Consider the following 55,517-nt stretch of genomic DNA (forward strand, 5'->3'; position numbering starts at 1 on the left):
CCCGATCATGTTCCCAATCTAGAGAAGGCCACCGACACTTTTCGGCCCTTGTTCACAACGCCCCCATGGGTGGTCGAGTAGGTCCGAGGAACGAGGGCCGTATCGAGACCACGCCACGTGAGATGGTCTCGATACGCGGCTCGCAGAGCTCGCCGCTACTCGACCACCTAGAACTTGCGTAGGTGGTCGAGTAGGCCCGAGGAACGAGGGCCGTATCGAGACCACGTTGCGGTGTCGGCGGGTGGGGTTAGCGTGAGGGGATGGCGGCTCCACTCGTGGAATTCAAGGACCTGTGTATCGACGCGGTCGATCCGCATCGCGTGGGTCCGTGGTGGGCGGAGCGGCTCGGGCTGCGCTTCGAAGCGTTCGACGACGGCGACGGTGTGCTGCGCGGCGAGCGTCCCGGCGAGACCATCTGGCTCAATCGCGTGCCCGAGCCCAAGTCCGTCAAGCACCGCGTCCACCTCGACCTGTCCGCCCACGACCTCGAACTGTTCGCCACGTCGCCCCAGTTGAGCGAACACGGCCAGTTTCCGTGGACGGTGTTCGAGGACCCGGAGGGCGGCGAGTTCTGCGTCTTCGTCGTCGAGCCGCACCATTCCACCGGCCTCAAGGACGTCGTCGTCGACGCCGCCGACCCCGAGCGCATCGCACACTGGTGGGGCGACATCTGGGGCGTGCGCGCCCAGGACGGCGACGGTTACAGTCACCTCGACGGCGTCCCGGGAGCTCCCGTCGAGTCCTTCGACTTCGTGCCGGTGCCCGAGCCCAAAGCCGTCAAGAACCGCATCCACTGGGACGTGCGGCTGCTGCCGGAGGCCACGCTCGACGATCTCGTCGAGCGGGGAGCGCAGGTTCTCCGTCCTCGAGACGACGAGATCCAGTGGACGGTCATGGCCGACCCCGAGGGCAACGAGTTCTGCGTGTTCGAGCGCGATTGAGACCCCCTAGGGTGGGGGACGTGCCCGAACTCGATCTCTCGGTCGGCGTCGTCGACCTCACCGCCGATCTCGTCAACATCGCCTCGGAGAGCCTGCACGAGGACGACATCGCGGACGCGGTGGAACGCGCGCTCTCAGCGTTGCCCCATCTGACAGTGCACCGCGATGGTCACTCGATCGTCGCCGCGACGTCGCTCGGGCGTTCCGAGCGGGTCGTCATCGCCGGGCACCTTGACACCGTCCCCGAGAACGGGAATCTGCCGGCACGCCTCGACGGCGAGACCCTGTGGGGGCTGGGCACGTGTGACATGAAAGGCGGGGTTGCGGTGGCGCTCAAGCTCGCTGCCGAGCTGGGCGCTCCCGTCCGCGACGTGACGTACGTGTTCTACGAGGCCGAGGAGATCGCGGCGGAGTACAACGGCCTCGGCCGCATCGCTCGCGAGCACCCCGAGTGGCTCGAGGGCGACTTCGCGATCCTCATGGAGCCCTCGAACGCGGGGGTGGAGGCAGGCTGCCAGGGCACGATGCGAGCCGACATCCGCACCAGCGGCGAGCGGTCCCACTCAGCACGCTGGTGGATGGGCAGCAACGCGATCCACAAGCTCGGTGCCGCGCTGCGCACGCTCGACGACTACGCGCCCCGCGAAGTGCCGATCGACGGTCTGGTGTACCGCGAAGGCCTCAACGCCGTCGGAATCCGCGGGGGAGTGAGCGGCAACGTGATCCCCGACGAGGCCGTGCTCACGGTCAACTTCCGTTTCGCCCCCGATCGCAGCGAGGATGACGCGCTGGCGCACCTACGCGAGGTGTTCGCCGGCTACGACCTCACGGTCACCGACTCGGCGCCGGGTGCCCTCCCGGGACTGGCCCGGCCCGCCGCGGCCGCCTTCATCGAGGCGGTCGGCGGGCAGGTCGGCCCCAAGTTCGGCTGGACCGACGTCGCCAAGTTCACCCTGCTCGGGATCCCCGCGGTCAACTACGGACCCGGCGATCCCTCCTTCGCGCACAAGGCCGACGAGCACGTGCCCGTCGCGCATCTGCGCTCCGTCCACGAACGACTCACGAGGTGGTTGACCCCATGACTCAGCAGCGGCCCTCCGAGTGGCGGCGCGGCCCCATGCGCCTGCGCCGTGACCAGGTGCCCGACTCCACGACCGACCAGCGTCTCCTGGACCACCGCGGCCCCCACGACTGGGTCCACACCGATCCGTGGCGCGTGCTGCGCATCCAGGCGGAGTTCGTCGAGGGCTTCGGTGGCCTGGCCGAACTCGGCAAGTCCGTGGCGATCTTCGGTTCGGCCCGTACCCCTCCCGAGAACCCCATGTACGAGGCGGCGCGGCAGGTCGCTCGTCGGCTCTGCCAAGCCGGCTACGGCGTCATCACCGGAGGCGGCCCCGGCATCATGGAGGCCGCCAATCGCGGCGCGAGCGAATGCGGCGGCGTCTCGGTGGGCTTGGGCATCGAGCTTCCGCACGAACAGAGCCTCAACGACTGGGTCGACATCGGGATCAACTTCCGGTACTTCTTCGTGCGCAAGACGATGTTCGTCAAGTACTCGCAGGGCTACATCGTCATGCCGGGCGGCTTCGGCACGATGGACGAGCTGTTCGAGGCGCTGACCCTCTCGCAGACCGGCAAGATCACCACGTTCCCGATCGTGCTGTTCGGCTCCGAGTACTGGGGCGGGCTCATGGACTGGCTCCGCACCACGATGCTGCCCGCCGGAATGATGGTGCAAGAGGACCTCGACCGCATCCACGTCACCGACGACGTGGAGGACGCTGTGCGCTGGTTCGTCGAGAAGGACTGACGCGGTGGACGTGCGTTGCGCATGGGCCACGGGCGCCGACCCGCTCATGCGCGAGTATCACGACACCGAATGGGGACGCGAGCTGCACGGTGATGCGGCGTTGTTCGAGCGCATCAGTCTCGAGGCGTTCCAATCCGGGCTGAGCTGGTCGGTGATCCTCCGCAAACGCGAGGCCTTCCGGACCGCGTTCGCCGGCTTCGACCCAGCGACCGTCGCCGACTTCGGGGCCGAGGACGTCGAGCGCCTCGTGCAGGACGTCTCGATCGTTCGCAATCGGCGCAAGATCGAAGCGACGATCGCCAATGCGCGCGCCGTCGTGGCGCTCGACGGCGGTCTCGATGAACTGCTGTGGTCGTTTCGCCCCGACGCCGACTCGGCGCCGCGATCCATGGCCGACGTCCCGGCCGTGACGCCGGAGTCCATGGCGCTCGCCAAGGAACTCAAGCGTCGCGGGTTCGCCTTCGTCGGACCCACGACGGCCTACGCGCTCATGCAGGCCACCGGCATGGTCAACGACCACCTCGTCGACTGCGTCGCGCGTCCGATCGGACGGCACGACTGACGGTTCCAGGCGCAAACGTGGACGGCCCTGTCGCCTGGCGTCGGTGCGATGGGCGATAATAGTCAGGCACGTCGGGCCCATCGCCCGGCGTCCACGACGAGAGGGGAACACATGGCGGCCATGAAGCCTCGGACCGGCGACGGACCGATGGAGGTCACCAAGGAGGGGCGTTGCATCGTCATGCGCGTCCCGCTCGAGGGTGGGGGACGACTTGTCGTCGAGCTCACCAACGAGGAAGCTGCAACACTCGGCGACGCCCTCAAGGCTGTCTGAGCACGTGTTCGGGCTCTCGGTGCGCTGGTCGTTGACCAGCGCACCTGCGGGTGCTCTCGAGAAACTCCGCGCCTACGTGGAGGACGAGTCCTTCACGCGTTTCGCCAGCCTCTCGGGGCTGCGGTTCAAGACGTGGCGCGCCCGCGAGGGGGAGTGGTTCGAGGGCACCTACGTCTTCGTGTCGGCGCAGGCGCGCCAGGAGTTTCAGGACGAGTTCGTGGCGGGCGCTGAGCAGGCCCCCGCCACCCGGGTGCTCGGCGTGCCGCCGGTCGTCGAACCCTTCGAGGTCGTCGCGGTCGTCCGCGGCCCCGCGGGCTTCCGGTCGGCGCCGCGGTTCGAACAGTAGTCAGCCCGCGACCTGCACCGCGAGCAGGCCGTCGCCCAGCGGGATCAGCAGGCTGCGTAACGTCTCTTCGTTGCGAACCCGGGTGATGAGGTCGCGAATGGCGGCGGTCTGCGGATCGCGCTGTGCGGGATCGGCGACGCGGTCGTGCCAGAGCGCGTTGTCGAAGACGATGACGCCGCCCGGCCGCACCAGCCGCAGCGCCTCGTCCAGGTACTCGCCGTACTCGACCTTGTCGCCGTCGACGAAGACGAGATCGTAGCCGTGGTCGATGAGACGCGGGAGTACCTCGAGGGCGGACCCGGTGATGAGCCGGAAGCGTTGCGGAGCGATACCGGCCGCCGAGAACGCCTCGCGGGCGAGTCGCTGGTGTTCGGCCTCGAAATCGACCGACGTCAGCACGCCGTCAGGTGCCATGCCGCGGAGCAGGTAGAGCCCGGAGACCCCGGCGCCGGTGCCGATCTCGGCCACCGCCTTGGCCGATACGGAGGCGGCGAGGAACGACAGCGCTGCCCCGGCGCCTGGACTGACCGGAACGGCGCCCAGTCGCTCGCCGTGGGCGCGCGCGTTCGCCGCGTGGTCGTCTTCGGGGTGCAGGTCTTCGGCGAAGGCCAGGCTCGCTGCGGTGGTGATGATGCTCTCCTCGTCCGAACCGTTGTCGTGCCTCAGCCTAGCGCTTCGCGACTGCGATGCCGGGCCGGACTCGCGGGAGGCGCGACACCGTGAGACACTGTTAGTGAAGAACGTCACAAGGCGACTGGGCGAACCGTCAGCCGTTTCTGGGGCTCTTCTCAGTATCAGGCCTGAGGATCGAAACATGGAGTCGAACACACTGCGGTGGGACGAGATCGTCGACGCACACTCGCCCCAGGTGTATCGCCTGGCGTACCGGCTGACCGGAAACCGTCAGGACGCCGAGGACCTCATGCAAGACGTCTTCGTGCGGGTATTCAACTCCCTCGAGAGCTACGAGCCGGGCAACTTCGCCGGGTGGATTCACCGGATCACCACGAACCTCTTTCTCGACAAGGCCCGCAAGGCGCAGCGGCAGAAGACGCTGGCGCTCTTCGATGACGCGGAGGAGCGGATGCCGAGCGCCGACGTGCTCCCCGAGTACGTCGTCCACGACGCCGGCTTCGACCCGGACGTCGAGACCGCGCTTGGCTCGCTGCCCCGCGAGTTCCGGGTGGCCGTCGTGCTCTGCGATGTCGAGGGCCTCAGCTACGAGGAGATCTCCGATGTGCTGGGCGTCAAGCTCGGTACCGTACGTTCGCGCATCCACCGCGGCCGGGCGCAGTTGCGCGCCGCCTTGTCCCATCGCGAGCCGTCCCGCGGACGCACCCGCTTCCTCGGGCCCGTCGGCGTGTGAGCATAGAGGGCATGGACAGCGATCCGGTTGGCGATGCCCTGACCTCGGTTCTCGACGACCTCCGCGGTCAGGACGAAGGAGAACTCTCCGCTGAGAACGCCGGCCAGTCGGCTGCGTCCGATCTGTTCGCGCTCGTGCTCGTCGGGCCGTTCGGCGACGTCCACGCTGCGGGCGACGCTGAGCATCGCTTCACGGTTCAGTCGATCGCCAAGGCGTTCGCTTTCGCCCTCGCGCTGCAATCGCACGGACCGGAAGCGGTGTTCGAGCGGGTCGGGCTCGAACCGACCGGCGAACCCTTCCACGCGATCAGCGTCGCGCCCGACACCGGCCGACCGGCCAACCCGATGATCAACGCCGGCGCGCTCGTGACGACGTCGATGGCCCCCGGCGACAGCGCCGACGACAAGGTCGATGCGCTGGTGTCCCTGATGTCACGGTGCGCCGGTCGCGAACTCGAGGTCGACGAGGAGTTCGCCGCTGCCGAGGCTGAGTCCAGCGACCACAACCGAGGAATCGCCTACGTGCTCGCGTCGCTCGAGGCGCTGGCCTGCCCTGTCGAGACCGCCCTCGAGACCTACTTCCGGCAGTGTGCTGTGCGCGTCGACGCGCGCGACGTCGCGACGATGGCCGCCACGCTCGCCTTCGGTGGACGCAATCCGGTGACCGGCGACCGCGTCATGGATGCGGCGATCGCCCGCGACGTGGTCTCGGTGATGGCATCGTGTGGCATGTACGACGCGTCGGGGGAGTGGGTCGCGCGCGTCGGTCTTCCGGCCAAGAGCGGCGTTTCCGGAGGGATCATCGCCGTCGACCCGTCGGAGTTCGGCGTCGCGGTGTTCAGTCCGAGACTCGACAGCGTCGGCAACAGCACCCGCGGTGTGCGTGCCCTGGAGGAGCTCTCACGCCGCTTCGGCCTGCACATGTTCGCTGATCGTCCGGAGACCTCGGCGCCACTGGTCAATCTCGTGCACGAGGACGACCGGACCATCGTGCGTCTGCAGGGACACATCGGCTTCGGCACCGCGGTGCAGGTCGCGCACCGGCTGCGAGAGGAAGCCCGCGAGGGGCGCGCCGTTGCGCTCGACATGTCCGACGCCGACCGGCTCGACGACGCATGCGGGACCGTTCTGCGTCGTGTTGCCGAGGACCTGGACGCCGAGATCGCGGACTGAGCTCAGGTGGCTTCGTCGTCGAACGGGGGTACCTCGCCGGGACGGAGAATGCGCGTCTCCTTGACCGGCGACGGGGTCGTTCCGGCGTCCTCTTCCAGGAGTTCGCGAACGCTGGCTCGCGGGTCGAGATCGCGCCAGTCGTCGCCGATCTCGCGTTGGAGGTCCGACTTGGCGTTGTCGGCCATCTGCTTGACGGTCCGCACCATGCGTGCGGCCTGACGGGCGAGCTCGGGAAGCCGGTCCGGGCCGAACACGATCATCGCGACGATGAGGATGACCGCGATCTCCGGCCAACCCATTCCGAACACGGCTCAGGGCCTTGGGGTCACAGGCGCCCGGCGGGCGAGAGGCCGAGCTGCATGCCGGCAAGCCCGCGCTGGCGACCGCTCAACGTATCGGCGATCTCCTGGAGGACAGTGGCGGAGGGGGCCGCGGGGTCGGCCGTCACGATGGGCTCACCGGTGTCGCCGCCCTCGCGGAACTTCTCCTCCAGCGGCACGCGGCCGAGCATCGGGACGTCGTAACCGAGGCGGGCGCTCAGACCTTTGGCGACCTCGTCGGCGCCGCCGGAACCGAAGATCTCCATGCGCTCGCCGTCGGGAAGCTGCAGGTAGGACATGTTCTCGATGACGCCGACGACGCGCTGGTGCATCATCGAGGCCATCGTGCCAGCACGCTCGGCGACTTGGGCGGCGGCCTGCTGCGGGGTGGTCACGACGACCACCTCAGCACCGGGAAGGTGCTGGCCGAGGCTGATCGCCATGTCGCCGGTGCCGGGCGGAAGGTCGAGGAAGAGCGCGTCCAGGTCGCCCCAGTAGACATCGGCGAGCATCTGCACGAGTGCGCGGTCGAGCATCGGGCCGCGCCACGCGACGACCTGGTCCTTGCGGGGCTTGAGCATGCCGATGCTCATGACCTTCATGCCCTCGGCGGCCGGGACCGGCATGATCATCTCTTCGACCTGGGTGGGGCGCTGATCGCCCAGGCCCAGCATGTCGGGGATCGAGTGTCCGTAGATGTCGGCGTCGACGATGCCGACCTTGAGGCCGCGGCGGGCCATCGCGAGAGCGAGGTTGACGGTCACCGAGGACTTGCCGACGCCGCCCTTGCCGGACGCGATCGCGTAGACCTTGGTGAGCGATCCGGCTTGCGCGAACGGGATCTCCCGCTCGGCGCGTCCGCCGCGCAGGTGTTCTTGCATGGCCTTGCGCTGCTCGTCGGTCATGACGCCCATCTCGACCGTCACCAGGTGCGCCGGCGCGACCTTGGTGACCGCTGCCGTGATGTCGCGGTTGAGCGTGTCCTTCAGCGGGCACCCCGCGACGGTGAGCAGGAGGCGCACCGTGACAGCCTCGTCGGTGATGGTGACGGCGTCGACCATCCCGAGTTCGGTGATGGGGCGCTTGATCTCAGGGTCGTTGACGGCGGAGAGCGCCTCGCGGACCTGGGCTTCGGTGACGGCAGCCATGGCTCCCATCGTACGGCCCGGGTCCAGCGTGGGCTGCGGCCGCCCGCGGGCCGGGACGCCGCCGCGTCAGCGGCCGGGTTCGGACGACGGCTCGCTGTCGTCGTGCCGCTCGAGTTCGGTGACGAGCGAACGCAGTTCGCCGCGCAGGAAATCGCGGGTGGCGACCTCGCCGAGGCTGAGCCGCAGGCTGGCGACCTCGCGGGTGAGGAACTCCATGTCCGCGTGTGCGCGGGCGGCCGCGTCACGATCCTGCTCGGCGGCGATGCGGTCGCGCGCCTCCTGGCGATTCTGCGCGAGCAGGATCAGCGGCGCGGCGTACGAGGCCTGCAACGAGAGCATGAGCGTCAGGAAGATGAACGGGTACTCGTCGAAGCGTGGCCGGTCCGGACCGAACGGAACGTTCCAGACGATCCACACCGCGATGAAGATCGTCATCCACATGATGAACGTCGCGGTGCCCAAGAAGCGGGCCGCACCTTCGGCGAACCGACCGAACCGTTCGGGGTCGGGATCGCGGCGGGGGCGCAGCGATCGTCGCGGGTCCCTCGGTTGGTCGAGTCGGGCGCGCTCTCGATCGGTCATCGGACCAGACCCCCTTCCGTGGACGTGTCGTCTTGCTCGCGCCACCCTTCGGGCAGCAGATGGTCGAGGACGTCGTCGATGGTCACGGCGCCGAGCAGGTGCTGGTTCTCGTCCACGACCGGCAGCGCCACCATGTCGTAGGCGGCCAGCAGGTTCGCGACGTGCGACAGCGAGGCCTCCGGACGCGGCCAGTCGATGTCGCCCTCGACCATGGCGCCGACCAGCGTCGACGGCGGCTCGCGCAGGAGCGCCTGGAAGTGCACGACGCCGAGGAAGCGCCCGGTGGGCGTCTCGACCGGGGGTCGGCACACGTAGACCATGGCGGCGAGCGCCGGTGGCCGTTCGGGCTCCCGAACGAGCGCGAGCGCCTCCGCGACCGTGGCGCCGGGGGGCAGGATGACCGGCTCGGTCGTCATCATGCCGCCGGCCGTGCGGTCCTCGTAGATCATGAGGCGCCGGACGTCTTCGGCGTCATCGGGCTCCATGAGCCGGAGCAGTTGCTCGGCCGCTTGCGCGGGAAGTCCGCCGAGGAGGTCTGCGGCGTCATCGGGGCTCATCTCGCCGAGGACGTCGGCTCCGCGCTCGGGATCGAGGACGCCGAGGATCTCGGCCTGGAACTTCTCGGGCATCTCCTCGAGGACGTCCGCGAGCCGCTCGTCGCCGAGTTCCGCCACGATCTCGAGGCGCCGCTTGGGGGTGAGGTCGCGAAGGGCGTTGGCGAGGTCGGCCGGCCGCATCTCGTCCATCGTGGCCAGCAGATGGGTCGCGCCCTGCCCCCGCTCGTCCTGAGCGAGGCCGGTGAGCTGATCCCACGCCAGCACGTGGCTGGGGCCGCGGCGACCGAACCGCTTGCCCTTCTCCTGGACGGCGACGTCGGAGACGTACCAGTCGCGGCGCGGATCCTGATCGATCGCGATGTCGTACACGCTGCCGGTCTGCCCTTCGCCGAAGGTCACCGTGCGGTCGAACAGCTCGTGGACGGCCAGCGTCTCGGCGCGCCGTTTCTCGAACCGTCGCACGTTGAGTACTCCGGTCGTGATGATCTGGCCCGAGTCCATCGAGGTGACGCGGGTGATCGGAAGGAACACCCGTCGCCGTCCGAGCACCTCGACGACGAGACCGAGAACGCGGGGACGTTGTCGTGCCGACCGCACGGCGAGCACCACGTCGCGAAGCTTGCCGACCTGGTCGCCCACGGGATCGAAAACGGCCTGCCCGACGATGCGGGACAGGAAGATGCGTCCGGTGGTCGTGCTCACGCTCAAACCCTACCGGCGTGAGTTCTTCCGAGCCTCATCCGCGAGACTGTGATCGTGACCGTACTGCTGCTCGCCGTGGCGATCCTGGGAGTCTCGGCCTCAGGGCCGCTGATGGCAGCCACGACGGCGCCGGCGCTCGCCATCGCCTTCTGGCGCAACGCCACGGCGACGGTGCTGCTCGCGCCCGCCGCGTTGACGAGAGGACGGCCCGAGCTCGTGGGGCTGACGCGGCGGCACTGGACCGTGGTGGTCTTCGCCGGGGTGATGCTCGCGGCGCATTTCGCCACCTGGATCTCCTCGTTGAAGCTGACCTCCGTCGCGGCGGCGATCGCGCTCATCTCGATGCAAGTGCTGTGGGTCGTGCTCATCGACATCCTGCGCGGTGTCTGGCCAGGCCCCGGCGTGCTGGTGGGCTGCGTGCTCGCGATCGCCGGCGTGTTCGTCATCACCGGCGTCGACCTGTCGCTGTCGCGCGAGGCGCTCCTCGGCGACGGCCTGGCCCTCGCGGGCGGCCTGTTCGCCGCGTTGTACGTCGTCGCCGGTGCGCGAGCTCGCGAGACGCTCGGCACGACGACGTATACGTTCCTCGTCTACGGCGTCTGCGCGGCGACCCTGCTGGTCGCCTGTGTCCTCAGCGGCGTGCAACTCGGCGGCTTCTCGGCTCGCGACTGGGCGCTCATCGCCGCGGTCACGGTGTGCGCACAGTTCCTCGGCCACTCGATCATCAATCACCTGCTCGCGGTGATGACGCCCGTGGTGATCTCGCTGGCGCTTCTTCTCGAAGTCCCGGTGGGGGCGATGCTCGCCGCGGTGTTCCTCGGTGAGGCGCTGCCGTGGGCGACCTACGGCGGCCTGGTGTTGATCCTCGCCGGCTTGGCGGTCGTGACGCTCGCTCGCGGGCGACGCCAGCCGACCGAGACCCTCGTCGGCGACTGACTCAGACCGGCCAGCGGAAGCCGCGGCGGCGGAGCGCCAGTCCGACGACGACCAGCACGGGAGCGGCGACCAGGGCGCCGATCGTCATCGTCCGCGACGTGCTCTCGGCCAGGCGCGAGGAGACGGCGATCGTGCTGAGACCGCCGCCGGTGCAGACGAGCTTCTCGAGCGAGAGGAACTCGTCGTCGAGCAGCAGGACGGCGGACTCGCCGTCGATCTGCGTCGTGCGCGTCTCGGCGAGCTCCCGCGGCTCGTCGTTGCTCGTGCATCGGACGGCCGATCGGTCCGTGTCGGCCGGCAGGGCCCACACGGCGACGGAACGGCCCGGCTCGCTCACCCGGAACTCCTCACCGGCGCGGTAGCGTTCGGCCGCGAAGCTGCCGGGCATGGATCCTCGCTCGTGCGCCATCCACGCGGCGAACGGCCCGACCACGAGCGCGCTCAGGCAGGCGATCGCGAAGAGTGAGACCGTGCGGTGGAAGGACGAGGACGTTCCGGCGCTCACGGGTTCTCCGTGTTCGTCAGGTTCTCGGACACCCGGAACGGGACGGGTGCGTCCACCGATGCTCGGCGCGAGCGTGATCGTCGAGAGCGCATGGACGCCATCATGCCGGAGGCCGGGCGCCGACCCTTCCCAGAACGCCGCCGCGGCTACTCGCTAGTCACTTCTCCTGCGATGCGCGGTACAGTCGCGTCGATCACACCTGTCACCCGAGGAGGATCCGCATGGGTCGTCTAGTCCGCACCGAAGGCCTGACCGAAGAGCAGGAAGAGATTCTCAAGGTCGTACGCCAGTTCGTCGAGAAGGAGATCCTCCCTGTCGCGACCGAGCTGGAGCACGCCGACGAGTACCCGACGGACATCGTCGAGGGCCTCAAGGAACTGGGCATCTTCGGCCTCATGATCCCCGAGGAGTACGGCGGACTGGGGGAGTCGCTGCTGACCTACGCGCTCGTGGTCGAGGAGATCGCCCGCGGCTGGATGAGCGTCTCGGGCGTCATCAACACCCACTTCATCGTCGCCTACATGCTCAAGCAGCACGGCACCGAGGAGCAGAAGCAGAAGTACCTTCCGCGGATGGCCACCGGTGAGGTGCGCGGGGCGTTCAGCATGTCCGAGCCCTCGCTGGGCTCCGACGTCTCTGCGGTGTCCACCAAGGCGACCAAGCTCGACGACGGCTCCTACGAGATCACCGGTCAGAAGATGTGGCTGACCAACGGCGGCTCGGCCAATCTCGTCGCGGTGCTGTGCAAGACCGACGAGGGCCAGGACTCGGTCTACAAGAACATGACGACGTTCCTCGTCGAGAAGGAGCCCGGCTTCGGCGAGACCGCTCAGGGCGTCACGATCCCGGGCAAGATCGACAAGATGGGCTACAAGGGCATCGACACCACCGAGATGATCCTGGAGAAGCACAAGGTCGGTGCCGACCAGATCCTCGGTGGCGAGTCGGGCAAGGGCTTCTACCAGATGATGGACGGCGTCGAGGTCGGACGCGTCAACGTGGGCGCTCGCGCCGTCGGCATCGCCAACCGCGCCTTCGAGCTCGGTATCTCCTACGCGCAGCAGCGCGAGACCTTCGGTAAGCCGATCGCGCAGCACCAGGCGATCCTGTTCCGCCTGGCCGAGATGGCGACCAAGGTGGAGGCGGCGCATGCGATGGTCGTGCGAGCGGCGCGGCAGAAGGACGCCGGCAAGCGCAACGACGTCGAGGCCGGTATGGCGAAGATGCTGGCGAGCGAGTACTGCAACGAGGTCGTCGAGGCGTCGTTCCGCATCCACGGCGGGTACGGCTACTCCAAGGAGTACGAGATCGAGCGCCTGTACCGGGAGTCCGCGTTCATGCTCATCGGCGAGGGCACGTCCGACATCCAGAAGATGATCATCGGTCGCGCCCTCCTCAAGGATTACGCGATCTGATCCGCACCGCGTCGACGTCATACGTCCCGAGGGCCGGAGCCCTCGGGACGTATGACGTGATGGAGTGGCTCAGCTGCGGAGGCGACGGGCGAGGATCGTTCCGCCGGCGCCCGCGGCGAGGAGCACACCGCCCATAGCGAACCACCACGGTGAGAGGTCCGCTCCGGCATCGGGCAGCTCACCGGACACCCGGCGAACGGTCGTCGCCGGTTCCGTCGGTGTCGGCGGCGTCGGGGCGCTGACGCTCGGAGTCGGTTCGGCCCCCGGACCCGGTTCCGGGTCCGGTCCCGGTGTCTCGCTTCCGGCCACGTTCACGGCGAAGAAGGTCGTCGACCCGGACACCTCGTTGCCGGTGACGAGCAGCGGTTCGCCCGTCGGAGAGTCCTCGGCGGCGACGAACGCGAGCCCCTCGGGCCCGAGGTCGCCCGCGCGCCGCAGGACGTCCGCCGGATCGCCGCCGGTGTCGATCTCGTCCTCGGCCGAGACCGCGAAGTCGCGGTTGTTGGCATAGCTGACGAAGCTCGGATGCTGCGGATCGGTGATGTCGTAGACGACCACGCCACCGACTCTCTCGAGGCCGATGAACGCGTACGTGCGGTCGCCGATCTGTCCGATGGCGAGGTTCTCCGGTTCCGGTCCCTTGTCGTCGCTGCGGCCCTCGAAGTTCGACTCGCTGTGGTTGGAGTTGAAGAACTCGGGAACCGCCTGGGCGACGATCCGCTCGAGCTCGTCTCCGGAGTCGAAGACCAGCGTGCCCTCGGTCGTCCAGATGGAGAAGGACCGCCCGCCGAAGGAGTAGAGCTGCTCGTAGCACGAGCCGTCGGCCCGGAGGCCGTCCGCCAAGCTCACATTGAGCCGTCCGAGGTCGGCATCGCCCGTCAGCGCGGCGGCGGGGCTGTCTGCGCAGATCGGCGGGATTCCGTCGTCACCGAGGTCCTTGACCCGCGCGTCTTCGGTGTAATCGCCCCACTCGCGTGCATCGCCCTCGTTCGCCGTGACGAGGTAGGTCTGGCCGCCGGCGTCGTACGCGCCGATCCCGTCGGGCTGGTAGACGCCGAGCACCGGCTGCGGGGCGATCGTGATGGCACCGTCTCGGTCGGACGGGTCGAGACCCTGCCCGGGCTGGCCGTGGTCTTTGAACCCGAGCGGCCAGATGTCGGTGACCGTGGCGCTGGCGAGATCGACCACCGCGACGGCGTTGTTCTCCTGCAGGGTCACGTACGCCGTCGTGCTGCTGGCGTCCACCGTGACGTACTCCGGTTCCAGGTTCGCCGAGATCGGGAACGCGGTGTTCACCTCCGGGCCGAAGATCCGCACGTCCTCGGGGAGAGTGCGCGTCCCACCGGCCTCCCACTCGTGGAAGGTCGCGGTGCGGACCGCTGCTTGGGCCGGTGCCGCCAGATCGCTGGGCAACGTGACCACCGAGATCGACCCCTCCGGGTCGATGCTGTAGTCGTCGGCCGGCTCGGCCTCGTTCGCGGAGACCGCGAGGCGTCCGTCGGGGGACACGCTCACCATGTCCGGTTGGATGCCGACCTGGACGGCGCCGAGCACGGTCAGCGTCGCGGCGTCGGCGAACAGCAGCCAGCCCGGGTCGGTCTTCGTGGGCGCCTCGATCGCCGCGACGACCAGGCCGTCGGCGCGCACCGACAGCGAGTTGACGACGGCGCCGTCGGGGAGGGTGCCGCCGGCCGCGATCGTGCCGATCGCGGTGGGTGCAGTGGGATCGGAGGCGTCCAGGACGTCGATCAGACCGGACTGCGCGTTGACCACGAACGTGCGCTGCGTCGCCGCGTGGAAGGCGACGATCTCGGCGGCGCTCTCGTCGAACTGGCCGGTGTGATGCGTGCCGACCGGCGTCAGGGTGAGGGCCGACTCGGCTGGATCGGGAAACTGGACCGCGGCGGCCGAGACGCTGGCGAGGCCGAGCGCCGCGATACAGCCGAGGGCGGTGAGGGCGGGGAGACGAAGGTTCACGCGAGGACGCTAGAACGGCTCGGCGACCGTGGGGTGTCGGCGGGATGAACGGTTTTCGTCCCACGTGGAGGACGTCCGCGCGGTCTACGCTGGACACATGGCACAGATTTTCTCCCTGGAGTACCCGCAGTCGCTCGGCCTGTACGACGACTACGAGGAGGCGCAGCGCGTGGTCGACTACCTCTCCGATCAGGAGTTCCCCGTCGAGAACGTGCTGATCGTCGGCACCGACCTCAAGCAGGTGGAGCGCGTGACCGGCCGCCTCACCTGGGGCCGGGTGATCCTCAGCGGGATCGCCAGCGGCGCGTGGCTCGGTCTGCTCGTCGGTCTGCTGCTGGGGATCTTCGCGGCCGAGGGCCAGTGGCTGAGTGCCGTGCTGACCGGTCTGGTGCTCGGCGTCGTGTGGGGCGGCATCCTGTCCGCGGTCTTCTACGGTCTCCAGCGCGGCCAGCGCGACTTCTCGAGCGTGAAGACGATCCTCCCGGGCAAGTTCGAGCTCCTCGTCGAGCACAAGCACCTCGCTCGCGGTCAGGAGCTCCTCGCTCAGCGGCCGGGGGCCGGCGCGACGTTGTGATCTGGCCGGCTCGGACCCTGCGCCCCGCGCGACGGACGATGCGACATGATGAGTGTCGTATGTCACCGAGCGTGAGGATGTCATGAGCAAGACGAACCCGGGCAACTTCTTCGAGGACTTCACCGTCGGTCAGGTGATCGAGCACGCCACCCCGCGGACGGTGACGGAGGGCGACCGGGCGCTGTACGGCGCCCTGTATCCGACCCGCTTCGCGGTACCGTCGTCCGCGCAGTTCGCCGCCTCCGTCGGCTTGTCACCGGCGCCCGTCGAAGAGCTCGTCGCCTTTCACATCGCCTTCGGCAAGACGGTCCCGGACATCTCGCTCAATGCCGTGGCCAATCTGGGCTACGCCGAGTGCCGTTTCCACCGGCCCGTGGTGCCGGGCGACACGCTCGCGACCCGATCCGAGGTCATCGGCCTCAAGCAGAACTCCAACGGCAAGAGCGGCGTCGTGTACGTCCGCTCCACCGCCACGAACCAGCGCGGCGAGGTGGCGCTGGACTGGGCCCGTTGGGTGATGGTCCGCAAGCGCGATCTCGACGCGCCCGCTCCCGAGATCGTCGTGCCCGACCTCGCGCCGGCCGTCGCCGCCGAGCATCTCGTCGTTCCGAACGGTCTGGACTTCTCCGACTACGACACTGCGGCCGCCGGCGAACCGCACCGCTGGGACGACTACGCGGTGGGGGAGCGGATCGATCACGTCGACGGCGTGACGCTCACCGATGCCGAGCACATGATGGCCACGCGGTTGTGGCAGAACACGGCGAAGGTGCACTTCAACGTGGAGGCGCGGCCCGACGGTGCTCGTCTCATCTACGGCGGCCACATCATCTCGATGGCGCGCGCGCTGTCGTTCAACGGACTCGCCAACGCTCAGCTCATCGCCGCGATCAATGCGGGCGCTCACACTGCCCCCGCGTTCGCCGGTGACACCGTGTACGCGTGGTCGGAGGTGCTGGAGAAGGCCGAGACCGCGGCTCCGGGCGTCGGTGCGCTGCGGCTGCGACTCGTCGCCACCAAGGGCCACGACCCGTCGATGACGCTGCGCGGCGAGGACGGCAAGTACGCTCCGCACGTCCTGCTCGACCTCGACTACTGGGCGTTGATCCCGCAGTGACCGAGGCGCCCGCGGCTCCCGAACTCTGGCTCGCCCGCCACGGGGAGACCGCCTGGAGCAAGTCGGGCCAGCACACATCGTTCACCGATCTGGCTCTCACCGACGTCGGCGAACAGCAGTCCGAGAAGCTGCGGCCGCTGCTCGCTGAGGTGTCGTTCGATCTGGTGCTGACCAGTCCTCGGCTGCGCGCCCGTCGGACAGCGGAGCTCGCCGGGTTCGCCCATGCCGAGGAGGACGGCGACCTGGTCGAGTGGGGCTACGGCGATTACGAAGGACTCACGACGGAGACGATCCGCGAGACGGTGCCGGGCTGGTCGGTATGGACTCACCCCTCACCGGGCGGCGAGTCCGCCGAGCAGGTCGGTACACGGCTCGACCGCGTCGTCGCCCGCGCTCGCCGGGAAGGACGCACGCTCGTGTTCGGTCACGGGCACAGCCTTCGTGCGCTCACCGCACGCTGGCTCGGTCTCGGGGTCGAGCACGGCCGCCTGTTCCTGCTCGACACCGGCACGTACTCGGTTCTCGGTGAGGATCGCGGCACGCCGGTCGTGACGAGGTGGAACGTCGAGAGCCGATGAGCGTTCGACGCTAGCCTGAGCAGGTGCGCATCGACCTCCACACGCACTCGACCCGTTCGGACGGCACCGACGACCCGGCCGTACTGGTGCGCAAGGCGCGCCAGGAGGCCGAGCTCGACGTCGTCGCCCTGACCGATCACGACTCCACCGCCGGCTGGGCGGAGGCGAGCGAGGCGGCTGACGCCGTGGGCATCCGGCTCGTTCGCGGGATCGAGATCTCCACGCGCTACCGAGGCGCCAGCGTGCACCTTCTGGGCTACGAGTTCGACCCCGACTACGCGCCGCTCGTCGACGAGCTGCACCGCGTCATCGCCGGACGTGATCACCGCCTGCCGCTCACCGTCGCCAAGCTCAACGAACTCGGATACGAGCTCACGGTCGAGGACGTGCACGCGGCGGCGGAGGGGACGGTGTCCTCGGGTCGTCCCCACATCGCCGATGCCCTGGTGGCGAAGGGGTACGTGCGCAACCGCGACGAGGCGTTCGCGACGTTGCTGACGCCGGGCAAGCCGGCGTACATCGACCGCTACGCCGCCGACCTCTTCCGAGCCGTCCGGCTCGTGCAGGAGGCGGGCGGCCGGGCGGTCATCGCTCATCCGTGGGCCCGGGAGAGCCGCCGCCTCCTCGGCGAGGCGACGTTCGCCGAGCTGGCCGCATTGGGCTTGGCCGGGATCGAGGTCGACCATCAGGATCACGACGCCCGGGCCCGTGCCGAACTGGCCGCCATCGCCGACCGCCTCGACCTCGTCACGACCGGGTCGAGCGATTATCACGGCAGCGGCAAGACCGGCTTCGACCTCGGGTGCAACACGACCGCTCCTGATCAATTCGAACGACTCCTGGGCTGATTCCCTCTTTCTTGAGCACCTGCTCAATTTCCTGTATCGTCCGAATTGAGCGAGTGCTCAAGAAGGGTGGGTGTGGAGGTGGACAGAGCCACCGTCGTGAAAGGTGCCGGGTCAGGAGCCGTGCTCGGCACCGCTGTCGCTGCGGTGTTCGGCGGATTCGTCGTTCTGCCGGGAATGATGTTCGCAGCGTCTTTGCCGTCGCTGGTCCTCGACGGCGTGGTGTTCACCGGGATCGTGGCGGTCGGACTGCTCGTCGGACTGCTCCACGGTCTGGTGCTCGGCGTTCTCGCTGCGGTGGTCTGGTCGGCGGCACGATCGCGAATGACGACGGAGCCGGCGCTGGATGCCGTCGCGGTCGCCACCACGGTCGCGGTACTGGCGTCGTACGTCGGGGTCGGCGGCGTGGGCGCCTGGTCTGGCGGATTGCTCCTGGGCGTGACGGCGGGCATCGCCGCGCGACTCGGCGTTCGTCAGGTGGCGGTCGATCGCGGGCTCGCGCCGCTGCGGCCTGCGGGTGACCGGCTTCGCGGCCGCATCTACGTCGAGACGCGTATCCGTGCGCCGCTGGATCGGGTATGGGCGCTGACGCAGGAGCCCGAGCAGCACGCCCGATGGGATCTGCGGTTCGGCCGGATCGAGCCCGTGGGGAGCGACGCGGGTGCACTCCGGTTCAGCTACTCGACCTTGGGGGTGGCGGGCCAGGGCGTGCACGTGGGTGATCGGTGGCGCCAGAGTGGCGGTGCGACGTCCTCGTTGCGCTTCGCCTCGTCCCATCGGTTGTCGCCCATCGCCGAGGGAGCCGGCTACTGGCGCTATGAGCCGTCGGGGGAGGGGCTTCGCTTCCTCACCGGCTACGACTATCGCCCCCGCTACCCGCACATCGATCTGGTCTTCCGTCCGCTCATGGCCTGGGCGACGGCATGGTCCTTCGACCGGTTGCGGCTGTGGGCCGAGCGCCACCAACGACCCGGACGATCCCTCGTGGTCGCGTTCGCTGATTTCGGTGTGCGGTGCGCGACGGTCGCCGTCGCAGGTGTCGCGGGCGACGGGCTGACGGCCGCGGCGGCAGCGATCCTCATGCGGTGGGTGCCGGTTCTCCCGTGCGTTCCGTCGGCGAGTCGCTGTCTGCGACACCCGCCGGATGCGCGGTCCGGCACCGCGCCGCAGGCGCTCGCCACGTTGGAGGACGCATGACGAGCATCTTCGGCCAGGCGCTCGGCAGTGAGTTCGCTCGTCTGCACCCGGCCCTGCGGCGTCGGTTCGGTCTCGAGCCTGACCAGACCTGTCTCGGGCGAGGAGTGATGCGGCGCGTCTGGCGCGGCCCCGCGTACCTCGAGCCGTTCCTGCGTCTCGGCACCCTGCGCAACATCCTGTTCCCCGAGAGCGGCTGGAACGTCCCGTTCACGATCGAGAACCACGCGTACGTCGATGGCCTCGGGCGCGAGACGGTCTCCTTCGTGCGCACCTTCGACGTCGCGAACGGTCGACGCCGCCGCTTCGATGCGACGATGATCCAGGTACCTGGCGTCGGCGTCGTGGACTTCCTCGGTACGCATCAGCATCTCGCCGTGGCGCTCGACCTCCAGGTGGTCGACGGCGCGCTCGACATCCGCAGCCGAGCCCAGGCTTTCGTGCTTCCCGGTGGCCGCTCGGTTGCTCTGCCGCTCTGGGCCACCGTCGTCGCGCGCGTGCGCGAGCGTTACGACGATGAAGCCCAGGAGTACGTCATCGACGTGCGCGTCGAGCATCCGCGGTGGGGCCCGGTCTTCGGTTACGACGGCCGGTTCGTCTGCGAGTTCGCCGAGCGTCCCGCGTCCGCCCTGGTGATGCCGTATCGCGAGCGAGCAGCCCCCGTAGGCTGGGCCGCGTGACGACTGCCAAGTCCGAGGATACGAAGCGACGGCTCGTTCAAGCCGCGATCGACACGATCAGCTCCGAGGGCATCGCCAAGGTGTCGGCTCGCACCATCGCCGAGCGGGCCGGACTGGCCCAGGGACTGGTGTTCTATCACTTCGGGACGGTGAGCGATCTGATCGGGGAGGCGTGCCTGGAGGCCACCCGCGCCCGGGTGGATCGTTACGCCGCGCGCTTCGACGCGGTCGACGATCTGACCGGTCTGGTCGATCTTGCCGACGACCTGCACCGCGAGGAGCGAGCGGCAGGGACGGTGGCGGTGCTGGGGCAGATCCTCGCGGCAGCCCAGGCCGATCCGGCGCTCGCCGTCGCGGCCGGCGACGCTCTGGCGCTGTGGACCGCACGCGTGAGTGACGTCCTGCGCCGGGTGTTGGCAGGGTCGCCGTTCGGCGACATCCTCGCTCCGGACGCACTCGCCGAACTGGTCGCCGCTGCGTTCGTCGGCATCGAGCTCACGGAGCCGACGCGCGGTGACGACGGCCTCGACCGGGCGCTCGGGTCGATCCGCCGGCTCACGAGTGCGATGGACGATCTCGGACCCGTCGCGCGCCGAGCGGTTCGCTCGGCGCTCAAGTGACTTTCCTTGACGGCTTGCCACGTCGGAAAGTGGCGCATACTCTTTCCACTATGGAAAGTCGAGAAGAGTTCGACCGCGACGCAGCGCGTGAGGCCCTGGCGTCGATCGACAAGGCACGTGACGATGTCGCCGAGCGGGCTCGCGCTCCCCGGGGTTTCTACACCTACCTCGCGGTGGGAGCTGCACTGCTGACGGTCTCCTTCGCCGTCGGTACCTGGTGGCGGCTGCTGCTCGTGCTGGTCGGCGCCGGCATCGTCTTCAGCTCCATCCGGTGGTACCGCAACAGCACCGGCGTGTGGGATTTCGGGAACCCCTTCGTTCGCGAAGCGTGGCGCTACTGGCTCATGATCGTGCCGTTCGCCCTCGCGCTGGTGGCCACCGCGATCATCCGGGACGTCGTCGTCAGCGTGGTGCTGGGAGGGCTGATCGTGGTGCTGTGGAGCGTCGTGGGGCCGCAGTGGGACCGGGACTACCGGCGGGCGCTGCAGGAACCGCGATGACCGTAGGAGTGGAAGGCTTCGACACGGTCATCCATGCGCCGCACCGACTGCAGATCTGCGCGGTGCTGGACACCGTCGACCAGGTCGAGTTCGCCGTGCTGCGCGAGACGCTCGGGGTGAGTGAATCGGTGCTGAGCAAGCAGGTGAAGGCCCTCGAAGAGGCCGGCTACGTGACCGTCTCGAAGGGCGTGAGGGACCGACGAGTGCGCACGTGGGCCGCGTTCACCACAGCGGGCGTCAAGGCCTACCGTGCCCACGTCGCCGCGCTTCGCAACATCGTCGGAACGCCGTGAGGGGTCAGTGCTTCGTCAGGAAGGGGAGCCAGGCGTCGACGAGTTCCTCGGGCGCTTCGACGGCGGGGGAGTGCGCGGACGACGGCAGCACCACCACCTCCGTGCCGAGGCGCCGGGCCATGTCGTCTTGCGTCTCGAACGGCCACGCGTCGTCGTTCGCCCCGCGAGCGACCCAGCACGGCAGCTGCGTCTCGGCCACGTCGTCGATCAGGTCCGGAGCGTCGATGAGGTGCTGCGTGATGGCCTTGAGGGCGGCCGGCACTCCCGACGTGAAGCGCTTGGCCAGGAACGCGGTGATCTGCGCCGGGCGTTTGACCCCCTTCTCGCGCAGTTGGTGAATCTGTAGCAGCGGGACTTGGCCGATCGCCGCGACCACGTGCTTGAGGGGGCGCGTCGGGGAGTCGCCGAGGGCGCCCGGCCCGCTACACAGCAGACTCAGTGATGCCAGGCGGTCAGGAGCAGCGAGAGCGACGCGCTGGGCGACGAGCCCGCCGAACGAGTGTCCGAGAAGGTGGAAGCGCTCGTCCTCGAACGCGGCTTCCGCCAAGGCCAGTGCATCGCCGGCGAACGCCTCGAGCGAGTAGTCGTCGTCGAGGGAGCCGGGAGTCTCGTACTGGCCGCGCTGGTCGTAGGCGACGACGTCGAAACCCCGGGCGGCCAGCAGCGGCAGGATCGGCGTGAAGTCCTCCTTGCTCCCCGTCCACCCGTGGACCAGGAGCACCGAGCCTCGCCGGCTGCCTTCGGCCCGCGCCACGTGCACCGCGTGATCGCACCGCGGCGTGACGACCCGCGTGACCTCGACGCCCGCAGGGATCTCGAGAGTCTGCGGAACGCTCATCAGCGGCCTCGCTTCGCGACCTTGGCGACGAGCCCGATCGGCAGGTGCCGGGCCAGCGTGGCGAGCACCTTGTATCGCAGCGAGGGGATCGACAGCGGCTTGCCCTTGCCGAGATCCTTGAGCGAGGCCTTGGCGACCTTGTCGGACTTGAGCCACATCCAGCGGGGAATGTCGGAGATGTCGGCGTCCATGCGCTGATGGAACTCGGTACGGGTGAAGCCGGGGCAGAGCGCCTGCACGACGATGCCCGCCTCGGAATACTGCAGATGCGCCCACAGCGAGAGGTTGACCAGCCAGGACTTGTGCGCGGAGTACGCACCGCGCGGCGTGAAGGCCGCGACGCTGGCGACGTTGATGATCGCTCCGTGGCCTCGTCCCGACATCGCCTTCAGCGCGGCGTCCATGAGGTGCATGGGAGCGCGGACGAGGAGGTCGAGTTGCCGGTCCTCGTCGGCGATGGCCGTCGTCCCGAACCATCCGGCGATCGACGCGCCTGCGTTGTTGACCAGCAGATCGACCGGCCGGGCGTTGTCGGTGATGCGGTTCGCGACACGCGCGAGGTCGGCGTCGTCGGTGAGATCGGCACGCAGCACCTCGGCATCCACCCCATGCTGCTCGCGCAACTGCTGTGCGAGCTGCTCGAGACGCTGCTCGTCGCGCGCCACGAGCACGAGATCGGTGCCCTGGGACGCGAGCAGCCGTGCGAACGAGTTCCCGATGCCGGCGGTAGGGCCGGTGACCAGTGCGCGAGCCGTCATGACGACAGCATGCCAGCCGACGCGCACGATGACGCGCACGCATCGGTCTCCTCGGCGACCGGGCGGTGGCACAATGGGCGGCGTGACGACGACGATCGCGTTGGCCAACCAGAAGGGCGGCGTGGCCAAAACCACGAGCGTCGCTTCGTTGGGCGCCGCCCTCGTCGAGCTCGGACACCGGGTGCTGGTCGTCGATCTCGACCCGCAGGGGAGTCTGACGTTCTCCCTCGGCATCGATCCCGAAGAACTCGAGGTCACGGTCGGCGAGGTGCTGCTCGGGAAGATCCCGGCTCTCGACGCGATCCTCGAAACCGACGACGGACCGGACCTGCTGCCGGCCAACATCGCCTTGACCCAGGCCGAGGAACAGCTGGTCACGCGGACCGGTCGCGAGCAGCGGCTCCGCGTCGCGCTGGACAAGGTCAAGGAGCACTACGACTGGATCCTGCTGGACTGCCCGCCCGCGCTCGGGGTCCTCACGGTGGGGGCGCTGACGGCCGCCGACGAGGTGATCATCCCGCTGCAGGCCGAGACGCTCTCGCACCGCGGTGTCGGCCAGCTGCTGGACACGATCTACGACGTCCGCCAGTTCGTCAACGGCAACCTCGAAGTCCGCGGCGTGCTCGCCACGATGTACGACGGCCGCACCAAGCACGCGCGAAACGTCCTCACCGCGATCGGCGACACCTACGATCTCGACGTTCTCGAGCCACCGATCCCCAAGTCGATCCGGTTCGCCGAAGCGCCCGCCCTCGGCCGCTCGATCCTCGGGACCGCCGTCAACCACAAGGGCGCCGAGGCCTATCGCGAGCTCGCCAAGGTGGTGGCGTCGCGTGGGTAAGCACCGCCGGCCTCGACGCACGCAGCAGCTGCGTGGAACGCTGCTGTTCGGCTCGGTCGCCACCTCGCTCGCGGTGGGACTGACCGCGGTGTTCTCGCCGTCGCTGTCGGTGGCGTCGGACGACCCCGGCGCGACGCCGACGATCGTCACCGCGACGCTCCCGACGGTCGAAGCGCCGATCGTCGAGCAGCCCCGCGAGGCTCCCGACCCTGACGCTCCGCCGGCCGATCCTCCGCCGCCGCCGGAGTCGGGCGAGGGGCGCCGCATCGTGTTCGACCAGAGCGATCAACGGGTATGGCTCCTCGAGGACGACGGCACCGTGACCTCCACGTATCTCGTGTCGGGAAGCCGCTTCGACAACCTCGATCCCGGCTCGTACGCGGTCCGCGCCCGGTACCGCAACGCCACGAGCTTCGACAACTCCGGCACGATGGAGTATTTCGTCGAGTTCACGACCGGGTGGAGCGAGCCGATCGGCTTCCACTCCATTCCCGTGGATCGGGAAGGCAACCTCGAACAGTCGGTCGACGAGTTGGGGCGGCCGTTGTCGGCCGGATGCATCCGCCAGAAACCGGAGGACGCCGCGTTCCTGTGGGACTGGGCCCCGATCGGCACGCCCGTCGTGGTCACCGCCTGAACCGTCAGGCCACTCCGGTCGTTCCCAGGAGAGCGCCGACGAGGTAGGTCGCCGCGAGGGCGAGGAAGCCGCCGACGAGCAGTCGAAGCGCCGCGCGGGGGCGAGAACTGCCACCGAGGGTGGCGCTCGTGACGCCGGTGACGGCCAACGCCACGAGGACGGCGGCGAACGTCGCCGGGATGCGCCACGGTGCCGGCGGGAGATAGACGGCCAGCAGCGGCAGGATCGCGCCGAGCGTGAACGCGCCTGCCGACGACACCGCGGCGTGCCACGGGTTGATGAGGTCGTCGCGATTGATTCCCAGTTCGACGGCCAGATGAGCTTCGAGCGGGTCGTGCTCGGTCAGCTCCGCAGCGACCTGGCGAGCCGTGGGAGGCGACAGGCCGCGCAGGATGAGTAACTGGGTCAGCTCCTCGAGCTCCTCGTCCGGGAACGCTTCGAGTTCGCCGCGTTCCTTGGCGATGAGCGCGCGTTCGGTGTCGCGCTGGCTGCTCACCGAGACGTATTCGCCCAGCGCCATGGAGATGGCGCCGCCGACCAGGGCGGCGACGCCGGCGGTGAGGATGGCCGAGGTCGTATCGGTCGCACTCGCGACTCCGACCACGACGGCAGCCACGGAGACGATGCCGTCGTTGGCCCCCAGCACCCCCGCGCGCAGCCAGTTCAACCGCTGGGCGAGCCCGCGGCCGTGTTCCTCACCTTCGTGCGCAGGAGGCGTCACGTCTGCCATGCGAGCACTGTACGGCGCTCACACGGCAGGCGAGCTGTCAGTCGCTCGTGGCGGAGGCGGGTGACGACGTCTCACCCTGCGCGCCGGCACCGCTGGTGCGGCGGCGACGGCGGCGGCGACGACGCGGTTGGCCGTTCTCGCCCTCGGACGTGTTCTCCCCGGTCGAGCCGGACGTCTGCTCCCGACGCTCGGCCGGCTTGGCCTCACCCGAGCCGCTGCGACGACGATTGCGGTTCCGGTCGCGGTTCGCGCCGCCGGAGGAGCCGGACGTGGCATCGTCCTTCTTCTTCTCCTTGGGCGCCGCAGGCTTGAGCCGACCGCTCACGTTCGGGTTGATGCCGAGGTCGCGGAACAAGTGCTCGGAGGTCGAGTACGTCTCCTGCGGCTCGTCGAAGGGCAGGTCGAGCGCCTTGTTGATGAGCTTCCAGCGCTGCACGTCGGCCCAGTCGACGAAGGTCACGGCCGTGCCGCTGGCACCGGCGCGGCCGGTGCGGCCGATGCGGTGCACGTAGGTCTTGTCGTCCTCGGGGCACGTGTAGTTGATGACGTGCGTGATGCCGGCGACGTCGATGCCGCGGGCGGCGACATCGGTGGCGACGAGGATGTCGACCTTCCCCTCGCGGAACCCCTGCAGTGCCTTCTCGCGGGCCTTCTGCGCCATGTCTCCGTGCAGCGGCGAAGCCGGGAAGCCGCGGTCGGCGAGGTCGTCGGCGAGTCGCTGGGCCGCGCGCTTGGTGCGGCTGAAGATGATCACGCGTCCGACGTCGTCGGCCTGCAGGATGCGGGCGACGATCTCGGGCTTGTCCATGTCGTGCGCCTGCCAGACGAACTGGTTGGTCGCCGGCACCATCTGGTTGGCCTCGCTCGACTCCGCCCGGATGTTCATCGGGTGGTGCATGTGCTTGCGGGCGAGGCTGACGATCGCCCCGGGCATCGTGGCGCTGAACAGCATCGTCTGGCGCGTCTCGGGCGTGCGCGCGAGGATCGCCTCGACGTCGGGCAGGAAGCCGAGGTCGAGCATCTCGTCGGCCTCGTCGAGGACGAGGGACTTGACGTGGCTGATGTCGAGCGCGCGGCGGTTGACCAGGTCGAGGATGCGGCCGGGCGTGCCGACGACGATGTCGACGCCGCGCTCGAGGGCCTCGAGCTGCGGCTCGTACGGAACGCCGCCGTAGATGGTGAGGTTGCGCGTTCCGCGGTTCTTGGAGGCGGTCTTGACGTCGTTGGCGACCTGGAGCGCGAGCTCGCGGGTCGGCGCGACGATGAGCGCCTGCGGCTTGCCCGGAGCGGCGAGCTGATCGTAGTCGGCGTCGCCGGGGGCCAGTGTCCGCTGGATCACCGGGATGGAGAACGCGAGCGTCTTCCCGGTTCCCGTGCGGGCCTGGCCGATCAGGTCGGTGCCCATGAGGGCGACCTGAAGGGTCATCTCCTGGATGGGGAACGGTGTCGTGATGCCGACCTCGGCCAGCGCATCGGCGATGGCGGGTTCGACACCCAGCTCGGTGAAAGTAGTCAGTGTTCTTCTCGGATTTCTTCTCTGACGTCCTCGAGGGACGTCGCAAGTCTTTCGTTCGGGCGGCGTCGTGAGCGGTGCCGCATCGCGTTACGCTGCGGATCATGACCGCCGTGCCGAACGCCTTCGAGGATCCAGCCTACCGTCTCGGCGTGATCGATTTGCTAGGACTGCTGGCTTATGGCGAGATCAGTGCCTGCGAGCGGCTCGCCGAGGACGCCAAACTGGCCCCGGATCTGGCCACGAAGGTGGAGGTCGCAGCGATGGCCACGACGGAGTTCCACCACTTCGAGCAGCTGCGCGACCGGCTCGTCGGACTGCAGGTCGATCCGTTCGAGGCCATGCGCCCGTTCGTCTCCACGTTCGAGCGTTTTCACCGCCTGACGCAGCCGTCGAACTTCCTCGAGGGGCTCGTCAAGGCGTATGTCGGCGACGGTCTGGCGGCGGACTTCTACCGCGAGATCGCCGCGTTCCTGGACGCCGACACCCGCGAACTCGTGCTGTCGACGCTGAGCGGCACCGGACACTCGGAGTTCGTCGTCGACGTCATCCGCCGGGCGATCGCCGACGACCCGAAGGTCGGTGGCCGACTCGCGCTGTGGGCCCGGCGGCTCATGGGTGAGGCGTTGAGTCACGCGCAGGCGGTCGTCGCCGAACGCGACGCGTTGACCGCTGTGCTCGTCGGCAGTGTCGACCGCCCCGGCAGCGGCATGGACCTCGCGATGATCGGCCGCATGCTCACCCGCCTCACCGAGGCTCACACCACGCGCATGGAGACCCTCGGCCTCGCCGCCTGAGGGCGTAGCCGACGCGTATCGAGACCACGTGACGTGATCTCGATACGCGTCTCGCAGAACTCGCCGCTACTCGATCGCCCTCAGCCGCCGACTCAGGTGAGGCCGAAGCCGACCTTGCGGCCGGAGTCGGAGGTGAAGTACAGGTACGCCACCTTGTCGGCCGGGACGGCCACGGTGCGGCCCTTGGCGTCGGTGATGGTGAACACGGAGTTGTCGGCCATCGCCGTGCGCAGCTCGCTGAGCACGGAGTCGGGCGCGGCGTCGGTCTCGACGGACAGCTCTCGGGAGGCGTTCTGGACGCCGATCTTGACCTCCACGGTCATTCCTCTCCTTCGGTGGACGGGGTGCGGTGCGGGTTGGGGAAGCCGCCGATGCCTCGCCAGGCGAGCGACGACACGAGGCCCACGGCCTCGTCCCGCGTGAGGGTGGACTGCGCCGACAGCCAGTTGCGGGCGCCGACGTGGCCCATGCCGACGAGGCTCACCGCGAGCAACTGCGCGGCGGCCTCGGACAATCCGGTGTCCTCGCGGATGACCTCGGCGATCGCGCTGGCCGATTCGCTGATCACGCGGTCGACGAGTTCGCGGACCTCGGGGTCGTTGGTGAGGTCGGATTCGAACACGAGGCGAAAGGACTGGCCCTGGTCGGCGACGTAGTCGTACCAGAGCTCGATCGTGGCTTGGACGCGGCGCGGGTTGTCCGTCGTCGAGGCGAGCGCGGTCCGGACTCCTTCGATGATCTCGTCGCAGGAGGTCGACAGCAGAGCGAGGTACAGGTCGAGCTTTCCCGGGAAGTGCTGGTAGAGCACGGGTTTGGACACGCCGGCCCGCTCGGCGATCTCGTCCATCGATGCCGCGTGGTAGCCCTGCTCGACGAACACACCCCGTGCCACCTCCAGCAGTTGCGCCCGGCGGGCGGTGCGCGGAAGGCGACTGGTTCGGGGGCGGGCGTCGGCAGCAGAACTCACGCACGCCAGCGTAGTCGGTGCGCGTTCACGATCCGGACGGCCATCGGGCGGCTGTCCGGGCCGGGGAACAATGGAGGCGTCCGCGTGGTTATGACGGACATCCGGACCCCCAGGCCGAAGGAGAGACGTGTGGTTGCCCCACTCGTGGAACCCGCCGACGAACTGACCATCGACGAGGTTCGCCGCTACAGTCGCCACCTGATCATCCCCGACGTGGGCATGACGGGCCAGAAGCGACTCAAGAACGCCAAGGTGCTCGTGATCGGTGCGGGCGGTCTCGGCAGCCCCGCGCTGCTCTACCTGGCTGCCGCCGGCGTCGGCACGCTCGGCATCATCGACGACGACGTCGTCGACGAGTCGAACCTGCAGCGCCAGGTCATCCACGGCCAGTCCGACATCGGCAAGCCCAAGGCCGTGTCCGCCGCCGAGCAGGTCGCGGAGACCAACCCGTACGTGAACGTCATCGTCCACCAGGAGCGGCTGGACAACGACAACGTGCTGGAGATCTTCAGCCAGTACGACCTCATCCTCGACGGCACCGACAACTTCGCGACGCGGTACCTCGTCAACGACGCCGCGGTGATCCTCGGCAAGCCCTACGTGTGGGGCTCGATCTACCGCTTCGAGGGCCAGGTCTCGGTCTTCTGGGCGCAGGAAGGCCCCCAGTACCGCGATCTCTACCCCGAGCCGCCGCCGCCGGGCATGGTCCCGTCGTGCGCCGAGGGCGGCGTCCTCGGCGTCCTGTGCGCCTCGATCGGTTCGATCATGGTCACCGAGGCGATCAAGCTCATCACCGGCATCGGCGATCCGCTCATCGGCCGGTTGATGGTCTACGACGCGCTGGAGATGCGCTACACTACCCTGAAGATCCGCCGTGATCCCGAGGGTGAGCTGCCGACCAAGCTCATGGACGACTACGTCGCGTTCTGCGGCGCGGTGAGCGACGAGGCGGCCGAGGCTGCCGCGGACTCCACCATCAGCGTCCACACGCTCAACGACTGGCTCAAGGAGCGCGCGGACGGTGGGCGCGACTTCGTGCTCGTCGACGTGCGCGAGCCCAACGAGTACGAGATCAACAAGATCCCCGGCTCGGTGCTCATCCCCAAGGGCGAGATCCTCGGCGGCAAGGCGTTCGATCAGCTGCCCCAGGACAAGCAGGTCGTCCTGCACTGCAAGTCGGGCGTGCGCTCGGCGGAGGCGCTGGCGGTGCTCAAGGGCGCCGGCTACGCCGACGCCGTCCACGTCGGCGGCGGTGTGGTGGCCTGGGTCGACCAGATCGATCCCTCCCAACCCGCCTACTGAGCTGACGGGCGAGCTCGCGGTCGCGAGGATGCGTCAGCAGGCCGAGTGCGGCAGTGAGATCGACCCAGCGCAGCGCGTCGATCTCACTGCCCGCCACGAAGGTGTCCTCGTGCAGGACGTCCATCAGCCAGTAGTGCGTGGGCTTGGGTGATCCGTCGGTCAGTCCGCCGCTGACGAGGCCGAGATAGTCGCCGAGCCGGCAATGCAGACCGGTCTCCTCCCACACCTCACGTACTGCCGTCCGCCGGAGGCTCTCGCCCGGATCGACCTTCCCCTTGGGGAACGACCAGTCGTCGTGGCGTGGCCGGTGGACGACGGCGGTCAGGAGGCGTCCAGCCCGCTCGGCGAGGACGATGCCCCCGGCCCTCAGCGCCGTCGCGTTCGCGTCATTGGAGGATTCCCCGCTTCTCACGGTGCTTCTCCGCACTGAATCGCGTGACGGTGTCCGCGGCTGACACGAGCGGCCCAGATGCCGTGCGGCCGGTGACGATCACGCTCGTGGAGGCGGCGCGCCGCTCGAGCGTCTCGACGACCTCGCGTTCGTCGACCCATCCCGCATGGACGGCGTGGGTGAGCTCGTCCAGGATGACCAGTCCGTACTCCCCGCTCTCGATGGCCACCCGGCTGCGCTCCCAGGCCATCGCCCCGAGCGCCTGCGGCTGCGCGGCACCCCACGAGGTGGCGGGCGTGAACACAGCCCACTCCACGCCGAGGCGCCGCGCACTCGCGGCCTCGGCCGCGTTCCAGGGCTCGCCCTTGAGGAACTGGACGACGAGCGTCGCCCAGCCGCGTCCGGCGCTGCGCATCGCGTAGCCGAACGAGGCGGCGCTCTTGCCCCATCCGTCGCCGACGAACAGCATGACGATCCCGTCGGTGGGCTGGCGGCGACGTCGACCCGTGGTCACGGTGCCACTGTACGCAAGCGCTCATGCGGCCGAGGTGAAGATCAGCACCCCGTCGGAGGCGATCTCCAGGCCGATCTTCCGCCCTGGGGACACCGGCGTCCGGTTGAGGACGGTGAGCATGCCCGCCCCTGGGATCTCCGCCAGGATCCGGTAACCGCGGCCTTCGAAGACGCACGCACTGACGAGCGCGGGCAGCCGGCCGTCGAGCGGGAGGTGGTCCTCGTGCACCCGCACCGCATCGGGGTGGACGAGCACGAGGTCGGCTGTGCCCGGCTCGGCCATCCGGTGCGGCCCCACCAGCGCCCCCGAGGCCACGATGGCACGCGCGTGACCCCCTGACATGGGCTGCACGTCGGTGGGGGCGAGGGACGACGAGAAGCCCGCCATCTCGGCCACCCACGGCGAGACCGGGGCCGCGAAGACCTCGGCAGGTGCTCCGTGTTGGACCACGCGGCCGCTGTGCAGCACGAGGAGTTGGTCGGCGAGCGCCAGCGCCTCGTGCACGTCGTGGGTCACGTAGACGGCCGTGGTGTCGAGCCCGGCGAGCAGGTGGGCGAGTTCGGCACGCATGAGCGTGCGCAGCTGGACGTCCAGGTTCGACAACGGCTCATCGAAGAGGAGCAGGCTCGGCCGCGTGGCCAGCGCCCGGGCGATCGCCACGCGCTGCTGCTGACCGCCGGACAGTTCGGCGGGGCGTCGGTCCTCCAGTCCCTCGAGGTGCAGCAGCGCCACGAGCTCCTCGACTCGTGAGTCCCGGGCGGCCGCGGAGGTGCGGTGGCGTCCGTGGCGCAGGCCGTAGGCGATGATGTCGCGCACGCGCAGGTGTGGCCACAGCGCGTAGCTTTGGAACACCATGTTGACGTCGCGACGGTCCGGGTCGAGTGCCCAACCGGTTCGAGACAGGTCCCGGTCGCCGAGCGTGATCCGCCCTTCATCGGGAGCTTCGATTCCGGCGAGCAGCCGCAGCAGCGTCGACTTCCCGCAGCCCGACGGTCCGAGGACGGCCAGTGTCGTGCCGCCCGCGACGGTGACGCTGATGTTGTCGAGGGCCGGGTCCTGCCGGTGGTGGTCGTAGTAGCGGGTCAGTGCGGTGACGTCGAGATCGGGCGAGGGGTTCACCGTGCGGGCTCCTTGCGGTGAGGCGATGTGGCGGTGGGCGCGACGCGGCGCGTCAGTCGGCGGCCGATGACGGTGGAGACGGCCGCGAGTCCGATGATCACGACGGCGCTGAAGATGGCCCCGGCGGTGGCGTAGCCGTACTTGCCGCGGTCGTACTCGCGGAGGATCTCGACCGGCAGCGTTGCGAAGCTCGGCGGGGCCAGCATGGTCGTGGCGGCGAGGTCGAAGACCCCCGAGGCGAAGACCGCGACGAGCGCGGAGAGCACGGCCGGTGCGATGAGCGGCGCCACGATGGTCCGCAGCCGCCTGATGAGGGGGACTCCCGACAACGCCGCCGCGTGGAGCTGGGACTCGGGGACCTGGGCGAGTGCGCCGAGCTGGAGTCGCAGCGCCACGGGGACGGCGGCCGCGGTCCCGGCCAGCACGAGCAGGACGGGGCGGCCGTACAGATCCAGGCCGACGTGCGACAGCACGGGCTGGTTCCAGACGAAGATGTACCCCACGGCGAGCACGATGCCGGGAATCGCCAGGGTGATCGTGCTGGTCAGATCGATGAACCCGCGACCGGGGAATCGGGTGAACGTCAACACGACGCCGATGAGGAAGCCGAGGATGGTTGCCAGGACCGCGACCGCGGCGGCGATGAGGAGGCTGTTGACCGCGCCCTCCAGTATCGTCGAGCCGCCCGTGGTGATGGCGCGATAGTGCTCAAGGGTCAGGTTCTCCCAGCTGGGCCCCCGAGACACCGAGTGCGAGAGAGACACGTACAGCGACGAACCTAGCGGAACGCCGAGGGAGAGGGCCGCGAACGCGACGACGAGAGCGCTCCAGCGCCACGGTCGTCGTGCGGGCGGGGCGACGAACGCCACCGACTGCGCGGTGAGCGATGCGAATCGGTGTCGCCGCAACAGACGCAGGTAGATGAGTACCGACAGCGACAGGATCGCGACGAGGTACAGCGAGAGGACCCCGGCCAGTTCGAATCTGACCGGGCTCTGACGCACCGAGGCGTAGATCGAGTAGGGCAGTGTCGGGAACTGGTAGGACGCGGACAGAGCCGCCGGCAGCCCGAAATCGCCGATCGTGTCGATGAAGATCAGCACCGCCCCCGAGAGCGCCGCGGGAGCCAGCAGCGGCAGGCGTACGGTCCGCAGGATCGTCCAGCCCCGGGCGCCGCTGAGGGCCGCCGCGTGGCGGAGCGCCGGATCCTCCCAGTGGAGTGCCGCGGTGGTGGCGAGGTAGGAGAGCGGGAACCGGGTCAGGCTCATGATGACGATGAGGCCCCCGGGGGTGAAGACGAGATCGGCGAGCACGGTCGATCCGAAGATCGCCGTGAACGTGCCGGACGGGGAAGCGAACAAGACCCAGCCCTGGGCGAGGATGAACGACGGCGTGACCAGCAGGACCCAGGCGCACACGTCGAGCAGCCGCGCCCCCGGGAAGCGCACCGTGTGGCGCAGGACGGCCAGGGCGAAGCCGAGGAGTCCACCACCGATCATGGCGCCCCCGGCGAGCACGAGCGAGTTGCGCAGCGACTGCTGCCACAGGGGCCGCTCGGCGATCTCGGCGAGCGTCTGCGGGCTGAACCCCCAGTCCCGGGTCAGGCCGATGCCGGGGAACACCGCCTGCACCAGCACGAAGATCACCGGTACCCCGACGAGCACCATGAGCGCCCCGATGACCGCCCAGCCGAGGATGTCGCTCGCCGGGAGCCGTGGGATCGCGAGCGAACGTCGCGTCGTGGGCGTGCTCACCGCGCCTGCTGGTCGGCGAACCAGTCCTTGATGGCGGCCTCGTGCTCGGCGGCGAACGAGGCGTCCGTCAGCAGCAGCGGGGCGTCGGCCGGACGATCGTCGGGGAGCGAGGAGGTGTCCACACCCTCGACGAGGGGCGTGAAGATGCCGTCGTCCTCACCGTGCTCCATGAGGTACTCGACGGTGTCGGCCTCGAGCAGCCAGTCGACGAGGGTGAGGGCAGCGCAGGGGCGCGGAGTGTCGGCACTGATGGCGACCGCGCGCACGACGCCGGGAGCGCCCTCGTCCGGCCAGACGAAATCGACGGGTTCGCCCGCCTCGATCATCGAGTAGACGTTTTGCTCCTGCAGGGCCGCCACGGTGGTCTCGCCCGAGATCAATGCCTCGCCGACCGGGCCGTTCTTCTCGTAGGTGTGGAGGCCGTTGGCGAACAGGGTGTCGAAGTAGTCTTCGGCGCTGTCGGTCCCCAGATCCTGGAAGAACCAGGACACGACCGGATACGCCGGCGCGGCCACAGCCGGGTCGGCGATGCCGATGGGCGCGTACTTGGGCCGGGTCAGATCGGCCCACGTGCGCGGGGCGTCGGTCTCGCCGACGCGATCGGTGTTGTAGGCGATCACGGCCGCGGCGTGCTGGCTGAAGGGGACCCACGCGTGGTCATCGCGCAGCAGGGCCTGGCCTTCGGCTGTGAGCTGCTCGAGGTTGGTGAGCTGATGTCCGGTGAGTAGCTGATCGTCATCGGCCAGCGCCTCGAGGCTGCCGTGGCCGTCGAGGAGCACGACGTCCCACTGGGGGTTGTTGGCCTCGGCGGCGATGCGGGCGAGGATCTCGCCACCGCCGAGATCGGCGATCTCGGTGCCGATGCCGGTGTCGTCGGTGAACTTGTCGCTGAGAGTCGACCCGAAGGGGTTGAGGTAGACCCGCAGATCGCCGTCCTCGACGCTGCACGAGGCGGCATCGAGGTCGTCGGGCGAGGCTTCGGGCGACGCCGTCGAGGCGCAGGCGGTCAGCGTGGTGGCGGCGACAGCGGCCACCGCGATCAAGGCCGGAATACGCATGGGGATCTCCGTTTCGGTTCGGTGTCGAGGTGTCGACGACCTCAGCGTGGCGAGCTGAGGTGAACACCGTCCTCGTGCCGCTGCCACGATCCTCGTGCGCCGCAGTGAACGTCCGAAGACTCCGTGCCCCACCGACACCCGCTGTTCACGAGTCGTTCGATCGCTGTTGGATCGTCGGGCATCCACAGGTCACCTGGTGGGGTGGCGCATGATGTCGGTGCCCCTGTCCTCGTCGGCTCGAGCGGCGAGTGAGTACACACGCTCGCCCACGCGGTGGGGGACCGCTCACCGCCCACCGCGAGCGGCGAGCGTTAGCGTGACTCCACCATGAACGAGCGGTTCACCGAACGCGTCCTGGCCCGGGTGGAGCAGATTCCCCCGGGCCAGGTGCTCACGTTCGGCCTCATCGCCGAGGACCTCGGCGAGGGCGGGCCCCGGCAGGTCGGGCAGGTCATGTCCCGGGTCGGTCACGTCGTCTGCTGGTGGCGAGTCGTGCGTGCCGACGGCACCTTGCCGGCTCATCTGATGCTGGAGGCGCAGGAGCACTGGGCGCGTGAGGGCACGCCGGTGCGCCGCGGGCGGGTGGATGTGCCCCGCGCTGTCGGTGGCGTCTGATTGCATGGCGTCATGCCCTCGTCGCCCGTGGAGTACCGCCTCGTCCGCCCGGACACCGCGGCCGCCCCTGCGCCGCAGCTCGACGAGAGCCAGCAGGCGGTGGTCGACCACCGTGGCGGACCTCTGCTCGTGCTGGCCGGGCCGGGCACCGGCAAGACCACCACGATCGTCGAGGTCGTCGTCGACCGCATCGCCCGTGAGGAACTGCGCCCCGAGCAGATCCTCGTCCTGACCTTCAGTCGCAAGGCAGCCGAGGAGTTGCGCGAGCGCATCGCCGCCCGACTCGCCGGCTCGGCCGGCGTCGTGCCGGCCATGACCTTCCACGCCTTCTGTTACGCGCTGGTGCGCGAGTTCTCCGACCCCGAGGCGTTCGCCGCTCCGCCCACGTTGCTCACGGCTCCAGAACGCGACGCCGTCATCGCCGAGCTCCTCGCCGGTCACGACGTCGAGTCCTGGCCGGCATCGCTGCGCCAGGCACTGCGCACGCGCGGGTTCGCGGGGGAGGTGCAGTCCTTCATGGCGCAGCTCGCGGCGCGGGGCCTCGACGCCGCCGACCTCCGCGAGCTCGCCGCGGCCCGCCAGCGCCCGGACTGGGCACGCCTGGCCGACGCCATCGAGGAGTACGACCAGGTCACCGGCCTGCAGAACCTCGCCGACTACACGAACCTCGTCACGTCGGCCCGTCAATTGATCGACGACCCCCGCATCGGCGCACAGCTGCGCGAGCGGTTCGGGCTCGTCGTGGTCGACGAGTACCAGGACACCGATCCGCTCCAGGTCGACCTGCTCCATGAACTGGCGGGGGACGGTCGCGACCTCGTCGTGGTGGGCGATCACGATCAGGCGATCTACGGCTTCCGCGGCGCCGATCCCGCGGGCATCGCGCAGTTCCCCGAGCAGTTCGGCACCCCTGCCGCGCCCGCGCGCGTGCTGGCACTGCGGGTCACCCGGCGGTTCGGGCCGGAGATCCTGCGGGCCGCCCACACCGTGCTCGGCCCGGTCGGACACCAGGGGAGCCTCGACCCGGAGATCCTGCGACGCCACCGCGAGGTCAGCTCGCGGGCGCCCTATCCGGGCGAGGTGCGGGTCGAGACGTACGCCTCGGCCACGGCGGAGGCGGAGCACATCGCCGATCTCCTGCGCCGCGCCCACCTCGACCAGCAGCTGCCGTGGTCGGACATGGCGGTGCTCGTGCGCACCGGCAGCGATCTGGCCCGGCTGCAGCGCGCGCTGGTTCCCGCCGGGGTGCCGGTCGAGGTGGCCGGTGACGAGATCCCGCTGACCGCCGAGCCGGCGGTCCGCGCCCTGCTGTCGGCGCTCGAGGCCGCCGACCTCCTTGCGCGGGGGTTCCCGCTCGATCCCGAGCACGCGCAGGTCGTGCTCAGCGGGCCGCTCGGCGAGCTCGACGCGCCCGCCCTGCGGCGACTCGGCCGGGCCCTGCGACAGCGTGCGCCCGAGCGCCGTTCCACCGAGCTGACCGCCGACGCCCTCAGCGATCCGGCGATGCTCGGCTTCGGGCGGCTCGAGCCGGCCACCGCCGAGGCCGTGGAGCGCGCCCGACGGCTCGCCGCCCTGCTGCGGCGCGCCGCGAAGCAGATCAGTGACGGTGAGCCGCCCGAGCAGGCGTTGTGGACCCTCTGGGACGGGACGGACTGGCCGCAGCGACTTCTCACCCAGTGGGAGTCCGGGGGAGAGGGCCGGCTCACGGCCGATCGCGACCTCGACGCGGTGGTGGCCTTGTTCCACCACGCCGCCCGCACCGAGGAACGCAAGCAGCGGGTGAGCGTCGCCAACTTCATCGCCGAACTGCGGGCTCAGCAGATCCCGGCCGATCAGCTCGTCGGCTCGCAGAGCCGGCCCGATGCCGTTCGGTTGATGACCGCGCACCGTTCCAAGGGCCTCGAGTGGCCGCTCGTCGTCGTGGCCGGCGTGCAGGAGGAGCGATGGCCCGATCTGCGGCACCGCGGCTCGTTGCTCCAGGCGGAGGCGCTCGACGGTGCCCACGCCGCCTCCCGAAGCGACCGGCTCCGCGAGGAACGGCGGCTCTTCTACGTCGCGTGCACGCGGGCCAGCCGCACGCTCGTCGTCACCGCGGTCGAGACGCCCACCGACGACGGCGATCAGCCCTCCCGCTTCGTCCGCGCCCTGCTGGACGCGGGGTTCGGGCCCGCCGACCCCGGCGTACTGCCGCGGGCGAGGCCCCGTCGGCCGCTGTCGCTGCGCGGTGTGGTCGCCCAGCTGCGCAGCTACGCCGGGCACCCTGATGTCGCTCTGCGCGACGAGGCCGCCGCGATGCTCGCCGAGATCGCGCGCCACGACGTCTGGGCCGGCCGCGCCGCGCATCCGGATCGGTGGTGGGGCACGCGCGAGCTCACGATCAACGAGCACCCGCTCAAGGACCCGGACGCCCCCATCGTGTTGTCCGGCTCGTCGGTCGCGGAGATCGCCAGCTGTTCACTCAAGTGGTTCCTCTCGCGCGAGGCCCGCGGCACACGCGGCAGCTCCACCGCGCAGGGCTTCGGCCTCGTCGTCCACGCGATCGCTGCCGACATCGTGCGGCGCGACGTCCGCGAGCCCGACCTGGCCGAGATGGAAGGGCACCTCGACGAGGTCTGGGACCGGCTCGACCACCAGGCGCCGTGGATCAGCGCGCGCGAGAAGGCCGATGCGCGCACCGCCCTGCTGCGCTTCGCGCGGTGGCACGCGGCCAATCCGCGTACGCCGCTGGCCGCCGAGCACGCGTTCGAGGTCGAGCTGGAGCTCGACGGGGAGCGGGCGGTCCTGAAGGGATCGATGGACCGCGTCGAGCTCGACGCCGAGGGGCGCGTGCACGTCGTCGACTTCAAGACCTCGAAGAACGCCCCCAAAGCCGCCGAGGTCGCCGCGCACCCGCAGTTGGGCGTCTACCAGCTCGCCGTCGCGCACGGTGCCACCGAGGAGCTCGCCCCGGGTGCGCCGTCCGGCGGCGCCGAGCTGGTGCAGCTGCGCCAGCCTGCGGGCGCCAAGCATCCCGACGTGCCCAAGGTGCAGCCGCAGGACGCACCGGCAGCGGCGGAGCCGTTCTTCGCCCTCGACCTGGTCCGCGACTCCATCCGGGTCATGCGCGAGGAGCGCTTCGTCGCGATGCCCGACACGTGCTCGTTCTGCGAGTTCCAGATGGTGTGCCCGTCCACCACCGCGTTCACCATCGGCGGAGGGGAGCAGGCATGAAGCTGGTGCGCGATCCCGATCACCTGCGCGAGATCCTGGGCATCCCGTTCAGCGCGGAGCAGATGGCGGCGATCACCGCCGACCCGCACCGACCCCAGGCCATCATCGCCGGGGCCGGCTCAGGCAAGACGGCCGTCATGGCCGCGCGCGTCGTGTGGCTCGTCGGGCACGAGGAGATCGACCCCGCGCGCATCCTCGGGCTGACGTTCACCGCCAAGGCGGCCGGCGAGCTCGCCACCCGGGTGCGACGGTCGCTCGATCTCATCGGCGACTTCTCGCTCGAGTACGGCGAGCCGACCATCTCGACCTATCACGCCTTCGCCGGCATGCTCATCTCCGAGCACGGCCTGCGGCTCGGCGTGGAACCGGATCTGCGGGTGCTCGCCGACGCCACCCGCTTCCAGATCGCCGCCCGGGTGGTGCGCGGCTACGACGGGCCGCTCTCGCACGTCTCGGCGTGGATGCCCACCACCATCACCGACCTGCTCGCGCTCGACGCGCAGCTGTCGGAGCACCTCGTCGCACCGCAGCGGCTTCGCGAGTACGACGCCCGCATCATCGCCGAGGTCGAATCGGTCGACAAGCAGCTCGCCTTGCATCGGGACATCGCCGATCGAGCCCGCAAGCGCACCGAGCTGAGCCGTCTGGTCGACGCCTATCGCACCGCCAAGCTCGACGCCGGCGTCATGGACTTCTCCGACCAGATGTCCTGGGGCGCCCAACTCGCGCAGCTGCCGGAGGTGGGCACGGCGCTGCGCGAGCGATTCGAGGTGGTCCTGCTCGACGAGTACCAGGACACCTCGGTCGCCCAGCGCGACCTGTTGCGGGCGCTCTTCGCCGGCCAGGGGATCAGCGCCGTGGGCGATCCGGCTCAGGGGATCTACGGGTGGCGTGGTGCCGCCTCGGGCAACCTCGCCGCGTTCCTCGACGATTTTCCCGCGCACGACGGCGGGCGCGGGGAGTTGCACTCGCTCGCGGTGAGCCGGCGCTGCGCTCCGGAGATCATCGACCTCGCGGGCGTCATCGCCGCCGAGTACTACGCCGATCCGGCGGTCGCCAAGGTCGTCACGCCGCTGCAAGCGGCACCGGAGAACCCGCCCGGCGAGGTGTCGGTGGCGCTACACCAGGGCGTCGTCGAGGAGATCGAGGCGCTCGTCGAGCTGATCGCCGAGGCCGGCGAACGAGCGCGTGAGGCCGGACGCGAGCAGACCTGGCGCGAGATCGCCGTGCTGGTACGAGCCACGAGCGAGAACACCGAGATCGTCCAGGCGCTCCGTCGCCGTGGCATTCCGGTCGAGATCGTCGGGCTCACCGGCCTGTTGAGCCAGCCCGAGGTGCTCGACGTCCTCGCCGTCCTCGAACTGCTCGAGGACGTCACGGCCAATCCCGCCATGCTGCGGCTGCTCACCGGCCCCAGATGGCGCATCGGCGACCGCGATCTCGCCCTCCTCGGCAAACGTGCCGCCCACCTCGGCCGCATCTGGCGCGACGACAACGACGCGGACGATCCCGCCGGTCGGCTGCAGGCCGACCTCGAGCAGGCCACGGCAGGCACCGACCCGACCGAGATCGTCGCGCTCGCCGAGGCCGTGGAGGATCCGGGCGACCTCCCGTACTCCGACGCCGCGCGCGAGCGCTTCGCCGAGCTCGCGACGATGCTGTCGCGGCTGCGGCGCCACGTCCACGAGCCGCTGCTCGACCTCGCCCGCCGGGTCGTCACCGAGCTCGACCTCGACGTCGAGCTCGCCACCGAGCAGATCTCCTCGGACAACCTGACCCTCCTGCTCGACGCGATCGGCGACTACGCGCAGTTCGACCGCTACGCCTCGCTGTCCGGGCTGCTGGCGTATCTGCAGGCCGAGACCGAGTTCAACAAGGGCATGGAGCTCAGCGCGCCCTCCGAGGCCGACTCCGTCAAGCTGCTCACGGTGCACAAGTCCAAGGGTCTGGAATTCGACGAGGTGTTCGTGCCGTTCGTGTCCGACGGCGTCTTTCCCGACGCCAAGGGCCGCGCGCGGTGGACCACGAACGCCAGCGTCCTGCCCGTCGCTCTGCGCGGCGACGCCGACTTCGTCCCGGACATCGAGGAGTTCACCTCCGCCGGCGACGCGGACTTCAGGGCGCGCTGCAAGGCCGACGCGCTCATGGAGGAGATCCGCCTCGGCTATGTCGCGTTCACGCGCGCGCGCCACCGGTTGCACGTGAGCGGGCACCGCTGGGGCCGCACGCAGCTCAAGCCGCGCAAGGTCTCCCGGTTCCTGGACGATGTCCGTCGCTGGCTGGGTGAGCGCGGCGTCGAGCCGCTCGTGTGGTCGCCGGAACCGGCCGAGGACGAGCAGAATCCGCACGTCGACGCCACCACCTACGCCTGGCCCATGCCGCTGCACGGCATGGAGCCGCGGCGCGCCTTCGCCGACGACGTCCGCCGTCACCTCGGCGCCACCGAAGCACTGCCGATCACCGTCCACCCCGAGCTCATGCAGATCCGCGCCGAGCTGGACCTGCTGATCGAGGAGGCGAGCGACGCCGAGTCGTCCGTCGTCGAGGTGATGCTGCCGCCGGCCCTGTCGGCCACCTCGGCACTCGCGCTGGCCGAGGACGAGACGTCGTTCGCTCGCGCGCTGGCCCGTCCGATGCCGCGTCGGCCGTCCTCGGCCGCGCGTTTCGGTACGCGCCTGCACGCCTGGATCGAGGCGCGCTACGGTCAGCAGACGTTGCTGGACCCGGGCGATCTCCCAGGCCGGGCCGACACCGAGGTGCTCGACGACGCCGACCTCGCGGCGCTGCAGAAGGCCTTCGAGGCCGGGCCCTTCGCCGAGCGCGAGCCGGTCGCGATCGAGGCGCCGTTCTCGCTGCGCCTCGGCGGTCAGCAGCTCATCGGGCGGATCGACGCGGTGTTCGCCACCGACGACGGCTTCGAGGTCGTCGACTGGAAGACCAATCGCCGAGCGGACGCCGATCCGCTGCAGCTGGCGATCTACCGGCTCGCGTGGGCCGAGATGCACGGCATCGAGCCGGAGCGAGTGACCGGCGCCTTCTACTACGTCCGCCTCGACGAGGTGCGCCGCTTCGACGACCTGCCCGGGCGATCCGGCCTCGAGGAGCGACTCGGGCTACGGTGAGCAGGTGGACTTCGCCTTCGACCGCGCTCGGCACGACCGGCAGGGCAATCGCCGTCGCGACGACACCTGGAAGGACGATCCGAAGCTCAAGGTCCTCGTGGTGGGCGGCGAGCACGTCCCCACCGTCGCCGGACCGGCCTTGCGCTGGATCACCCGTGACCAGGCGCCCGAGGGCACGTGGCTGCTGCTGGGAGAGTCCGGTGGGGTGACCCACGCGGCGGTCGTGGTCGACCGCGTCGCGGAGGACCTCGCCCCGACGAGCGTGCGCATCCTGGCGCCGCTGCTGAATCCCGATGAGTTGTCCCTGGCCATCCACGCGATCGCGATGGCCCGCTGGTTGCGTTCGCATCGGTTCTGCGCGCGCTGCGGCACCGGCCTCGACGTGGCGGAATCGGGGCACCTGCTGACCTGTCCCGAGTGCAGTGCTCACCACTTCCCGCGCACCGACCCGGCGGTCATCATGCTCATCACCGACGAGCGGGACCGAGCGTTGCTGGCGCGCAACGCGGCGTGGCCGGAGGACCGGTACTCGACGCTGGCCGGTTTCGTGGAGCCGGGCGAGGCGCTCGAGGACGCGGTCCGACGCGAGGTGCGCGAGGAAGTCGGTCTGCCGGTCGGTGAGGTCAGCTACGCGGGGAGCCAGCCGTGGCCGTTCCCGTCAAGCCTGATGCTCGGCTTCTTCGGCCGGGCCAGCAGCAGCGACATCGTCGTCGACGCGAACGAGATCGCCCACGCCCGGTGGTTCACCCGCGACGAGCTGGCCACCGCGATCGAGGCCGAGGACATCATCCTGCCGCCGCCTCACGTCTCGATCTCGCGCTGGCTCATCGACCGCTGGGCGGAGCGTTCGTGAACTGAGGAGCACGCCGGCGATGATCACGGCAGCACCCACCAGTTCGGCCAACGCCACGGACTCGCCCAGCACCAGCCAGGCGCCTGTCATCCCGACGACCGGCACCAGCATGGAGAACGGAGCCACGCGGCCAGCGGGGTGGCGCATCATCAGCCACGTCCAGATGCCCGAACCGACGATGGTGCCGAGCACGATGGTGTAAGCGAGCCCGCCGGTCGCGACGAGCCCCTCGGGCGACGTGACCGTTCGCAGCGAGTGCCCGATGGCATCCGGACCTTCGACGACGAGCGAGAGCGCCAGCATCGGCACCGGCGGCACCACCGACATCCACAACGCCAGGTGCAGCGGCTGCTGCGGCCGGGCCAGGCGGTTGCACAGGTTGCCGATCGCCCACCCGAGTGCACCCAGGAGGGTGAGCGCGAAGGGGGCGATGGCTGCGGTCTCAGCGCGATGCCACCCCACGATCGCCAGCCCACCGGACGCGACGACGACGCCGACGACGGCGTTCCGGCCGATCCGCTCGGCGAGGAAGAGGGCCCCGAGGACGACCGTGAAGGGCGCTGACGCTTGCAGGACGAGTGAGGCCAGGCCGGCAGGCATCCCGATCGACATCCCCCAGTACAGGAAGAGGAACTGCAGCGTCCCGAACCCGAGGCCGTAACCCACGAGCCAACGCCACGGCACGCGCGGCCGGGGCACGAGCAGCATCGTGGGCACGGCGATCAGCGCGAACCGCAGCGCGACGAGGAAGAACGGCGGGAAATGGGCCAGTGAGGCATCGATCGCCAGGAAGTTCATGCCCCACAGCACGGCGACCAGTGCGGCGAGGAGTCGATGGGAGACGGGCACGACGACCATGGTTTCGCCCGCGGCTGTGAAGGACAAGCGCGATTCACTGCAGGGGTCGATGTAGGTTCCCTACATGGAATTACGTCATCTGGAACTGCTGCGGGAGCTGGCCGACCGAGGCTCGGTGGCGGCCGTCGCGGCGGCGACGCATCGCACCCCGTCGGCCGTCTCCCAGCAGTTGCGTACGGCTCAGCGGCAGCTCGGGGTGCCGCTCACCGAGCCCTCGGGGCGCGGCCTGCGGTTGACGGAGGCGGGCGCGGTGCTGGCGCAGGGCGGGGTCGAGGTGCTCGCCGCGCTGGAACGCGTTCAGGCGCAGTGGGACGCGTTCCGGGAGGCGCCGATGGGCCGGGTCCGACTGGCGACGCTGCCGAGCGCGGGTACCTTCCTGCTCGCCGTGACGCAGCGCCGCCTCGCGGCGACCGGAATCGAACTGGTGCTGAGCGATTACGACGTCGCCGAAGCCGATTTCGCCGATCTGACGGCGGACAACGACATCGTCATCGGACACAGCGTCCGAGGTCCCCGGCCGGCCGGGACCGAGGGCCTGAACGTCCTGCCGTTGGCCCGGGAACCGCTCGACGTGGCGATGGCGGCCGCCCATCCGCTGGCCTCACGGTCGACGCTGACGGCGCACGACCTGGTCGAGCATGAGTGGATCGGGGTGCCCTACGGCTATCCGTTCGACACCGTGCTTGCGGCGATCGAACGGGTCACCGGACGTGATCTGTCGGTCCGCCAGCGCCTGCGTGACAACCGGCTCATCGAGTCCTTGGTCGCGTCCAGTGATCTGCTGGCGATCTTGCCCCGGTTCACCACCCCGGCCGACGCGGGACTGGTGCTCCGGGAGGTTGGCGATATCGACACCGGTCGTCACGTCACCGCGATCATGCGTCCGGACCGGGCCGAGCGGCGCGCGGTGCGGGTGGTCCTGGAGCACCTCCGGGCGGTCGGGCAGGCGGCGCTCAGCGGCCCAGCTTCTCCTTGACCTGGGCGACGGACGGGTTGGTCAGGGTGGACCCGTCCTCGAACAGCAGCGTGGGGACGGTCTGGTTGCCACCGTTGGCCTGCTCGACGACGAGCGCGGAGTCCGGGTCCTTCTCGATGTCGACCTCGGTGAACGCGATCCCCTCGCGCTCGAGCTGGCCCTTGAGCCGATGGCAATAGCCACACCACGGGGTCGAGAAGAGCGTGAATGCTGCCGCCACCGTTGTCACCTCCGACGTCTAACCTGGACGTCGTCCATCCTTCCACGACTGCTCAAGGAGTCGCCGCGTGCCCGACGCCGAGGACCTGCTGGCCGGACTCGATCCCGAGCAGCGTCAGGTGGCGCAGGCCCTGCGCGGACCGGTCTGCGTCATCGCGGGTGCCGGAACCGGCAAGACCCGTGCCATCACGCACCGCATCGCCTACGGCGTCGCCACCGGTGTGTACAAGCCCACTGAGGTTCTCGCGGTCACCTTCACGACCCGTGCGGCGGGGGAGATGCGCACCCGGCTCGCCCAGTTGGGCGCCGGGGGCGTGCAGGCGCGCACCTTCCACTCGGCGGCGCTGCGGCAGGCGCGATACTTCTGGCCCCGCGTCTACGGCACCGAGTTCCCCGAGATCATCGCATCCAAGTTCGGTCTCGTCGCCGAGGCCGCCAAGCGGGTGGGCGTTCCCACCGACACCGCCCTGATCCGCGACCTGTCCGCCGAGGTCGAGTGGTCCAAGGTCTCCACCATCCGCCCCGAGGACTATGCGCGGGAGGCGCCCCAGCGGCGCCGTCAGGTCGCCGACCTCGACCACGGCACCACCGGCGCCATCCTGCGCGCCTACGAGGACGTCAAGCACGAGCGCGGCCGGATCGACATGGAGGACATCCTGCTCGTCACGGCGGCGATCCTGGCCGACGACGAGCGCGTCGCCGCGGAGGTGCGCCGTCAGTACCGCTGGTTCGTCGTGGACGAGTACCAGGACGTCAACCCCCTGCAGGCCACCCTCCTCGACCTGTGGCTGGGCGGGCGCGACGACCTGTGCGTCGTCGGCGATCCGCGTCAGACGATCTACTCGTTCGCCGGCGCGTCACCGCGGATCCTCGCCGGCTTCGGTCGCAAGTTCACGGACGCCGAGCGGTACGAGCTCGTGCGCAACTACCGGTCGACCCCGCAGATCGTCGCGGCCGCCAACGCGGTCTTCGGTCCGCGCGGCGGCGACGGCGTCCAGCTCCGGTCGCAGCAGGAGCCGGGCAACCCGGTGTCCTACCAGGGGTATCCCGATGAGACGGCCGAGGCCAACGCGGTCGCCAACGAGATCGCTCTGCTCCACCGTCGCGGCACGCCGTACAAGCAGATCGCCGTGCTGTTCCGGATCAACGCCCAGTCCGAGGCGTTCGAGGAGGCGCTGGGCCAGCACGGCATCCCCTTCGTGTTGCGCGGCGTCGAGGGCTTCTTCCAGCGCGCCGAGGTGCGTCAGGCCGTCACGCTGCTCCGCGGCGCGGCGCGAGCCGGCGAGGGCGCCGGCGATCTCGTCGCCGACGTGCGCGCCGTCTTGTCGACGATGAATCACACCGAGGAGCCGCCGAGTGGTTCCGGCGCGGTGCGGGATCGCTGGGAGTCGTTGCATGCGATCGTCACAATGGCCGGCGACCTCGCCGCCGAGCAGCCGGACGCCGATCTCACGGCGCTCGTCGCCGACCTTGACCGCCGTGCCCAGCAGGCGCACGCGCCCACCGCGGACGGCGTCACGCTGGCCACGCTCCACGCCGCCAAGGGTCTGGAGTGGGACGCCGTGTTCTGCGTCGGCATGCACGAGGGCATGATGCCGAGCGTCCACGCCGACACCCCGGCCGCGGTGGAGGAAGAGCGGCGGCTGTTCTACGTCGGCGTCACCCGGGCCCGGCACGATCTGGTCATCAGCTGGTCGGCCACTCGACATCCCGGTGGCCGCGGCAATCGACCGCCGACGCGCTTTCTCGATGCCCTCCTGCCGGCTCAGCACGAGGCCCGCCACCCCGTGCGTTCCCCCCGCCAGCGCAAGGTCGCCCTGTGCCGGGTGTGCCGTAAGCCGCTGGCCGCGGCCGACCGCGCGCGGGGACGCTGTGCGGACTGCCCCTCCACCTACGACGAGGCGTTGTTCGAGGCGTTGCGGACGTGGCGCAAGGAGATCTCCAGCGAGCAGTCGGTGCCGGCCTATGTCGTGTTCACCGACGCGACGCTGCAGGCGATCGCCGAGGTCAAGCCCACGAGCGTGCAGCAGTTGGCGGGCATCCGCGGAGTCGGACAGGCCAAGCTGGAGCGTTACGGCGACGCGGTGTTGGCGGTCGTCACCGAGCACGCCTAGTCGGCGAAACCGGGCAGCGACTCGGAGAGGATCTCGCGGAACGGCGCCGTCGCGCCGAGCTGGCACAGGATGCCGACGCCGCCCATCCAGACACGGTGGATGAGCAGGTACTCGCGGGGGATGTTGAGCTGGCGGGCCGTGCCGAACCCCTCGGCGTCGAGGCGGCTGAGCCGCTGTCCCTGCGAGCGCAGCCAGGCGCGGCTGAAGGTGAAGGTCTCCGCCCGAGCCGGCTCGATGAGCGGGGCGAGATAGCGCTCCATGACCTCGGGATCGAGCGACTCGCCGCGCAGGAAGCCCTCCTCGCGGAGCCCGGCCACGACGGCCTCGTAGTCGCCGTCGACGGCGGCGCGCACCAGCCGGCCGATGACGTCGGGGAGTCCGTTCGGGAGCCGGGCGACGGCGCCGTAATCGACGACGCCGAGACGGCCGTCGTCGAGAATCCGGAAGTTGCCGGGGTGGGGATCGGCGTGCAGGAGTCCGACCCGGGAGGGACCGGCGAAGAGGAACCGCACGAAGGCCTCACCCAGACGGTCGCGATCCTCCTGGGACCCGTGATCGATGATGTCGGCGAGCGATCCCGAACTGTCCATCCAGGTGGAGACGAGGGCGTGCTCGGTATGGACCACGGGCATCGGCACGACGACGTACGGGTCGTCGGCGAACTCCTCGGCGAAGGCACGCTGCGCCTCCTCCTCGAGCCCGTAGTCGAGTTCCTCGGCGACCCGTTCGCGCAGTTCGGCGACCAGCGACTTCACGTCCATGCCCGGGGCGAGGACGGCGAACAGCTTGGCGATCCGGGAGATCTGCTTGAGGTCCGACAGCAGGGCGTCGCCCGCGCCTGGATATTGGAGTTTGACCGCGACCTCGGTCTCGTCGCCGCTGTCCGGGTGGCGGTACGTCGCCCGGTGGACCTGGCCGATCGACGCGGCCGCGGCGGGATGGTCGTCGAACTGCGGGAAGCGGCGGTGCCAGTCGGTGCCGAACTCGGCCGTCATGACCCGGTGGACGGTCGAGGTCGGCATCGGGGGCGCGGCGTCCTGCAACTTGGTGAGGGCATCGCGGTACGGGCCGGCGAGCTCGTCGGGCAGCGCCGCCTCGAAGACGCTGAGTGCCTGCCCGAACTTCATGGCTCCGCCCTTGAGCTGGCCGAGCACGCTGAAGATCTGGTCGGCGGTGCGGCGCTGGACGTCGGTGAGCACGACTTGGGCGGGCGCGCCCACCATGCGCTTGCCGATTCCCCACGTGGTGCGGGCGGCGAAGGAGGCGGGAAGGCTCGCGAGTCGGGCGCCTCGCGCGAAGGCGCTGCCCGTCAGCGGGCGTTCGTCGTCCTTCTCGCGTCCGGCCACGTCATCAGGATAGGGGCGGCGGTCCAATGTGCGGCGGTTTCAGGCGGCGAGGAGATGACACCCGCAGCGATGCTGAAAGCCGACCGTCGACTCGAGCCGAGGGGCTTGCCCGAACAACACCGATCGGCCGACGAGCCGCGGCGGAGTGTCGATGCGGAGTTCTTCCACGGCGCGTGCGGCTTCGGCAGCGGCGAGGCCGACGGCCGACGCGCCGGCACCCACGCGAGCCGGGCGTGACCTGCCGAACTGGGGGACGAGCGCGAGCCAGTGCGGGTCGCCGGCGGACTGTTGCAGGTCGAAACAATCCAGGCACGGGGTGTGGCCGGGGAAGACCAACGGCCCGACCCGGACCCGGTCGTCGATCAGGACGACGGGCAGATGTGCGATCCGGTGGTCGCGCATGGCTTGGAAGGCCGCGCGAGCCGGCTCGCCGACGGTCACGGTGACGACCAGGGCCTGAGGACACTCCTCGAAGACGGCATCCTCGGCCGCGAGGGCGCGGAACACGTCGGCGAACCGCGCTCCGCCGGCGTCGTGGCGCAGATCGACCCGCGGCCGGCGACCGCCGACCGGCGCGACGACGAGCGCACCGCGCGCCAGGAGTTCGGCGACGAGTGCGGCCCCGCGGGACGATCCGGCGCGGACGGCGATCTGGGCGAGCTCGTCGGCCGTGCGCACGCCGTCGGCGTGGCGAAGGACCGCCGCACTTCCGGGTTCGTCGCGCACGACCACGGCGGGAGTCGTGCCGACCTGGAGATGGCGGGCATCGCGCCGCAACACCACGGCGCCGGGACGAAGCACAGGACGGACGGCCATGGCCTCATCGTGCCGCGGCCGGCCGTGCCGCCGCGGTCGTCGTCCACAGCCGCGGGAGGTGTCAGGCCTTGCCGAGGATCCGGTTGAGCTTGGTGTCGCACACCGGGCACGTGGCCTTGGCCATCTTGGTGCCCTTGTCGTTGACCTGGATCGTGCCGGTCGCCTCTCGCTTCTCCTTGCACTTCACGCAGTAGAACTCGCCGCTCCAGCCGTCGTCTGCCATGACCGTCTCCTTGGGTGTGGGGTGGATCACGTTCAGCGTAGAGGCTGCGCGGCGGTTCCGTGGGGATTGAGGCAGCGAAGAACCCCCGGCGGCGCGCCTTCCCCTGCGGCCACCGGGGGTTCGTCTGGACCGAACGTAGGGCTCCGTGGGCCGGGCGTCAAGCCGGAGCCGAGAACGGGTTGTCCACGCCTGTGGACAACCTTGGGGAGAACCTGTGGGGATCGCCGAGGAAGCGTGTGGACGAGCGGTGGATACCCGCTCATGTCGGTGCCGCGCACTACAGTCCGAGGCATGAAGGACGCGCCCCGTATCGAGGTCCGCCGCAGTTCGCGCCGGCGGCGAACCGTTCAGGCGCGGCGCGAGGGCGACCGCACGATCGTCATGATCCCGGCGAGCATGAGCAAGGCCGAGGAGGAGCGCGTCGTGGGCGATCTCGTCGCCAAACTCGATGCCCGGGTCCAGCGGCGCCGTGCCCCGCAGGCCGACGACGACCTGATGTCCCGGGCGAGCGACCTCTCCGCGCGCTACCTCGCTGGCGCCGCCCGCCCGTCCTCGGTGCGGTGGGTCGGCAACCAGCACAAGCGATGGGGGTCGTGCAGCACCCACGACGGGTCGATCCGCTTGTCCGACCGGCTGCGCCCGATGCCGGGCTACGTGGTCGACTACGTGCTGTTGCACGAGCTGGCTCACCTGCTGGAGGCGGATCACGGGCCGCGCTTCCAGCAACTGCTCAGCGGGTACGAGCGCCGGGAGCGGGCCGAGGGCTTTCTCGAAGCCGTGTCCTGGCAGTCGCGGTGAGCGCTCGCACGGTGTCGTCGGTCTCGGCCGGCAGGTCCTCGACACTGAACCAGCGCACGTCGGTCGACTCCTCGGAGACGATCAGCTCGGTTCCCGACGGCACGACCGCGAGGTACTGCACGTCGAGGTGGTGAGCGGGGCGCACCGGGCCGCAGGGCACCTCGTGCCGCGACAGCAGCAGCGGCTGCGGGTCGAGGTCGAACTCGGCGATGCCCGATTCCTCCCGGGTCTCGCGCCTCGCGGCACCGGCCAGGGTCGCGTCGTCACGCTCGCAGTGGCCCCCGAACTGCAGCCATCGGCCGAGCTTGCGGTGCAGCGTCAACCCGACGTGGCGCGCGTCGTCGGACAGCACGATGGCGCTGGCGGTCAGATGGTCGGGGTGGCACGAGCGCCACATCGCGTCCGGGTGGCTTGCCAGGTGAGCGAGGTACTGCTCCCGGAGCGACTCCTGCGCGGCGTCGGGTGCTCGCCAGTCGGCCAGCACCCGACGGGCGTCGTCGTGCAGCGTCACTGCTGCTGGTCGTCGTCGCCGCGGGACGCCTCGTCCTCGAGCAGCTTGCCGAGCGCCGCGTCGAACTCGTCGTCGGTGATCTGTCCGGTCTCGCCGTGGCGCTCGCTGTAGCCCAGGGGGTCGTCCAGATCCTCGCTCGTCGGTAGCAGGTCCGGATGGCTCCACACGCGGTCGCGGGCCTCGCTGCCCTCGCGGTCGCGCAGTGCCGAGAAGAGGTTGGCGGCATCGCGCAGCCGGCGGGGTCGCAACTCGAGTCCGACGAGCGCGGCGAACGTCTGCTCGGCCGGTCCGGCGGTCGCTCGGCGACGGCGCATCGCCTCGGCGAGAGCCACGGCGGCGGGCATCGTCTCCGCGGTCGCCTGGGCGACGACCTCGTCGACCCAGCCCTCGGCCAGCGCGAGCAACAGCTCGAGCCGGTTCTTGGCGTGCTGCTGCTCCGGGGTGACCTCAGGCTCGAAGAGACCGCCCTCCAGTGCCTCCTGGATCGCCTCGGGGCGGCTGGGATCGATCGAGCGCATCTTCTCCTCGATCGCGCTGGCGTCGATGCGCGAGCCGCGGCCGAACTCCTCGATCGCGGCGACGATCGCGCTGCGGAGCCACGGGGCGTAGGCGTAGAGGCGCTGGTACGCGCACTCGCGCAGCGCCACGTACAGGAGGACGTCGGCCTCGGTGTGCTCGAAGCCCTCGGCGAAGGTGGTGACGTTGTGCGGCAGGACCGCCGCGACGCCCTGGGGGCCGAGCGGGAGGCCGATGTCGGTCGAGGACAGCACCTCGGTGGCGAGACTGGCGATGCCCTGGCCGATCTGCTGGCCGAACATCGCGCCACCGGCCTGCGAGATCATCGCGACGAACGGCCCGGCGAGCGCCTTGGCCTCGGCGGGCAGCGCCTCACCCATCGACGAGACGACGTTGGCGGCGATGGGCTCGACGAGCACCTGCCACTGCGGCATGGTCTGCTCGATCCACTCCGCCCGGCTCCATGCGGTGCTCGAACTGACGCCGCTCGGCAACTCGGTAGCGCGGTCCAGCCACATCTCGGCCAGGCGCACCGCGTCGTCGATGGCGCCGCGCTTTCCGGTCTGCGGCGACGGGTCGGGGCCGCTGGCCGCGAGCGTCTGGCGTGCGATGTCGGTCGCAAGGCGGTAGTTCACCGCCCCTTCGTGCGGCTCGAACATGGACTGCATCTGCGAGAGGAGCGCGGACAGATCGAACTGCCCACCGCCCATCTGGCCGAACAGATGCTCCAGGGGCGTGCCCTTGAACGGGTTCTCCGGTTCTTCGCGGGGTTCGTCGCCAGCCATGGGTCAAGACTAGGCCGTGTCGCCAATCGATTCTGCTTCGCGCGGGTGTCTAGGCTGCGGGGGTGACGACGACGCGGAAGAGCACGCGATGAGCCGCCGGACGGGCACGTTGACCGTGACCGGCGTCGCGCTCGTGGTGGTGTCCTGCTTGGTGTTCATCCTCCCGGTGCCGTACTCGACGATGCGCCCGGGACCGTCCTTCGACACCCTCAGCACGCTCGACGGGCAGCCGCTGCTCACCTTCGGCGAAGGCGTGGAGACCTACGAGACCGACGGCGAACTGGCCTTCACGACCGTCTCGGTGTCGCGTGCCGAGACCGAGATCGCGCTTCCCGCCGCGCTTGAGGCCTGGTGGGACAAGGACGTCGATCTCGTGCCGCACGACTTCCTCTATCCCAACAACGAGACCAACGAGGACGCGAGCCAGCAGGGGGCCGCGCAGCTGAGCTCCTCCCAGGACGCCTCGCGCGTCGCCGCGCTTCGCGCCCTCGGGATGGACGTTCCCGAGACCGTGACCGTCCGCTCCGTCGTCGAGGACTCACCCGCCGACGGCGTCCTGGAGGAGGGCGACCGCATCCTCGCCGTCGACGGCGAGCAGGTCGCCGACCAGCAGCAGGTCGCCGACACGATCGGTGCCCTCGAACCCGGCGACGAGGTGCGACTGGAGATCGAGCGCGAGGGAGCCGCCCAGCAGGTGACGGTCGGCACTGTCCCGGCCGAGGACGACCCTGAGCGGGCCCGCGTCGGCATCGTCGTCGGCATCGGATTCGCCTTCCCGATCGAGATCGAGAACCACATCGGCGACCGCGTCGGGGGACCGAGCGCCGGATTGATGTTCGCCCTCGCCATCTATGACAAGCTGACCCCCGGCGCGCTGACCGGCGGCCTGTCCGTCGCCGGCACCGGCACCATCACCCCCGACGGGGAGGTGGGGCCGATCGGCGGCATCACGCAGAAGATCGCCGGCGCCGAAGACGGGGGAGCGAGTGTCTTCCTCGTGCCGAGCGCCAACTGCGACGAGGCGGCCACCGCCGACACCTCCATGACCCTCGTCGAGATCGAGACCATGCAGCAGGCGGTCGACGCCATCGAGCTGCTCGCCGAGAATCCGGAAGCCGAGGTCCCCACATGCTCGAAGTAGCCCCCGACTCCCCGCTGCGTCAGGCGACGCTCGAGGTGGAGCGGCACGTCGCCGACAGCGGCTGGGACCAGCCCCCGCGCCTGTTCGCGCTGGTGCACACGGCCGAACTCCTCGCCGCCCAGCCGGACCTCGCGGACCAGTTGGGCGACCCCGACGGCTACACCCCCGTCGAGCAGGACGGCGTGCCGGCCGATCGCACCGTGGAGGATGTGCTCCCGACGCTGATGTGGCCCGACACCGTGCACGGCTGCGCGGTCGCGGTCGAGCGGGTCATGCTGCCTCCGTCCGCGCAGGCCGGCCTCCCCGAGGACCCCGACGAGCTCCTGCGCGCCGTCGCCGAGCACCCCGAACGTCAGGAGGTGCGGATCGTCGCCGCAGTCCTGCGCGACGGCAGCGCCCACACGACCGTCCGCGGCCGCGAGCCGGAGGACGCGCCGCTGCTCGAGGGTCCCGATCTCGTGCCCGGGCTGGTCGAGTTGCTGAACGCGAGCATGTCGTGATTGGGGTCACTCGATAGGCTTAGGCCTGCCATCGGCCATGCCGGCGACATGACCCAGGAGAACTGTTGAGCGACATCTTCGGAGCCCCCCGTCCGCAACCGGCCGCTCCGCCGCCCGACCGACGTCGTCGCGTGCTCGTGCCGACCCTCATCACCCTCGCCGCGCTGGTCGTGCTGGGTTCGGTGTTCACCAACGTCTGGACCAACCGGCTCTGGTTCCGGTCGGTCGACTTCTCCGACGTCTACAGCACGGTGATCTGGACCCGGGTCGGACTGTTCGCGGCCTTCGCCGTCGTGTTCGCGCTGTTCGTCGCGCTCAACCTGTTCCTGGCGTACCGCACGCGAGCCGAACCGCATCTGCTGCGTCGCGACGATCCCGCCGCGCGGTACCGCTTCGCGCTGACGCCGGTCCGCAAGGCCGCGTTCATCGTCGTCGCGGTCATCCTCGGCATTTTCGCCGGCGTCGTGGGCCAGTCCCGCTGGGAGACCTTCCAGCAGTGGTGGCACGGCACTGACTACGGCACCGAGGACCCGCACTTCGGCATCGACCACGGCTTCTACGTCTTCGATCTGCCGTGGCTGTCGTTCATCGCCTCGTTCGCCTTCACCATGGTGGTCATCACGATCGTCGTGACGGCGTTCGTGCAGTACGTCTACGGCGGCATCCGGTTCGCCGGGCGCGGGCTCAGCTTCACCCGCGGCGCCCAGATCCAGATCGCGGTGCTCGCGGGCGTCGCCGTCCTCATCAAGGCATTCCAGTACTGGCTCGATCGCTTCAACCTGCTGGTCGGTGCCGGCGGAGTTGTCGACGGTGCCACCTACACCGACGCCAACGCGCGCATCCCGAGCAAGAACATCATGATCGCGGTCGCCATCATCTGCGCGCTGCTGTTCTTCTCCACGATCATCGCCCGCAGCTGGACCCTCCCGGCGATCGGTCTGGGCGGACTCATCCTCTCCTCGGTGCTCATCGGCGGGCTGTGGCCGGCGTTCATGCAGCAGTTCCAGGTCAGCCCGTCCGAGGCGGACCGCGAGGAGTCGTACATCGCGCGCAACATCGAAGCCACCCGCGACGCCTACGGGGTCAGTGACGTCGAGACGCGGCCGTACTCGGCGGCCACCGAGCTCTCGCCCGAGGAGCTCAACGCGAGCGCCGAGTCGCGCGTCAGCTCGCGACTCATCGACCCGACTCTCGTGTCGCCGGCCTTCCAGCAGCTGCAGCAGGTGCGCGGTTACTACACCGTCAACGAGACACTCGACGTCGACCGCTACCGCTTCGACGGCGAGGACCAGCCGCGCGACGTCATCATCGCCGCTCGCGAGGTCGATCTCGACGGTCTGCAGAGTTCACAGCGCACCTGGTCGAACGACCACACGGTCTACACGCACGGGTACGGCGTCATCGCGGCCTACGGCAACGAACGCGGGCCGCAGGGCGAGCCGGTGTGGGCCGCCCGCGACATCCCGCCGACCGGCGAATTCGAGTTCGACGTGCCGCCGCGCATCTACTTCGGAGAGAAGTCGCCCGAGTACTCCATCGTCGGCCGTCCCGAGGGTGCCGAGCCGATCGAGGTCGACATCCCGCGCGGTGCCGGCGGCGACTCGGACGATCCGGAGAACGCCACCGCCAACACCTACGACGGCGAGGGCGGCGTTCCGGTGGGCAACATGTTCAACAAGGTGCTTTACGCGCTGAAGTTCGCCGAGCCCAACATCGTGCTGTCGGACCGCGTCAACGAGGAGTCCAAGATCCTCTACGACCGTCACCCGCGCGATCGCGTCCAGAAGGTCGCTCCGTGGCTGACCGTCGACGGCGACATCTACCCGGCCGTCGTGGACGGACGCGTCGTGTGGATCGTCGACGGCTACACGACGAGCAACAGCTACCCGTACAGCCAGCACCGCTCGCTGCGTGAGGCCACCTCGGACACCCTGACGCAGACCGCGGCGCAGATGGCGCTGCCGACCGACCAGGTCAACTACATGCGCAACTCGGTCAAGGCGGTCGTCGACGCGTACGACGGCACGGTCGACCTCTACCAGTGGGACGAGGAGGACCCGGTCCTCAAGACGTGGATGAAGGTCTTCCCCGACTCGGTCCAGCCCAAGAGCGAGATCTCCGAGGGCCTTCTGGAGCACCTGCGTTACCCGGTGGACCTGTTCAAGGTCCAGCGCGACATCCTCACCCGGTACCACGTCACCGACGCCCAGACGTTCTACGAGGACGGCGAGCGCTGGCGTGTGCCGGAGGACCCGTCCAACAACCAGGGTGCGTTGCAGCCGCCGTACTACCTGACCATGAGCCGGCCGGATCAGGAGACGCCGCAGTTCTCGCTGACCAGCGTCTACCTGCCCAACAACCGGCAGAACCTCGCCGGGTTCATGTCGGTGAACTCCGAGGCCTCGGATCAGGAGAACTACGGCAAGCTGCAGATCCTGGAGTTGCCCAGTGAGACGCGCGTGGGCGGTCCCAACCAGATCGCGGCGCAGATCCAGGCCGACAACCAGGTCACGCAGACGCTGCTGCCGTTCGAGCAGGCCACGAACGCCCGCATTCTGCGGGGCAACCTGCTGACGCTGCCGGTCGGCGGAGCCCTGCTGTACGTGCAGCCGGTGTACATCCAGCGCTCGGTCGAAGAGGGCTCGTACCCGGTGCTGCAGTACATCATCGCGTCGTTCGGCG

57 protein-coding genes and 1 pseudogene (1 of these 58 running past the window's edge) are annotated in these 55,517 nt (G+C 69.8%); 33 read left to right on the top strand and 25 right to left on the bottom strand.

Translation table 11 applies throughout. From position 1 onward, the window contains the following. The first annotated feature begins 260 nt into the window (after positions 1–260). From D9V41_RS15085 to D9V41_RS15110, 6 genes are all read left to right on the top strand, one after another. Positions 261–941, top strand: a complete 681-nt coding sequence (locus D9V41_RS15085) for a VOC family protein (protein ID WP_121795417.1) — start codon at positions 261–263, stop codon at positions 939–941. A gap of 20 nt (positions 942–961) precedes the next feature. Then, the gene (gene dapE / locus D9V41_RS15090) at positions 962–2,023 is read left to right on the top strand and encodes a succinyl-diaminopimelate desuccinylase (RefSeq protein ID WP_208006890.1); all 1,062 of its coding nucleotides are present in this window, start codon (positions 962–964) and stop codon (positions 2,021–2,023) included. Next, positions 2,020–2,751, top strand: coding sequence for an LOG family protein (locus D9V41_RS15095; protein ID WP_121795419.1), 732 nt, complete (start codon positions 2,020–2,022; stop codon positions 2,749–2,751). Before dapE ends, D9V41_RS15095 begins: the two co-directional genes overlap by 4 nt. 4 nt (positions 2,752–2,755) lie before the next feature. Next, the gene (locus D9V41_RS15100; RefSeq protein WP_279432357.1) at positions 2,756–3,313 is read left to right on the top strand and encodes a DNA-3-methyladenine glycosylase I; all 558 of its coding nucleotides are present in this window, start codon (positions 2,756–2,758) and stop codon (positions 3,311–3,313) included. Between the two features lie 111 nt (positions 3,314–3,424). Then, positions 3,425–3,586 carry a DUF3117 domain-containing protein gene (locus tag D9V41_RS15105; protein WP_121795420.1) on the top strand — a complete coding sequence of 54 codons (162 nt, stop codon included), beginning with the start codon at positions 3,425–3,427 and terminating at the stop codon, positions 3,584–3,586. A gap of 4 nt (positions 3,587–3,590) precedes the next feature. Then, on the top strand, positions 3,591–3,932 hold the full coding sequence (locus D9V41_RS15110; RefSeq protein WP_121795421.1) for a hypothetical protein: 342 nt from the start codon (positions 3,591–3,593) through the stop codon (positions 3,930–3,932). On the opposite strand, the gene D9V41_RS15115 is transcribed toward D9V41_RS15110, so the two are convergent. Further along, entirely contained in the window at positions 3,933–4,679 is a 747-nt protein-coding gene (locus D9V41_RS15115) for an O-methyltransferase (protein ID WP_341770330.1), read from the bottom strand. 67 nt (positions 4,680–4,746) lie between these two features. Between D9V41_RS15115 and sigE the strand changes: the two genes are divergently transcribed. Next, positions 4,747–5,298, top strand: coding sequence for an RNA polymerase sigma factor SigE (gene sigE, locus D9V41_RS15120; RefSeq protein ID WP_121795422.1), 552 nt, complete (start codon positions 4,747–4,749; stop codon positions 5,296–5,298). 11 nt (positions 5,299–5,309) lie between these two features. Beyond that, positions 5,310–6,470 (top strand): glutaminase A, encoded by a 1,161-nt coding sequence (gene glsA, locus D9V41_RS15125; RefSeq protein ID WP_121795423.1) that lies wholly within the window; start codon positions 5,310–5,312, stop codon positions 6,468–6,470. A 2-nt stretch (positions 6,471–6,472) separates the two neighbouring features. Here glsA and tatB read toward each other — a convergent pair whose 3' ends face one another. The 4 genes from tatB to D9V41_RS15145 form a co-directional block, all read right to left on the bottom strand. Next, on the bottom strand, positions 6,473–6,769 hold the full coding sequence (gene tatB, locus D9V41_RS15130) for a Sec-independent protein translocase protein TatB (protein ID WP_243697303.1): 297 nt from the start codon (positions 6,767–6,769) through the stop codon (positions 6,473–6,475). Between the two features lie 26 nt (positions 6,770–6,795). After that, positions 6,796–7,938, bottom strand: a complete 1,143-nt coding sequence (locus D9V41_RS15135) for an Mrp/NBP35 family ATP-binding protein (RefSeq protein ID WP_121795425.1) — start codon at positions 7,936–7,938, stop codon at positions 6,796–6,798. Positions 7,939–8,004: 66 nt separating this feature from the next. Further along, positions 8,005–8,520: a DUF1003 domain-containing protein gene (locus tag D9V41_RS15140; protein WP_121795426.1), complete on the bottom strand. Its 516-nt coding sequence runs from the start codon at positions 8,518–8,520 to the stop codon at positions 8,005–8,007. Then, positions 8,517–9,779: a magnesium transporter MgtE N-terminal domain-containing protein gene (locus D9V41_RS15145; RefSeq protein WP_166376064.1), complete on the bottom strand. Its 1,263-nt coding sequence runs from the start codon at positions 9,777–9,779 to the stop codon at positions 8,517–8,519. Before D9V41_RS15145 ends, D9V41_RS15140 begins: the two co-directional genes overlap by 4 nt. 54 nt (positions 9,780–9,833) lie before the next feature. Here D9V41_RS15145 and D9V41_RS15150 point away from each other — a divergent pair, with 54 nt between their 5' ends. Continuing rightward, a complete protein-coding gene (locus D9V41_RS15150; protein WP_121795466.1) occupies positions 9,834–10,715 on the top strand; it encodes a DMT family transporter in 882 nt (293 codons plus the stop codon). A gap of 1 nt (position 10,716) precedes the next feature. On the opposite strand, the gene D9V41_RS15155 is transcribed toward D9V41_RS15150, so the two are convergent. Further along, a complete protein-coding gene (locus D9V41_RS15155; RefSeq protein WP_121795427.1) occupies positions 10,717–11,220 on the bottom strand; it encodes a hypothetical protein in 504 nt (167 codons plus the stop codon). Between the two features lie 221 nt (positions 11,221–11,441). Between D9V41_RS15155 and D9V41_RS15160 the strand changes: the two genes are divergently transcribed. After that, the gene (locus D9V41_RS15160) at positions 11,442–12,635 is read left to right on the top strand and encodes an acyl-CoA dehydrogenase family protein (RefSeq protein ID WP_121795428.1); all 1,194 of its coding nucleotides are present in this window, start codon (positions 11,442–11,444) and stop codon (positions 12,633–12,635) included. Between the two features lie 69 nt (positions 12,636–12,704). On the opposite strand, the gene D9V41_RS15165 is transcribed toward D9V41_RS15160, so the two are convergent. Continuing rightward, the gene (locus D9V41_RS15165; RefSeq protein WP_208006891.1) at positions 12,705–14,612 is read right to left on the bottom strand and encodes a choice-of-anchor I family protein; all 1,908 of its coding nucleotides are present in this window, start codon (positions 14,610–14,612) and stop codon (positions 12,705–12,707) included. 97 nt (positions 14,613–14,709) lie between these two features. Between D9V41_RS15165 and D9V41_RS15170 the strand changes: the two genes are divergently transcribed. From D9V41_RS15170 to D9V41_RS15210, 9 genes are all read left to right on the top strand, one after another. Beyond that, entirely contained in the window at positions 14,710–15,186 is a 477-nt protein-coding gene (locus tag D9V41_RS15170; RefSeq protein ID WP_121795467.1) for a YflT domain-containing protein, read from the top strand. Between the two features lie 82 nt (positions 15,187–15,268). Further along, positions 15,269–16,303 (top strand): MaoC family dehydratase, encoded by a 1,035-nt coding sequence (locus D9V41_RS15175; protein ID WP_121795468.1) that lies wholly within the window; start codon positions 15,269–15,271, stop codon positions 16,301–16,303. Continuing rightward, entirely contained in the window at positions 16,300–16,881 is a 582-nt protein-coding gene (locus D9V41_RS15180) for a histidine phosphatase family protein (protein WP_121795429.1), read from the top strand. Before D9V41_RS15175 ends, D9V41_RS15180 begins: the two co-directional genes overlap by 4 nt. A gap of 23 nt (positions 16,882–16,904) precedes the next feature. Continuing rightward, positions 16,905–17,729: a PHP domain-containing protein gene (locus D9V41_RS15185; RefSeq protein ID WP_121795430.1), complete on the top strand. Its 825-nt coding sequence runs from the start codon at positions 16,905–16,907 to the stop codon at positions 17,727–17,729. Between the two features lie 72 nt (positions 17,730–17,801). Further along, positions 17,802–18,923: an SRPBCC family protein gene (locus D9V41_RS15190; protein ID WP_243697297.1), complete on the top strand. Its 1,122-nt coding sequence runs from the start codon at positions 17,802–17,804 to the stop codon at positions 18,921–18,923. Beyond that, a complete protein-coding gene (locus D9V41_RS15195; protein ID WP_121795431.1) occupies positions 18,920–19,600 on the top strand; it encodes a DUF4166 domain-containing protein in 681 nt (226 codons plus the stop codon). The genes D9V41_RS15190 and D9V41_RS15195 overlap by 4 nt, the downstream gene beginning before the upstream one ends. After that, complete coding sequence (locus D9V41_RS15200) at positions 19,597–20,220, top strand: TetR/AcrR family transcriptional regulator (RefSeq protein WP_121795432.1); 624 nt, start codon at positions 19,597–19,599, stop codon at positions 20,218–20,220. The genes D9V41_RS15195 and D9V41_RS15200 overlap by 4 nt, the downstream gene beginning before the upstream one ends. Positions 20,221–20,270: 50 nt before the next feature. Next, positions 20,271–20,720, top strand: coding sequence for a hypothetical protein (locus D9V41_RS15205; protein ID WP_121795433.1), 450 nt, complete (start codon positions 20,271–20,273; stop codon positions 20,718–20,720). Beyond that, the gene (locus D9V41_RS15210) at positions 20,717–21,013 is read left to right on the top strand and encodes a transcriptional regulator (RefSeq protein WP_121795434.1); all 297 of its coding nucleotides are present in this window, start codon (positions 20,717–20,719) and stop codon (positions 21,011–21,013) included. The genes D9V41_RS15205 and D9V41_RS15210 overlap by 4 nt, the downstream gene beginning before the upstream one ends. Before the next feature lie 4 nt (positions 21,014–21,017). Here D9V41_RS15210 and D9V41_RS15215 read toward each other — a convergent pair whose 3' ends face one another. Both D9V41_RS15215 and D9V41_RS15220 read right to left on the bottom strand, forming a co-directional pair. Then, positions 21,018–21,851, bottom strand: coding sequence for an alpha/beta fold hydrolase (locus D9V41_RS15215; RefSeq protein WP_121795435.1), 834 nt, complete (start codon positions 21,849–21,851; stop codon positions 21,018–21,020). Beyond that, positions 21,851–22,648: an SDR family NAD(P)-dependent oxidoreductase gene (locus D9V41_RS15220; protein WP_243697298.1), complete on the bottom strand. Its 798-nt coding sequence runs from the start codon at positions 22,646–22,648 to the stop codon at positions 21,851–21,853. The genes D9V41_RS15215 and D9V41_RS15220 overlap by 1 nt, the downstream gene beginning before the upstream one ends. Positions 22,649–22,682: 34 nt before the next feature. Between D9V41_RS15220 and D9V41_RS15225 the strand changes: the two genes are divergently transcribed. Beyond that, positions 22,683–23,450 (top strand): ParA family protein, encoded by a 768-nt coding sequence (locus tag D9V41_RS15225; protein WP_121795436.1) that lies wholly within the window; start codon positions 22,683–22,685, stop codon positions 23,448–23,450. Then, positions 23,443–24,087: a L,D-transpeptidase gene (locus D9V41_RS15230; RefSeq protein WP_166376065.1), complete on the top strand. Its 645-nt coding sequence runs from the start codon at positions 23,443–23,445 to the stop codon at positions 24,085–24,087. Before D9V41_RS15225 ends, D9V41_RS15230 begins: the two co-directional genes overlap by 8 nt. 4 nt (positions 24,088–24,091) lie before the next feature. On the opposite strand, the gene D9V41_RS15235 is transcribed toward D9V41_RS15230, so the two are convergent. Both D9V41_RS15235 and D9V41_RS15240 read right to left on the bottom strand, forming a co-directional pair. Beyond that, positions 24,092–24,817: a VIT1/CCC1 transporter family protein gene (locus D9V41_RS15235; protein WP_121795438.1), complete on the bottom strand. Its 726-nt coding sequence runs from the start codon at positions 24,815–24,817 to the stop codon at positions 24,092–24,094. 37 nt (positions 24,818–24,854) lie between these two features. Then, on the bottom strand, positions 24,855–26,243 hold the full coding sequence (locus D9V41_RS15240) for a DEAD/DEAH box helicase (protein WP_121795439.1): 1,389 nt from the start codon (positions 26,241–26,243) through the stop codon (positions 24,855–24,857). Positions 26,244–26,434: 191 nt separating this feature from the next. On the opposite strand from D9V41_RS15240, the gene D9V41_RS15245 reads away from it, so the two are divergent. Continuing rightward, on the top strand, positions 26,435–27,127 hold the full coding sequence (locus D9V41_RS15245; protein ID WP_121795440.1) for a ferritin-like fold-containing protein: 693 nt from the start codon (positions 26,435–26,437) through the stop codon (positions 27,125–27,127). Between the two features lie 92 nt (positions 27,128–27,219). Here D9V41_RS15245 and D9V41_RS15250 read toward each other — a convergent pair whose 3' ends face one another. Then, positions 27,220–27,450, bottom strand: a complete 231-nt coding sequence (locus D9V41_RS15250; protein WP_243697299.1) for a DUF3107 domain-containing protein — start codon at positions 27,448–27,450, stop codon at positions 27,220–27,222. Then, positions 27,447–28,094, bottom strand: coding sequence for a TetR/AcrR family transcriptional regulator (locus D9V41_RS15255; RefSeq protein WP_208006892.1), 648 nt, complete (start codon positions 28,092–28,094; stop codon positions 27,447–27,449). Before D9V41_RS15255 ends, D9V41_RS15250 begins: the two co-directional genes overlap by 4 nt. A gap of 90 nt (positions 28,095–28,184) precedes the next feature. On the opposite strand from D9V41_RS15255, the gene moeZ reads away from it, so the two are divergent. Further along, entirely contained in the window at positions 28,185–29,396 is a 1,212-nt protein-coding gene (gene moeZ, locus D9V41_RS15260; RefSeq protein ID WP_121795441.1) for an adenylyltransferase/sulfurtransferase MoeZ, read from the top strand. Here moeZ and D9V41_RS15265 read toward each other — a convergent pair. Genes D9V41_RS15265 through D9V41_RS15285 form a run of 5 tightly spaced genes read right to left on the bottom strand, consistent with a single transcriptional unit; the run spans position 29,305 to position 34,232 of the window. Then, positions 29,305–29,823, bottom strand: coding sequence for an NUDIX hydrolase (locus D9V41_RS15265; protein ID WP_341770332.1), 519 nt, complete (start codon positions 29,821–29,823; stop codon positions 29,305–29,307). The genes moeZ and D9V41_RS15265 overlap by 92 nt on opposite strands. Beyond that, positions 29,783–30,301: a cob(I)yrinic acid a,c-diamide adenosyltransferase gene (locus D9V41_RS15270; protein ID WP_121795443.1), complete on the bottom strand. Its 519-nt coding sequence runs from the start codon at positions 30,299–30,301 to the stop codon at positions 29,783–29,785. Before D9V41_RS15270 ends, D9V41_RS15265 begins: the two co-directional genes overlap by 41 nt. A gap of 21 nt (positions 30,302–30,322) precedes the next feature. Then, complete coding sequence (locus D9V41_RS15275) at positions 30,323–31,420, bottom strand: ABC transporter ATP-binding protein (protein ID WP_121795444.1); 1,098 nt, start codon at positions 31,418–31,420, stop codon at positions 30,323–30,325. After that, positions 31,417–33,174, bottom strand: coding sequence for an ABC transporter permease (locus D9V41_RS15280; protein WP_121795445.1), 1,758 nt, complete (start codon positions 33,172–33,174; stop codon positions 31,417–31,419). The genes D9V41_RS15275 and D9V41_RS15280 overlap by 4 nt, the downstream gene beginning before the upstream one ends. Beyond that, the gene (locus D9V41_RS15285) at positions 33,171–34,232 is read right to left on the bottom strand and encodes an ABC transporter substrate-binding protein (protein ID WP_121795446.1); all 1,062 of its coding nucleotides are present in this window, start codon (positions 34,230–34,232) and stop codon (positions 33,171–33,173) included. The genes D9V41_RS15280 and D9V41_RS15285 overlap by 4 nt, the downstream gene beginning before the upstream one ends. 327 nt (positions 34,233–34,559) lie before the next feature. Here D9V41_RS15285 and D9V41_RS15290 point away from each other — a divergent pair, with 327 nt between their 5' ends. From D9V41_RS15290 to nudC, 4 genes are read left to right on the top strand one after another with little or no spacing between them, the layout of a single operon-like run. After that, positions 34,560–34,847 (top strand): MGMT family protein, encoded by a 288-nt coding sequence (locus D9V41_RS15290; protein WP_121795447.1) that lies wholly within the window; start codon positions 34,560–34,562, stop codon positions 34,845–34,847. A gap of 12 nt (positions 34,848–34,859) precedes the next feature. Then, positions 34,860–38,057, top strand: coding sequence for an ATP-dependent helicase (locus D9V41_RS15295; RefSeq protein ID WP_133434210.1), 3,198 nt, complete (start codon positions 34,860–34,862; stop codon positions 38,055–38,057). Further along, positions 38,054–41,179 carry an ATP-dependent helicase gene (locus D9V41_RS15300; protein WP_121795449.1) on the top strand — a complete coding sequence of 1,042 codons (3,126 nt, stop codon included), beginning with the start codon at positions 38,054–38,056 and terminating at the stop codon, positions 41,177–41,179. Before D9V41_RS15295 ends, D9V41_RS15300 begins: the two co-directional genes overlap by 4 nt. A gap of 4 nt (positions 41,180–41,183) precedes the next feature. Further along, a complete protein-coding gene (gene nudC, locus D9V41_RS15305) occupies positions 41,184–42,032 on the top strand; it encodes an NAD(+) diphosphatase (protein ID WP_121795450.1) in 849 nt (282 codons plus the stop codon). A gap of 9 nt (positions 42,033–42,041) precedes the next feature. Here the strand turns inward: nudC and D9V41_RS15310 are convergent. Further along, a pseudogene (locus tag D9V41_RS15310) lies at positions 42,042–42,890 on the bottom strand (EamA family transporter); the annotation flags it as partial. 64 nt (positions 42,891–42,954) lie between these two features. Here D9V41_RS15310 and D9V41_RS15315 point away from each other — a divergent pair. Next, the gene (locus D9V41_RS15315; RefSeq protein ID WP_121795451.1) at positions 42,955–43,866 is read left to right on the top strand and encodes a LysR family transcriptional regulator; all 912 of its coding nucleotides are present in this window, start codon (positions 42,955–42,957) and stop codon (positions 43,864–43,866) included. On the opposite strand, the gene D9V41_RS15320 is transcribed toward D9V41_RS15315, so the two are convergent. Then, positions 43,844–44,086: a mycoredoxin gene (locus D9V41_RS15320; RefSeq protein ID WP_121795452.1), complete on the bottom strand. Its 243-nt coding sequence runs from the start codon at positions 44,084–44,086 to the stop codon at positions 43,844–43,846. The two genes, D9V41_RS15315 and D9V41_RS15320, sit on opposite strands and share 23 nt — an antisense overlap. Before the next feature lie 67 nt (positions 44,087–44,153). On the opposite strand from D9V41_RS15320, the gene D9V41_RS15325 reads away from it, so the two are divergent. Next, positions 44,154–46,199 carry an ATP-dependent DNA helicase UvrD2 gene (locus D9V41_RS15325; RefSeq protein WP_121795453.1) on the top strand — a complete coding sequence of 682 codons (2,046 nt, stop codon included), beginning with the start codon at positions 44,154–44,156 and terminating at the stop codon, positions 46,197–46,199. On the opposite strand, the gene D9V41_RS15330 is transcribed toward D9V41_RS15325, so the two are convergent. The 3 genes from D9V41_RS15330 to D9V41_RS17885 form a co-directional block, all read right to left on the bottom strand. Continuing rightward, positions 46,196–47,545 carry an ABC1 kinase family protein gene (locus tag D9V41_RS15330; RefSeq protein WP_243697300.1) on the bottom strand — a complete coding sequence of 450 codons (1,350 nt, stop codon included), beginning with the start codon at positions 47,543–47,545 and terminating at the stop codon, positions 46,196–46,198. The two genes, D9V41_RS15325 and D9V41_RS15330, sit on opposite strands and share 4 nt — an antisense overlap. Positions 47,546–47,584: 39 nt before the next feature. Next, a complete protein-coding gene (locus D9V41_RS15335) occupies positions 47,585–48,361 on the bottom strand; it encodes a CBS domain-containing protein (RefSeq protein WP_121795454.1) in 777 nt (258 codons plus the stop codon). Between the two features lie 61 nt (positions 48,362–48,422). After that, positions 48,423–48,584 carry a DUF5679 domain-containing protein gene (locus tag D9V41_RS17885; protein WP_166376067.1) on the bottom strand — a complete coding sequence of 54 codons (162 nt, stop codon included), beginning with the start codon at positions 48,582–48,584 and terminating at the stop codon, positions 48,423–48,425. Positions 48,585–48,875: 291 nt separating this feature from the next. On the opposite strand from D9V41_RS17885, the gene D9V41_RS15340 reads away from it, so the two are divergent. Beyond that, positions 48,876–49,382, top strand: a complete 507-nt coding sequence (locus D9V41_RS15340; protein ID WP_243697301.1) for a YgjP-like metallopeptidase domain-containing protein — start codon at positions 48,876–48,878, stop codon at positions 49,380–49,382. On the opposite strand, the gene D9V41_RS15345 is transcribed toward D9V41_RS15340, so the two are convergent. Then, complete coding sequence (locus D9V41_RS15345) at positions 49,315–49,893, bottom strand: NUDIX hydrolase (protein WP_121795456.1); 579 nt, start codon at positions 49,891–49,893, stop codon at positions 49,315–49,317. The two genes, D9V41_RS15340 and D9V41_RS15345, sit on opposite strands and share 68 nt — an antisense overlap. Next, positions 49,890–51,194, bottom strand: a complete 1,305-nt coding sequence (locus tag D9V41_RS15350; RefSeq protein WP_121795457.1) for a zinc-dependent metalloprotease — start codon at positions 51,192–51,194, stop codon at positions 49,890–49,892. The genes D9V41_RS15345 and D9V41_RS15350 overlap by 4 nt, the downstream gene beginning before the upstream one ends. 88 nt (positions 51,195–51,282) lie before the next feature. Between D9V41_RS15350 and D9V41_RS15355 the strand changes: the two genes are divergently transcribed. The 3 genes from D9V41_RS15355 to D9V41_RS15365 form a co-directional block, all read left to right on the top strand. Then, positions 51,283–52,335, top strand: a complete 1,053-nt coding sequence (locus tag D9V41_RS15355; RefSeq protein WP_121795458.1) for a YlbL family protein — start codon at positions 51,283–51,285, stop codon at positions 52,333–52,335. After that, positions 52,323–52,835: a PPA1309 family protein gene (locus tag D9V41_RS15360; RefSeq protein ID WP_121795459.1), complete on the top strand. Its 513-nt coding sequence runs from the start codon at positions 52,323–52,325 to the stop codon at positions 52,833–52,835. Before D9V41_RS15355 ends, D9V41_RS15360 begins: the two co-directional genes overlap by 13 nt. 65 nt (positions 52,836–52,900) lie before the next feature. After that, positions 52,901–55,517, top strand: the 5' portion of a protein-coding gene (locus D9V41_RS15365) for a UPF0182 family membrane protein (protein WP_121795460.1). It continues 293 nt past the right edge of the window; only the first 2,617 of its 2,910 coding nucleotides appear in the window; its start codon is at positions 52,901–52,903; its stop codon lies off the right edge, out of view.

Origin of the sequence: Aeromicrobium phragmitis, assembly GCF_003674095.1 — a bacterium.
Taxonomy (GTDB): Bacteria; Actinomycetota; Actinomycetes; order Propionibacteriales; family Nocardioidaceae; genus Aeromicrobium; species Aeromicrobium phragmitis.

Excerpts from the sequence above, each read along its gene's own strand:
- D9V41_RS15225 (WP_121795436.1), top strand. The coding sequence starts at position 22,683 with ATGGGCGGCGTGACGACGACGATCGCGTTGGCCAACCAGAAGGGCGGC.
- D9V41_RS15250 (WP_243697299.1), bottom strand. The coding sequence starts at position 27,450 with ATGACCGTGGAGGTCAAGATCGGCGTCCAGAACGCCTCCCGAGAGCTG.
- D9V41_RS15085 (WP_121795417.1), top strand. The coding sequence starts at position 261 with ATGGCGGCTCCACTCGTGGAATTCAAGGACCTGTGTATCGACGCGGTC.
- D9V41_RS15195 (WP_121795431.1), top strand. The coding sequence starts at position 18,920 with ATGACGAGCATCTTCGGCCAGGCGCTCGGCAGTGAGTTCGCTCGTCTG.
- D9V41_RS15285 (WP_121795446.1), bottom strand. The coding sequence starts at position 34,232 with ATGCGTATTCCGGCCTTGATCGCGGTGGCCGCTGTCGCCGCCACCACG.
- D9V41_RS15290 (WP_121795447.1), top strand. The coding sequence starts at position 34,560 with ATGAACGAGCGGTTCACCGAACGCGTCCTGGCCCGGGTGGAGCAGATT.
- moeZ (WP_121795441.1), top strand. The coding sequence starts at position 28,185 with ATGACGGACATCCGGACCCCCAGGCCGAAGGAGAGACGTGTGGTTGCC.
- D9V41_RS15205 (WP_121795433.1), top strand. The coding sequence starts at position 20,271 with ATGGAAAGTCGAGAAGAGTTCGACCGCGACGCAGCGCGTGAGGCCCTG.
- D9V41_RS15300 (WP_121795449.1), top strand. The coding sequence starts at position 38,054 with ATGAAGCTGGTGCGCGATCCCGATCACCTGCGCGAGATCCTGGGCATC.
- D9V41_RS15315 (WP_121795451.1), top strand. The coding sequence starts at position 42,955 with ATGGAATTACGTCATCTGGAACTGCTGCGGGAGCTGGCCGACCGAGGC.
- D9V41_RS15350 (WP_121795457.1), bottom strand. The coding sequence starts at position 51,194 with ATGGCTGGCGACGAACCCCGCGAAGAACCGGAGAACCCGTTCAAGGGC.
- D9V41_RS15170 (WP_121795467.1), top strand. The coding sequence starts at position 14,710 with ATGGCACAGATTTTCTCCCTGGAGTACCCGCAGTCGCTCGGCCTGTAC.
- D9V41_RS15210 (WP_121795434.1), top strand. The coding sequence starts at position 20,717 with ATGACCGTAGGAGTGGAAGGCTTCGACACGGTCATCCATGCGCCGCAC.
- D9V41_RS15095 (WP_121795419.1), top strand. The coding sequence starts at position 2,020 with ATGACTCAGCAGCGGCCCTCCGAGTGGCGGCGCGGCCCCATGCGCCTG.
- D9V41_RS15215 (WP_121795435.1), bottom strand. The coding sequence starts at position 21,851 with ATGAGCGTTCCGCAGACTCTCGAGATCCCTGCGGGCGTCGAGGTCACG.
- D9V41_RS15140 (WP_121795426.1), bottom strand. The coding sequence starts at position 8,520 with ATGACCGATCGAGAGCGCGCCCGACTCGACCAACCGAGGGACCCGCGA.
- D9V41_RS15360 (WP_121795459.1), top strand. The coding sequence starts at position 52,323 with ATGCTCGAAGTAGCCCCCGACTCCCCGCTGCGTCAGGCGACGCTCGAG.
- D9V41_RS15335 (WP_121795454.1), bottom strand. The coding sequence starts at position 48,361 with ATGGCCGTCCGTCCTGTGCTTCGTCCCGGCGCCGTGGTGTTGCGGCGC.
- D9V41_RS15355 (WP_121795458.1), top strand. The coding sequence starts at position 51,283 with ATGAGCCGCCGGACGGGCACGTTGACCGTGACCGGCGTCGCGCTCGTG.
- D9V41_RS15160 (WP_121795428.1), top strand. The coding sequence starts at position 11,442 with ATGGGTCGTCTAGTCCGCACCGAAGGCCTGACCGAAGAGCAGGAAGAG.
- glsA (WP_121795423.1), top strand. The coding sequence starts at position 5,310 with ATGGACAGCGATCCGGTTGGCGATGCCCTGACCTCGGTTCTCGACGAC.
- D9V41_RS15175 (WP_121795468.1), top strand. The coding sequence starts at position 15,269 with ATGAGCAAGACGAACCCGGGCAACTTCTTCGAGGACTTCACCGTCGGT.
- tatB (WP_243697303.1), bottom strand. The coding sequence starts at position 6,769 with ATGGGTTGGCCGGAGATCGCGGTCATCCTCATCGTCGCGATGATCGTG.
- D9V41_RS15295 (WP_133434210.1), top strand. The coding sequence starts at position 34,860 with ATGCCCTCGTCGCCCGTGGAGTACCGCCTCGTCCGCCCGGACACCGCG.
- D9V41_RS15105 (WP_121795420.1), top strand. The coding sequence starts at position 3,425 with ATGGCGGCCATGAAGCCTCGGACCGGCGACGGACCGATGGAGGTCACC.
- D9V41_RS15340 (WP_243697301.1), top strand. The coding sequence starts at position 48,876 with ATGAAGGACGCGCCCCGTATCGAGGTCCGCCGCAGTTCGCGCCGGCGG.
- D9V41_RS15245 (WP_121795440.1), top strand. The coding sequence starts at position 26,435 with ATGACCGCCGTGCCGAACGCCTTCGAGGATCCAGCCTACCGTCTCGGC.
- sigE (WP_121795422.1), top strand. The coding sequence starts at position 4,747 with ATGGAGTCGAACACACTGCGGTGGGACGAGATCGTCGACGCACACTCG.
- D9V41_RS15240 (WP_121795439.1), bottom strand. The coding sequence starts at position 26,243 with ATGACCCTTCAGGTCGCCCTCATGGGCACCGACCTGATCGGCCAGGCC.
- D9V41_RS17885 (WP_166376067.1), bottom strand. The coding sequence starts at position 48,584 with ATGGCAGACGACGGCTGGAGCGGCGAGTTCTACTGCGTGAAGTGCAAG.
- D9V41_RS15135 (WP_121795425.1), bottom strand. The coding sequence starts at position 7,938 with ATGGCTGCCGTCACCGAAGCCCAGGTCCGCGAGGCGCTCTCCGCCGTC.
- D9V41_RS15235 (WP_121795438.1), bottom strand. The coding sequence starts at position 24,817 with ATGGCAGACGTGACGCCTCCTGCGCACGAAGGTGAGGAACACGGCCGC.